Here is a 45,403-nt window from a genome sequence, read left to right as displayed (position 1 = left end):
GACGGTGACCACCCGGTCGGGGTCGAACGGCCGTGCGTCGGGTGCCGGAGAGATCTTGATCTCCGCGATCCCGGCGGGTGCCCTGGTGGCGAATCCAAGCGAGTTCACGTCGATGACGTCGGCGGATTTGTTGACCCGCAACCGGATCCGGTCGGTGCGGGCACCGGTCAGGGTGACCGTCCCGTCCCGCGTCACCGTGCGGGTGAGCCAGCGCTCGCCCAGGTTCACCGACACCTCAGTGGGTGCCGCCGGATACGTCTCCGGCGCGACGATGCGCAGCTTGTCCACGCGTTGCACCTCGGGGAGGCGGATGGTCAGCGTCGGCCCGGAATCGCTCTCTCTCCCAGAGTCTTTCTGCCCGGACTCCTGTTTGCCAGGCTCCTCCTCACCCGAGTCTGTCTCCCCGGAGTCGCCGGCCCTGGAATCCTCTCGGCCCGAATCCTTCTGGGCGGGATCCTCCTTGGCGGGATCCTTGTGGCCAGAATCCTTCTGCCCAGAATCCTTCTGGGCGTCATCCCCGTTCTGTTTCTTGCTGTCCGGGTCACCGTATCCGCCGGTGTTGCCGGCCTTTCCGTCGGACGTCGCCTCGTCGCCGCTCTCGCGGTCCGACGTCGTCCCGTCATCGTCGGCGGGGTCCTCATCGTCGTCGCGGGCACCGTCCGCCGGTGCGGTCCACACGGTCGCCGGATCGCCGTCGACGGCGGCCTGCGCCGCACCCCGTGGATCGGTCACATCCGACGGACCGTCCGCGACAACCGATCCGGGTACGTGCAACAGCGCCCGCAGACCGTCACCGGGCATGGGGACGAGGGTGACGGTAGGCGACACCGAGGTTGCCGACGGCACCGACAGTGCGCGGGTGAACACCCCGGGTGTCTCCGGGGTCAACCCCAAACCGGAAGCGCACCTGAACAGTTCGTCGTCGGAGGAGGTGTCGCGCACGCACGCGGACCGCCCGGTGAGCTCCTGTGTCAGCACCCACTGTGCGACAGCTGAATTCTTCTGCTGGGCGGGCAGGACGACCCGCTGCCGGATCGACAGGGGGTTGCCCGTGGCGAGGTCGGTGAGCGTGACGTCGGCGAGGGCGAACTGGTTGCCCACCGTCGCGTTCTTGGTGGCCGTGGCGCGGATCTGCACGCGCTTCGTCTCCCCGGGCGGGAGGGTGACCGTCACCGGCTCGCCGGGCTTCACCCCGTTCACGACGGCGGTCCCCTGGTCGGTGGTGACCAGGATGGAGGTGACGTCGGGGCCGAGGGCCTTTGCCGTCGTCACGGTGACCGCCAGGTTCGATCGCGGCTGGGGGAACGTCAGCTCCAACCACTGCCCAATGGCGTGGTCGAGACCCGAGCTCAGCCAGGCCGTCGACCCGTCGCCGTCGAAGGCCGCGGCCGTCGAATTCGCGGGTGAGGTCTGGCCCGGCTGCGTGGCATCCGACGCCGACGACGAGGCGCGGACCTCCACCGCACCGGGCTGGTCGTCGAGGAGCCATTGCCCGACGACGGGGTGCTCGTCGCGGCGTGGACCGGCCGGGTAGTCGGCGACGGCGTTCTTGGTGCGACGGGGATCGCCCGGCGCGCGGATGGCCGACCGGTTGTGGTCGACGCGGCCGAAGTCGGTTTCGCGGTCGGCGGGAGCGTCGGTGATCCAGCGAGGCCCGTCCGACGAGAGGCCCGCGGCGCGAGCGTCGGAGTCCAGGACCGACAACAGCCCGGGGGGCAGTGCCTCGGGGCCTCCGACGACGCGGGGCATGGAGGCGAGGTCAGCGAGCACCGGGCCGGTGCCGGGGAAGACCTGGGTGTCGACGGCGAAGATCTGGATTGCGGGCATCGGCGGGCGAAGACCGTCGTCGACGACGACGCCGCGCACAACCGCCGGCGCGACGTCGGCGCCGAACTGGGCGACCTTGGCGATCCCCGGGGAAGCGAGCAGCGCCTGCTGCGCCAACAACGGTCGGGCCGACCGGGATTCGCGCGGATCGAGGTCGGCGCGCAGTACGACGTAGCCGACGCCGAGTTGGGCGAGCATCGGAGCGAGCTCGGGGGAGCCGCGGCCGTCAGCGATGTCGCGTTGCACCGCGTCGAGTGCGCGGATCGCCGTCGGAGGGACCAGTGGGATGGCATCGCGCACGGCCCACGGAGTCTGTGCGAGGGCCTGCATCGGCTCGTCGCGCGTGGTGCCCCACAGCTGTTGGGCAAAGGGGGAGCCGGGGACGATGAGGGTGCGGGTCGGTTGACTCGGACCGTCGGTAGCGGGGCCGGTTCGTTCATCGAGCCACCGCGCGGCGTCGCGCCAGTGGCTGGGCAGGGACCGGTAGGTGGCGTCGCCGGCGAGGCCACCGGTCCAGGCGAGAGTGCCCGCGCCGAGTAGCGCGACGAGCAGCACGATGGTCGCCGCGACCGGCCGAGAGCGCTGCGGGTGGGCGAAGCCGGCGAGAGCCTCGCGGACGGGGACCTCCGGGGGCAGCGGCACCCGCGCGACGAGGTGCGCGATGCCCAAGACCAGCGGGATGCGCAGGAACGGGTCGAACTTGTGCAGGTTGCGTAGCGGCGCGCCAGGACCGTCGAGGAAGACGCGTACGGGCTCGGCGATCGGCGAACCCCATTGACCGGCGTACCCGAGGCACATCAGCAGCAGACCCACGCCCAGGATGGCCACGAGCGTGCGCCGGTAGGGCAGCGACGCCATAGTCAGTCCGGCCAGTCCCGCGGCCGCGAGGACGCCGGTCGCGAGCACCGCGGCGGGTTGGGTCACGAGGATTGCGCCGGCCACACGCTCCGGGGAGACGAACGGCGTCCACGAACTGGTGCCGCGAAGGACCTCTGTCAGCGACGACCACTGCGTCGTCACACGCGAGGATTCGATGAAGTCGAGGAACGGCGGGCTCACCCGCGACAGCAAGACAAGCGGGATGATCCACCACGCGCAGACGAGCGCAGCGCCGAGTGCCCACCACGCGCCGAAGCGGGCCCACCGTCGACGATCGGTGTCACGGTAAGCCAGCGCCCACCACAGCACGCCGACGGCCGTTGCCGCGATCGTGGCCACCGCGTTCACCGCGCCCATCAGGGCGATCGGAACCGCGGCGCGCAGACCGAGTCGCCACAGCGGTGTCGTCGTCGAGGAGAGACCCGTGACGACGCCGAGAACGACCCACGGGGCCAGCATCATCGGGAGCGTCTCCGATGAGATGGAGCCGATCGTCGTCAACACGCGCGGGCTCAACGCGAAGATCGCGCCGGCCAGCAGGCGTGAACCAGGTGAGCCGATCCCCAGCGCCTGGGCCAGTTTCACGATGCCGACGACGCCGACGGTGAGCAGTAGGGCCCACCACAGGCGCTGGGTGATCCACGGCGGGATGTGCAAGAGATGGCCGAGGGCGAAGAAGGAGCCGTGTGGAAAGAAGTAGCCGTACGCCTGGTTCTGAACCTGACCCAAGGGGGCGGTCGGGGTCCACAGGTGCGCAGCGCGGGAGAGGAAGCCCCACGGGTTGGCTGTCAGATCGAGCTTGGTGTCCGCAGCGATCCGGCCCGGCGACTGGGCGAATGCGAGGACTAGAGACGCGGCGAAGATCGCTGCGATGCCGCGTCGGGTCAGATGCCCAGCGGCAGTCAGTTGGTGTCCCCGCTGCTCCCGCGCGATCCGTAATCGACGCTGCCGGGGACAAAACCGTCGGTGGGGTTGAAGTTGTTGGCGTCGGTGGCGGGGCTGGAACTGGTGGCGATCCAGGCGGCTGCGAAGATCCCGACGATTCCGACGAGGATGCCGACGACCGCGGCAATTGCGCCGGCGACGAGGCGGTTGTCGGCCAGGCGGTTGGTGAGCATGGCGTTGAAACTACCATCCGACGTGCCAGACTCGACGGCATGCACACCAGGACCACCATGATTTTCGGCGCGGTACTCGCGTCGGCGACCCTCGTCGTCGGAGGGTGTACGACGTCGGGAGAGCCTGAACCGGCGTACTCGTCTGCGCCGGCGTATCAGTCCTCGTCGTCGGCGTCCTCGTCGGCAGTCGTCGCCGCCGGGCCGGGATGCATCAGCACGGTCGTCGACAAGCTGAGCACGCGCCGCAAGCTGGCGCAGATGCTGATGGTGGGCGTGAAGGACACCGCCGACGCCAAGGCGATCGTCGCGAAGGAGCGGATCGGCGGGATCTTCGTCGGCAGTTGGACCGACAAGGCGATCTTGACGTCGGGTGCGGTGAAGGGGCTGTCGGCGGGGCGGATTCCGGTGATGGTGTCCGTCGATCAGGAGGGCGGTCGGGTCTCGCGGCTGAAGGCGATCGGCATCGACTCGCCGGCACCGCGCGAACTGGCGACGACGAAGACGCCCAAGCAGGTGCACGACTTGGCGTTCGGGATCGGCAAGCAGTTGGCGGCACTGGGGGTCACCGTCGACTTTGCGCCGGTCATCGACGTCAGCGACCAGGATGCGGACACGGTGATCGGTGACCGGTCCTTCTCCAACGACCCAGTGGTCGTCACCAAGTACGGCCGGGCATTCGCCTCGGGACTGCGCGACGCGGGGATCCTGCCGGTGCTCAAACACTTCCCGGGCCACGGCCACGGATCGGGCGATTCGCACACCGGAACCGTGCGGACGCCGCCGCTGTCCGAACTGATGACCAGCGACCTGGTGCCGTGGCGCACGCTGGCGCGCATGCCCGGTGTGGCCGCGATGGTGGGGCACCTCATCGTGCCCGGGCTGACCGGTGATGAGCTGCCCGCCAGCGTCAACCCCGCGGCGATCTCGATGCTGCGCACCGGCCGCGGCTACAACGGACCGGCATTCCACGGCGTGATCTTCTCCGACGACCTTTCGGGGATGGCGGCGATCACCGAGAAGTACCCGATTGAGCAGGCCGCTCCGATGGCGCTGGCCGCCGGCTCCGACATCGCCCTATGGCTGACCACCGACAAGGTGAGTGCGGTCTTGGATGCGCTGGAGAAGGCGGTCGCGAACGGCAAGTTGTCGATGGAACACGTCGACGCTTCGGTCACGAGGATTCTGCGCGCGAAGAAGATGCCTCGCTGCTAGTCAAGATTCGCCGAGCGAGCCCAAATCCGCGCCGAGCGAGCCCAATCCCGCGCCGACCGAGCCCAGAACTTACTCACCGGTAAGTAGTGCGGTAGAGTCGAGGACAAAGACATTCGACGGGAGTACGACGTTGGCCGGTGGGACGAAGCGGTTACCGCGCGCGGTGCGCGAGCAGCAGATGCTCGACGCCGCGGTGACGGTGTTCGCCGCCAACGGCTTCCGTGAGGCGTCGATGGATGCGATCGCCGCCGAGGCGCAGATCAGCAAGCCGATGCTGTACCTCTATTACGGCTCCAAGGAAGAACTGTTCAGCGCGTGCATCGCTCGCGAGTCGGCGAAGTTCATCGACGCCATGTCGACCGGTTTCAACCCGGCGCTGAGCCAGCGCGAGCAGGCGCGCACGGTCGTGCGGGAGTTCCTGCGGTTCGTCCATGAGAACGCGGAGTCGTGGCGGGTGCTTTACCGCGTCGCGGTGGGCACCGCCAGCTTCTCCGACCTGGTCAGCCAGAGCCGCAGCCGCGTTATCGAGATGGTCGCGCAGCTGATCAAGCAGGGCACGACCGTCGAGGGGGCGACGGACGTCGACTTCGAGATCACCGCCGTCGCACTGGTGGGTGCGGGTGAGGCCGTCGGCGACCGCATCAGCGAGGGCGACATCTCGCTGGAGACGGCGACGGACCTCCTCGTCGGGATCACCTGGCGCGGCCTGAAGGGCGTCGGTATCCACGACGGTCAGTCCGCCGAGGCCTGAGACGGCTCGCTCGGCGCGGATCTGGGCTCGGTCGGCGCGGGATTGGGCTCGGTCGGCGGATAGAGAAACGACGAAGCCCGCACCTTTCGGTGCGGGCTTCGACTGTTCTTTGCTTACTGCGGACTACATGCCGCCTACCGCGGACTACTTGACGCTCACCGCGGACTACTTGATGGCCCGCGTGGTCGCGGTCAGGTGCGGGAAGCCCTTCTTGCGATCCAGGATCGAGATGTCGTAGTCGCCGGGGCCGCCAGCGGCCTTGGTGTACAGGTTCACCGTCGCCGGCAGCAGGATCGGGCGGCCGAAGCGCACCTGGTAGTCCACCGCTTCGGTCAGCTGGTTGCTGACGTTGGCGACGGCTGCCGCCGCGCTCCACATCCCGTGCGCGATGGCGCGCGGGAAGCCGAATGCCTTGGCAGGCAGGTTGCCCATGTGAATCGGGTTGCGATCACCCGAGGCGGCCGCATAGTTGCGGATCTGACCCAGGTTGACCGACAGCACCGCGTCCGGCGGAGGCGGCGCCGCTTCCTTGGGCGCGGGGCCGCGCTCGGCGTCGGAGAGGCTCGTCTTCTGCTGGGAGAGGAACGTGCCGACCTGCTCGCACACCAGCTCACCGCCCACTTCGAACCGCGACGTGATGTCGATCAGGAGCCCCTTGCGGTGCTCGCGCAGGTTCCCGGCCTGGGTGCTGATCGTGAGGTGCTCGGTCACCGGGATCTGGCGGAAGCGCCGGATCCGGTTCTCCACGTGCACCGACCCGACTGCGCTGAACGGGAAGTCCGAGCTCGTCATCAGCTTCATGACCAGCGGGAACTGCAGCACGAACGGGTAGGTTAGCGGAAGGTTGTTGCCCAGTTGAAGGCCTGTGGTGCGGCAGTACTCCTGCAGCCGGTTCAGGTCAGTGCCCGGCGTGGTGTACCGGTACACCGTGTCGGGCACGGTGGCGTCCGGGCGCACCGGGCCGGACTTGCCGATCACCGGAAGCATCCCGGCCACCGCGCGTGAGTAGGTGTCAAGCGTCGACGGCAGATCGTCGATCGTGATGACCCGCCCCATGTCAGGCGCCCAGCATGCTCTGGCCGCAGACGCGGACCACGTTGCCGGTCACCGAGCTCGACGCCGGGTTGGCGTACCAGGCGACGGTCTCGGCGACGTCGACGGTCTGCCCGCCCTGCTGCAGCGAGTTGATGCGACGGCCCACCTCGCGGGTGGCCAGCGGGATCGCGGCGGTCATCGCGGTCTCGATGAAACCGGGCGCGACCGCGTTGATGGTGATGTTCTCCTTGGCCAGGATCGGCGCGTAGGCGTTGACCAGGCCGATGACGCCGGCCTTCGACGTGCCGTAGTTCGTCTGGCCGCGGTTGCCCGCGATGCCCGCGATCGACGAGACGTCGATGACCGCGCCACCCGGGCGCAGGGCCTTGGCCTTGACGAGGTCGTCGACGAGGCGCTGCGGGGCGATCAGGTTGACGCCGATCACCGAGTTCCAGCGGCCCTCGTCCATGTTGGCGAGCAGCTTGTCACGCGTGATGCCGGCGTTGTTGACGATGATGTCGAGGCCGCCGTGGCGCTCGAGCACATGCTCGGCGATGGTCTTGCCGGCGTCGTCGGCGGTGACGTCGAGGGGCAGTGCGGTGCCCTTCACCTTGTTCGCGGTCTCGCTCAGTGCCTCACCGGCGGCCGGGATGTCGGCGGCGATGACGTGGGCGCCGTCGCGGGCCAGGACCTCGGCGATGGTGGCGCCGATGCCGCGGGCGGCACCGGTCACCAGCGCGACGCGGCCGGCCAGCGGCTTGTCCCAGTCCTCGGGTGCCTTGGCCTCGTCTTCACCGATGCGGATCACCTGGGCGTCGACGTAGGCCGACTTGCCCGACAGGAGGAACCGCAGCGTCGACTCGACGCCGCTCAGGCCGGTCGAGGCCTTGGGGTGCACGTAGACGAGCTGTGCGGTGGCACCGCCCTGGGCCTCCTTGGCCAGCGAGCGGGTGAAGCCTTCGAGGGCGCGCTGGGCGATCTGCTCGTCGGGCTTGCGGCACAGCTCGGGGTGCGTGCCCAACACGACGAAGCGCGCCGAATTGCCGGTGGAGCGCATCAGCGGCGTGAAGAACTCGAACAGGGCCGACAGCTGGGCCGGCGCGGTGATCCCAGTGGCGTCGAACACGGCGGCACCGAGCTTGTCGGCACCACGGCCACCGGTGTTGTTGCTGATCAGGTCGTAGCCGTCAGCAGCGGCGAGGATCTCGCGCAGCGGCTCGACGAGGCGGCCTTCGCCACCGAGGACGACCGGGCCGGCCAGCGGGGCCTGCGTCGGCGAGTAGCGGCGCAGGTTCGGGGGCTGCGGCAGTCCGACGCGGCTGGCGATGAACGAGCCGGGGCCCGACGTGACGAAAGTCGAGTAGAGATCCTTGTTGGCATTACCGGACACGGAAAGAACTCCTTCGAGAGTGTGTAGTTTTCGCGACGTTGGGTTGCTGTCGGCCCGACCGGAGTCGACAAGCAACTTACTCGGGAGTAAGAATACTCTACGAGAAACACGTCCCCTCTTTCAGGAGTTCGCAAGCCAATGGCCACCACCCCAAGCACGCCGGCAACGACGACGGCGTCCGACGACAAGCCCGCCGCGAAGAAGGCCCCCGCCAAGAAGGCGCCTGCCAAGGCAGCGGCCAAGAAGGCTCCCGCCAAGAAGGCGGCGGCGAAGACCGCGGCCGCCCCGGCGGCGAAGGCTCCCGCGACGACCGCTCCCAAGAGTGCGGCACCGAAGTCGGGCATCAGCTCCTTTGCCACCGCCCCCAAGCGCAAGGTCGCCATCCTCGGCGGCAACCGCATCCCCTTCGCCCGCCAGGACAAGGCATACGCCTCGGCCAGCAACCAGGAGATGTTCACCGCGGTCCTGTCGGGCCTGGTCAGCCGATTCAACCTGCAGGGCGAGCGCCTCGGCATGGTCGCCGGCGGTGCAGTCCTCAAGCACTCGCGCGACTTCAACCTGATCCGCGAGTCGGTGCTGGGCTCGGAGCTCTCGCCCTACACCCCCGCATTCGACATCCAGCAGGCGTGCGGCACCGGCCTGCAGGCCATCACCGCCGTCTCCGACGGGATCGCCTCCGGTCGCTATGACGTCGCGATCGGCGGCGGTGTCGACACCACCTCCGACGCCCCGATCGGCGTCTCGGAGGCCATGCGCCGCCAGATGCTCGAGGTCAACCGCGCCAAGTCCACCCCCGAGCGCATCAAGGCCGCGCTGGCGCTGGCCACCAAGCTGGGCATCGAGATCCCGCGCAACGGCGAGCCCCGCACCGGGCTGTCGATGGGCGAGCACGCCGCGATCACCGCGAAGGAGTTCGGCGTCAAGCGCGAGGACCAGGACGCACTGGCCGCGGCCAGCCACCAGAAGATGGGTGCGGCCTACGACCGCGGCTTCTTCGACGACCTCATCACGCCTTACCGTGGCCTGACCCGCGACGAGAACCTGCGCCCGAACTCGTCGACGGAGAAGCTCGCCACCCTCAAGCCGGTGTTCGGCGTCTCGCTCGGTGACGCGACGATGACGGCGGGCAACTCGACGCCGCTGACCGACGGTGCGTCGGCGGTGCTGCTGTCCACCGACGAGTGGGCCAAGGAGAAGGGCCTGCCGGTCCTGGCGTACTTCGTCGACAGCGAGACCGCTGCCGTCGACTATGTCAACGGTCCCGACGGTCTGCTTATGGCCCCGACCTACGCGGTTCCGCGTCTCCTGGAGCGCAACGGTCTGACCCTGCAGGACTTCGACTTCTACGAGATCCACGAGGCTTTCGCCTCGGTGGTGCTGGCGACGCTGGCCGCGTGGGAGTCCGACGAGTACTGCATCGAGCGCCTCGGCCTGAAGAAGGCCCTGGGCTCGATCGATCGCAGCAAGCTCAACGTCAACGGCTCCTCGCTGGCGGCGGGCCACCCGTTCGCGGCCACCGGCGGGCGCATCGTCGCGCAGGCGGCCAAGCAGATCAAGGAGAACGGCGGCGGTCGCGCGCTGATCTCGATCTGCGCCGCCGGCGGGCAGGGCGTGACGGCGATCATCGAGGGCTGACCGCCTCGCAGCGCCGGGCCGCGCGAGTGGAGTAACACCGCGCGGACCTGCATCGATATGGTCAATGGTTCCGGCTGAACTGCCAGCCCCCCGACCCGGCAGTTCGCCGGAACCATTCCCTTCGCCGCCGCGGCGGCTGCGACGATGCGGCGCGCACAGCCACTTACCAGTACATTCGTCTCAATGACAGCTCCGACCAGGACCCGCCGGCCCCTGGCCATCACCGGCCGGGTGGTGGCGGCGATCCTGCTGGTGTTCAGCCTGGTCACCGCGGGGGACGCCCTGGCGACGCACGGGCGCAGCTCTCGCGGCACGACAGTGGCCTCGGTGCCGTTGGGCAACAAGGTCGAGGTCGACGTCGACAAGGGCCTCGACGAACTGCACCGCATCGTCGACGCTCCAGTACGGATCCGGACCTCCTCGGGCGCCGCTGAGTTCAGCGCGGAACAGCTGGGACTGTCGTTTGACGAGAAGCGCACGATCACCCGCGCGATGGAGCAACCGCGCAACCCGCTGCGCCGCTTCCTCTCGGTCTTCGGCATCAAACGGCACGTGCGCCCCGTCGTCACGGTCGACCGCGCGAAGTTCGACAAGGCCCTCGATGGCGAGCGCAAGAACCTCGAGAAGGCCGCCGTCGAAGGCGGTGTGCACTTCGAAGTCGAGGGCGACCACGTCGTGCCCAAGCCCGACATGCCTTCGGGTGGACTGCGCATCAACCGCGACCTCGCCGCTCAGCGGACTGCGGCGTACTGGCTCGACGGCGATGAGATCCTTCTCCCGATGGAGCCGTTCCAGCCGACCGTCTCGGCCGCGTTGGTCATGGCTACGGTCAACGGCAAGGCCCGCCAAGCGGTGGCAGCGCCGGTGACGTTGAAGGGCCGCGGCAAGACGGTCACCGTCGAGCCGCAGGAGTTGGCCGAGTTGTTGGTCTTCGCCCCCGACGGCAAGGGCGCGCTGGTACCGAAGGTCGACGACGAGAAGTTGAAGCAGCAGCTCACTGAGTTGTCGTCGACCCAATCCAAGCCGAAGAGTGCCACGTTCGAGATGCAGGGTGGCCGGCCGACGATCGTGCCGGGTCACTCGGGCTACACCATCGACTGGGCGGCCACCGCGGTGGCCGTGGCCGGTGCAGTCGGGGAGAACCGCACCGCCGACGTCGCCTACATCGAGAACAAGCCGCGGCTGACCACGGAGGCGGCGAAGAAGCTCGGCATCCGGGAAGTGGTCAGCGACTACACCACCGGGGGTTTCTCCGAACTGTCCGGGGAGAACATCCGACGGGTCGCCGCCACCGTCGACGGGGCGATCGTCAAGCCGGGCCACAAGTTCTCGCTCAACAGCTTCACCGGTCCGCGCGGCTCGGCGCAGGGCTATGTGACGTCGACGATCATCGACCACGGCCACGCGTCGAAGGCCGTCGGCGGCGGGATCTCGCAGTTCGCCACCACGCTGTACAACGCGGCCTACTTCGCTGGCCTCGAGGACATCACCCACACCGAGCACAGCTATTACATCTCGCGCTACCCAGAGGCGCGCGAGGCGACGGTCTTCGAGGGCGCCATCGACCTGGTGTTCCGCAACGACACCCCGTACGGCATCTACATCGAGACGTCGTGGACGCCGTCATCGATCATGGTCCGGTTCTGGAGTACCAAGACGCGCGACGTCCAATCGATCACCGGCGATCGCTTCGCCTTCACCGATCCGCCGAAGCTGGTCCTGCCCAAGGGTGACGACTGTATTCCGTCGAATGGAAGCCGCGGATTCACGACGTCGAATACGCGCATCATCACCGACGCCAAGACAGGCAAAGTCATCTCGCGGCACACGCGCACGGTGAAGTACGACCCCGAGCCGAAAGTTACCTGCAAGTAGCCCACCCGAGCGTGGCGGTCGTCACACACCCTCGTATCCTCGCCCGTATGGATATCAAGGGAGCAAGTGCAATCGTCACCGGCGGTGCCTCCGGCATCGGTGCAGCGTCGGCCCGTCGCCTCGCCAAGCAGGGCGCCAAGGTCATCATCGCGGATCTGAAGGCTGAGGACGGCGAGAAGATCGCCGCTGAGATCGGCGGCAAGTTCGTTGCCGTCGACGTCACCGACACCAGCCAGATTGAGGCCGCCGTCAACGCCGCCACCGAGCTCGGCCCGCTGCGCGCGGTCGTGAACTCCGCCGGCATCGGCTGGGCACAGCGCACCGTCGGCAAGGACGGCGAGTTCGCCTCGGCCCACAACTTGGACCTCTACAAGAAGGTCATCGCGATCAACCTCGTCGGCACCTTCGACGTGGTGCGCCTCGCCGCGACCGCGATGAGCCGCAACGAGCCCAACGAGAACGGCGAGCGCGGCGCAATCGTGAACCTCGCCAGCGTCGCCGCATTCGACGGTCAGATCGGCCAGGCTGCCTACTCGTCGTCGAAGGGCGGCGTCGTCGGCATGACCCTGCCGGTCGCGCGCGACCTCTCGGCGGTCGGCGTGCGCGTCAACTGCATCGCCCCCGGTCTGATCGACACCCCGATCTACGGCGAGGGCCCTGAGTCCGAGGCGTTCAAGGCGAAGCTGGGCGAGAGCGTGCTTTTCCCCAAGCGTCTGGGCGTGCCCGACGAGCTCGCGTCGATGGTCGAGGAGCTGATCACCAACTCGTACATGAACGCCGAGGTCATCCGCGTCGACGGCGGCATCCGGATGCCACCGAAGTAGCAGGACGTCAGTAAAGGTCCTGGATTGAAAACTTTCCGCAGCAACCAAGTCATATATCGGTGACCGTGCTAATTTAAATTGCCGATGGCGGCTGACACAGCGCTGTCTGCCGCTGAAAGACGCTCGGAGAGTGGCTTGAGCAGCCGAAACAGCGCATCTGAAACGAGCTTTGGAGGAAGCCAGTAATGCCCAATGTGAATGACGATATCGAGGCCAACCCGATCTTCACCCGCCCGGGCGAGGCAACTTCGTACCCGGCGAACCGGATCCCGCAGAACGAGAGCCTCCCGTCGACTGCCTACCAGGTCGTCCATGACCAGTCGATGCTCGACGGCAACGCCCGTCTGAACCTCGCGACCTTCGTCGGCACCTGGATGGACGACGAGGCCACGAAGCTCTACGTCGAGGCCGCCGACAAGAACATGGTCGACAAGGACGAGTACCCGGCCACGGCCGCGGTCGAGACCACCTGCGTGAAGATGGTCGCCGCCATGTGGAACGCCAAGGACCCCGACAACACCATCGGCACCTCGACCATCGGCTCGTCGGAAGCGGCGATGCTCGGCGGTCTGGCGATGAAGCGCAAGTGGTCCAACGCCCGCAAGGCGGCCGGCAAGTCCACCGAGAAGCCGAACCTCGTCCTCTCCAGCGCCGTGCAGGTCTGTTGGGAGAAGTTCTGCAACTACTTCGAGGTCGAGGCCCGCTTCGTCCCGATCAGCCTGGAGCACAAGGTGCTCGACGGCTACGAGCTGGAGAAGTACGTCGACGAGAACACGATCGGCGTCGTCTGCATCATGGGCGTCACCTACACCGGCATGTACGAGCCGGTGAAGGAGGTGTCGGCCAAGCTGGACCAGATCCAGAAGGACACCGGCCTGGACATCCCGATCCACGTCGACGGTGCGTCGGGCGGGTTCATCGCGCCGTTCTGCCAGCCTGACCTGGAGTGGGACTTCCGCGTCGATCGCGTCGTTTCGATCAACACCTCCGGCCACAAGTACGGCCTGGTGTACCCGGGCCTGGGCTGGGTCGTGTGGCGCGACAAGGAGGCCTGCCCCGACGATCTGATCTTCTACGTCAGCTACCTCGGCGGGTCCGAGGCGACGCTGGCGCTGAACTTCTCGCGTCCGGGCTCGCAGGTGCTGCTGCAGTACTACTTGTTCCTGCGTCTGGGCTACGAGGGCTACACGCGCGTGCAGTCGAACTCGCGCAGCGTGGCGATGTACCTCGCGGAGGAGATCGGCAAGATGGAGCCGTTCGAGCTGTGGAACGACGGCTCGGACATCCCGGTGTTCGCGTGGTACCTCAAGGACTCCGCGAGCAAGAACTGGTCGCTCTACGACCTGGCCGACCGCCTGCGCCTGAAGGGCTGGCTGATCCCGGCCTACCCGATGCCCGACGACCTGGCCGATCTGACCGTCCAGCGCATCGTCGTCCGCAACGGGCTCAGCCACGACCTGGCGACCAAGCTCCTCGGCGACATCAAGGACGACGTGGCGTTCTTGCAGAAGCTCGACGGCCCGATGCCGCGTGACGCGGCGACGACGCACCAGTTCGCGCACTGACGTCGCAGTCGATCTGACGGACCGGCCCCGCACCGAAAGGTGCGGGGCCGGTCCCATTCTTGGTGTGGCGCGGGCCTTTAGGGCTTGACGTCGGTTACGACGACGGGCGGCTCCTGTGCGCCCCGGATGCCCAACCAGGCCGCGGCGAGACAGCCGAGGGTGACGGCGCCGACGAAGTAGGGGAAGACCGTGAGGGTTCCGAACCGGGACGACATGGCGCCCGCGGCGACGGTGGGGACGGCCATCGCGAGGTATCCGAGCAAGTAGTAGGCACTCATCACCGCGCCGCGGGCATCGCCCGGTACGACCTCGCTGAGATAGCGCAGCGAGCCGCCGAAAGCCATACCGAACGCGATGCCGAGCACGGTGGCGTCGACGATCACGAACCACGTCAGACCGGAGTGCAGGGCCAAGATCGCCAACAGCAGGGACACGGCCATGCCGAGGTCGCCGATGATCGCCGTCGTCCGTGGGTCGCCCCGCCCGCTGGCCCACTGCGCGAGCGCCGACGCCGCGGCCATCACCGAGATCACGACGCCGACGAAGACGATCGACGGGTGGCCGGTGGCCTCCTGGGTGAGCCGCGGGTACAGGCTCATGAACACCCCGAGCACCGACCACGCCGTCACGATGCCCATTGCGGCGAACCAGAAGTCGGTGCGGATCCCGCTGGGCACTGTCGGCGCGGTGATCCGGAAACGCCCGCCAGTGCGTTCGACGTGCGGTTCGGACAGCAGCATCAGGATTGCGAGCATCGCTGCGGTGATGACGGCGAAGATCACGTAGGGCAACTGCAACGGATCTTTCGCCCACTGTGCCGCTACGGCGACCGCGAGCACCGTGACTGCCATCCCGGTGTTGAGTGCGACGCCGCCGGCCATGCCGTTGCGCGCACCGTCGTGCGGTCGGAGGTCGAGGAGGGCCGCGCCGGCGACGACGGTGAGGGCGCCGACTGCGACGCCGTGCAGGAGTCGTGCGAGAACCAACTGCCAGGCGTGGTCGGCGATCAGGAACACGGCAAGGCCGACGAGGATGATTGACAGTGCGACGAGGAGGACCGGTTTACGGCCGACTGCGTCCGAGATGGGTCCGACGGTCAGCGCCGAGACCAGGGCGCCGATCGCATAGCCCGCGAATACGACGGTGATCGTCAACGGGCTCAGGTGCCACTGCTCTTGGTACAGCGGATACAGCGGCGAGGGCAACCCGGAGATTCCCAGGGCCAAGGCGAGCATGACGAGAAAGTAACCGTATGCCCACCGCTGCTGCGGCGACGACGACACTCTCCAACGGTACGCGCGTGGGGCCGGCGCTGTTCCGGCCCTCGATCAACTGGGCAGCGGTGCGCTGATACCGGGCGGGATCGGAGTACCGGGCATGACGCCGAACACCGGGTAGACCGGTGTGCACCGCAGTGGCAGGTCGTACGACGGGTCTAGCGCCTTCAACACGAAGTGCGCCACGTTGGGGTTCGACACGATCGACAGGTGGTCGGAGAAGTCGTTGCTGCAGCGGTCCTGGATGGTGATGTTCACGGCGCCGGGCTCGTTGATGATGCCCGAGGTGTAGGGCACCACCACGTCGTCGTAGCGGGTGACGATCTGTGTGTAGCGCGTCCCGGGCTGGGTGATCCCGCCCCGGTTGAGTCGCTGGATGAACGCCGACGTCGGCATCAGCTCGAACATGGCCGGTTCGTAACCGCCGCCGATCTGGGGGAACGCTACACCGTCGAATCCACCCCACCCGTGGGCGACGCCGGCGAGGCCGATCATGGTCGACACCTTCTTGTTGCCCTGCTCGAACTTGAGGTAGCCCAGGGGCATGGTCGCGCCTTCGGAGTGGCCGAGGAGGGCGACCTTCTTCGCGCCCGTAGCGTGCAACACCCGGTCGACGAAGGCGCCGAGTTCACGAGCGCTGTGCTCCATCGCAGCCCATCCGCCGGTGAATCCGAGGCCGCCGTAGTTGATGGCGAACACGCAATACCCGTGGTTGAAGAGCAGTGGGCCGTAGGTCTGCCAGTTGTTACCGCGGCTGGCGACAAAGCCGTGGACCAGGATGACCGGCTCGGGATGGGCCTTACTGGGCTTGCACCGCCAATTGTTGGTTCCCGGTGGGGTGTCGGCGAACGAGCCGGGAATCGCGTCGACGAGGAAGTTGTAGGGCACGTGCAGCGGTGTGCGCGGTGCCGCGGCGGCTGTCCCGGTGGACCACAGCGCACCGGCTACGGTCAGGCACAGGGCGAGGACGGAGGTGGCGAAGCGTCGGTTGAAGGTCCCCATGGTGGGTCATTGTGTCCTGGGATGGTGTGCCGCTGAGGGCGTTTCGCCGGATACGATTGCGGCGCGCAACGGCGCCGGAAGACGAATCAGGCCCGACGCCGTGGGTGGCGTCGGGCCTGATCGTCTGGGACTTCTACTACGACGGTCAGAACGCCGCTTCGTCGAGCTCCATGATGTCGTTGTCGATGTTCTCGAGGATGACCCGGGTCGACGTGAGCTGCGGCAGCATGTTCTTCGCGAAGAACGTCGCGACGCCTACCTTGCCCTCGTAGAACGCCTTGTCGGCACCCTCAGCACCGTTGTCGAGCGCGGTGAGGGCGATCTCGGCCTGGCGCAGCAGCAGCCAGCCGATGACCAGGTCGCCGACAGCCATCAGGAAGCGGACCGAGCCGGTGCCGACCTTGTACAGCTGCTTGGGATCCTCCTGGGCCGCCATCAGGTAGCCGGTGAGGGTGGCCGCCATGCCCTGCACGTCCTCCAGCGCAGTGTTCAGCAGCGCGCGCTCACCCTTGAGACGACCGTCGGCCGTATCGGTGGTGATGAACTCCTGAATCTGCCCGGCGACGTGCGCGAGGGCCTGGCCCTTGTCGCGGATGATCTTGCGGAAGAAGAAGTCCTGCGCCTGGATGGCCGTCGTGCCCTCGTACAGCGAGTCGATCTTCGAGTCGCGGATGTACTGCTCGATCGGGTAGTCCTGCAGGAAGCCGGAGCCGCCAAAGGTCTGGAGCGACTCGGTGAGCGTGCCGTAGGCGCGCTCGGAGCCGACACCCTTGACGATCGGCAGCATCAGGTCGTTCACCTTGAACGCCATGTCATGATCGGCGCCGGAGACCACGGCGGCGGTCACATCGTTCTGGTGCGCGGCAGTGAACAGGTAGACCGCGCGCAGCCCTTCGGCGTAAGCCTTCTGGGTCATCAGCGAGCGCCGGACGTCGGGGTGGTGGGTGATCGTGACGCGCGGGGCGGCCTTGTCGGTCATCTGCGTCAGGTCGGCGCCCTGCACACGCGACTTCGCGTACTCCAGCGCGTTGAGGTAGCCGGTCGACAGCGTCGAGATGGCCTTGGTGCCCACCATCATGCGAGCGTGCTCGATGACGTCGAACATCTGCGCAATGCCGTTGTGCACCTCGCCGACGAGCCAGCCCTTGGCGGGGACGCCGTGCTGGCCGAAGGACAGTTCACAGGTCGTCGACGCCTTCAGGCCCATCTTGTGCTCGACGTTGGTGACGAACACGCCGTTGCGCTCGCCGAACTCCTGGGTCTCGAAATCGAAGTGCGTCTTCGGGAGGTAGAACAGCGACAGACCCTTGGTGCCCGGGCCAGCACCCTCGGGGCGGGCGAGCACCAGGTGCATGATGTTCTCGAACATGTCGTCGGCATCGGCCGAGGTGATGAAGCGCTTGACGCCCTCGATGTGCCAGGTGCCGTCTTCCTGCTGGATCGCCTTGGTGCGGCCGGCGCCGACGTCGGACCCGGCGTCGGGCTCGGTCAGCACCATGGTTGCGCCCCACCCGCGCTCGGCGATGATCGCCGCCCACTTCTTCTGCTCGTCCGTGCCGTTGTTGTAGAACACCTCGGCGAAGGAGGTGCCGGCCATGTACATGAAGGCGGCCGGCTGCGCGCCCAGGAGCATTTCCGACATGGCCCACTTCAGTGCTGCGGGGACGGGGACGCCGCCGATCTCCTCACGCTGGCCGGTGAACTGCCATCCGCCTTCCTGGAAGGCCGCCACGGCCTTCTTGAAGCCCTCGGGGATCGAGACCGAGTGGGTCTCGGGGTCGAAGACCGGCGGGTTGCGGTCGGTGTTGGCGAACGGCTCGGCCAGCGGGCCCTCCGACAGGGCCTTGACCTCGCGGAGCATGTCGTTGACGGTGTCGCGGTCGAGGTCGGCGTACTCGCCTTCGCCGAGGACCTTCTCCAGCTCGAAGAGCTCGAACAGGTTGAACTGGAGGTCACGCAGGTTGGACTTGTAGTGGCCCATGGTGGTGCATTCCTTATTTCTTCTCGGGCTGTGGTCCGTCACGGCCCAGGGGGACTGTCGGCGGATCCGGGAGGATGCCGTCGTGGGGGTTGCGGCCGTACCGTCGAGCTAAGTTACTCGCCGGTAACTAGATCAGAATACTCCTTCCGCCCAGGTCGGACAACTGGAAGCCAACTATCGGTTCTCCCTCAGATATGCGAGGTCGTCGGGGATGCCGGGGCCGGGGGTCTCGAGCACCACCGGGGCGTCGGCGGCGTCGATGACGGCAACCAGAACCGCGGGGTCGATATGGCCGTCGGCGAGGTTCGCATGCCGGTCGCGGCCGGAGTCGAACTCGTCTCGCGAGTTGTTCAGGTGCACCAGGTCGATGCGTCCGGTGATGGCCCGGATGCGCTCGACGATCCCGACCAGGTCCTCGCCGCCCGCCCAGGCATGGCAGGTGTCCAGGCAGAAACCGGCCTGCTCGAAATCGCCCACCGCGTCCCACAGCCGCTCGATCGACTCGAGCGTGCGAGCCATCGCGTGATCGCCCCCGGCGGTGTTCTCGATGAAGATCGGGACGCCGAACCCGCCCTTGTCCTCTTGGCGCTCGAAGAGCTTGCGCCAGTTCTCGAAGCCGAGCGCGGCATCCTCACCGTCGCGCAAGTGTCCGCCGTGCACGACGAGGCCGATCGCACCCAACTCGGCGGCGGCGACGGCCTGCTGTTCGACGGCTTTGCGCGAGGGCATCCGCAACCGGTTGTTGAGGCTGGCGACGTTGATCTGATAGCTGGAGTGGACGACGACGTCGATGGGCGACGCGGCGATCGCGGCGGCATCGGCGCGGGGCTCGGGCTTCTTCCACCCTTGCGGGTCGGTGACGAACATCTGGAAGACGTCGATCCCCAGGTCCTCTGCCGTGGCCAGCGGGTCGTCGTCTTCGCGCAGGTGGGCTCCGATTTTCATGGCTCTAGGTTATTCGGCCGGGCCGTCGCGGCGGCGCGGGCGTCGACGGTCGGCTCACCACTTGGCGTCGACGTTCTCGCCGACCTCGAACTCGGTCTCCACCGACATCGGCACACCGGGCGCAATCAGCAGGCTGCACGGCGTCGGGCTGTCGGGGTAGAGCGTGAACCACTGGTGGTCGGCCCCGTTGCCGTACACCGACTCGAGCACGCGCTGCAGACGTGCCTCGCCCTCGCGGTTGAGGATGTATTTACCGCCGCCGTAATGCAGGAACCGATTCGGCATGGGGGCCTCCGACAGTCATGGTGATTTGGATCACCATGTTAGTCGGGGGCGACTCACGGACGCCGGAGGTTCACCCGCATCAAATAGACCTGGTAACCGTGCCAGATCGAATACGTGAAGAACATCGTCGGGCCGTCCAACGACCACGGGTGGATGAACGGTGCGTAGCCGCCGATCGGGTCGTTGCCGGGCACGATGTTGTGGCCGGCGGTCCATGGCCCCTCGGGGTTCGGGGACGTGCGCATCGTCGCGCCGTCGCGCGTGGCGAGGGAGACGTAGCGGCCCAAATACCGGTTGTAGGCGACCGACAGCTCGCCGGTCGGCGCGCTCATGATCGGCGTCGCGGCCGACGGTGCGTTCTTCACCCAGCGGGTCACCGACCAGTATTCGTACGCGCCGAGATCTTCGATCTTCTTCTCCGGCACACGTGCGAGGTACACCGCGCCGTAGCGGCCGCTCGGCGTACCGTAGACGTATACGAAGCCGCGGTCCTTCATCATGGCGACTTGCTGGAACTTGCGGTTGCCCTTGTAGTTGGGGCGGTACGCGGTGATGCGCGGGAAGGTCTCGCCGTTGTTGCCCGAGACGGCCAGCGCGCCGTAGCGCGTCTGCCACCGGCCTGCGTCGCCCCACAGGTTGACTGCCTGGATTCCCATGTACTGCTTGCCGTTGACCGAGATGCCGCCTGTCGGGACGATGGTGATCTCGCGGTGCGTCGGCTTGATCAGGCGCTTGGCGTAGCCCATGCCACCGGCGTGGCCGGTGAAGGTCATGCCGTTGTAGAGGTCGCGGTCCCGGCTGCGCAGCAATACGTTGGAGCGGATGTGGAAGAGCTGGCCGTGCAGGATCGACCACCCGTCGAACGACTGGGTGTCACCGAACGCGGCGAGGACCTCGTTCTGCCCGTTGTCCCAGAGGATGCCCAGGTCGGTTCCGAGGATGTTGTATTTCCCGAGCGTGTCGTTCATGGCGCCGGGCCCGGTGAGTCGGGCCACCATGCTGCCACGTCCGGCGACATACGCATCGGCCTCGGGTGCGGTCGCGGTGGCGAGGGCGGCGGCGGTGATCGCCGCTGCACCGAGGGCAATCCCCTTCACGCCGAGTCGAAGCGAAAACATGGTGAGCAGGGTACCAGGCCAGGGCCGTCGGAGTCAGATCGGAGGACGGCCCCGCAGGCCGCCATCACAACTGGCGCAGGCGGTCTGAGGGCTTTACGACGGTGAAGTCGATCTCTGATTGTGCATTGTTGACGGCGGTGCAGATCGCAGTCCCGATTGGACCTTCGGCGTCGTAGAGGATGGTCTCGCTCACCGAGATCCCGGCGTCCTCGACGTGGAAATCGGAGTCGACGCCGACGCGGCGGCTACGGGGCAGTCGTGCCAATGCGACGGTGAGGTCGCAGTTGATCAACGCGATGCCCTCGGTGCCCCAGTTGCCCATCAGGCTGGTCGACTCGGCGCTGACGACAGCGCGCTGGAACGGTGTCGGGGTCTCGCCCGCGACGGCGGGCAGCGCGTTGCACCAGTAGCTCTTGCGGCCGGCGACCTGCCCTGAGCCGATGTCACGGGTCCACGGGACGGCAGGCGATTCCGTACCGTCGGCGGTCGTCGACGCCTCGGCGGTGAATCGGGGGTAATAGTCGTCATCGGGGGCATCGGGTGGATTGAACGTCGAGGGCCCCCGCGTCCACCGCTCCCCGCGCGGTTTGACCGACTCCTTGAGGAACACGGTGGTCGCCGACGCGACGGTCACCGGCTCGTCGTCGGGTTCGGCGCGCTGCACGACGTCGACCTGGACCACGCGCACCCGCTGGCCGTCGCGGCGCATCGTGGTCGTCGTGGTCGTCGGGATCTCTCGGGCCGCGCGGAAGAGGTCGATCGTGAACCGCACCGGGCGAAAGCCATCCCGGCCGCCGGCGAGCTCGGCGCTGCGCGCGGCCAATGCGCAAGTGGCCGGGCCGGTCAACGTGGCCTTGGCCCACATGCTGCGCGCGACGGGGGTGGGGTGGAACCAGCCGTCGGCTTCGGTGAAGAACGCGAGATTCGCCATGAGTACTTACTACACGGAGGGGGGTGGAATCAGAGAGAGAACAACTCCGGCTTTTGCGCGCCGAGCCATCCGGACGTGGGCTAGCCTGTTCACATGACAATTGCTGATATTGAACGCCAAATTCCAGACAAGGCGATTGGTGCTGTTAGGAACACCTACATCTTCGCCGCCCTGGCTGGAATCGTCCTCGGAATCATCCTGCTGGTGTGGCCGGCCGCCACGATCGACGTCGCGGGCATCCTGCTCGGTCTCGGCTTGATCGCCTCGGGCCTGTTCCGGCTGTACGAGTCGTTTGCGGCCACCTTCCTTTCCGGCGGCTACCGGTTCGCTCTGGCGCTCCTCGGCTTGCTGATCATCTGGGCCGGCGGCGTCGTGCTGTTCAGCCCGGACAACCGCGTCTGGTTCCTCGCGGTGTTCATCGGCATCGGCTGGATCTTCCAGGGCTTCGGTTACTTCTTCGGCCCGACCACCGGCTCGCGCCACGCTTCGAAGATCTGGGCGATCATCTCGGGTCTGATCTCGATCGCCGCGGGCATCATCATGCTGGTGTGGCCGGCCCTGGGTCTGGCGACCTTCGTGTGGGTCGCCGGCATCCTGCTGATCGTCGTCAGCGTCGCGTCGCTGTTCAGCCTTCCGAAGAAGGCCTAATCACTGCGCCGGAATGATCCGGCGCGAGAACTACGAAACCGGCGCCAATCCGTCCACAGTGAGTGACGGGTTGGCGTCGGTTTCGTTTTCGAGCTCGGCGATCGTCGTCAGCAGGTCGAGGCCGTGCCGCAGCGGCTGGGCGAACTCTGCGGGGTCGACCTCAGCGCGCAACGTCGCCGGAGCGCCCAGAAGTCGTCGGGCGGCCACCGGATCGGACTCCCACAGGGCGTCCGCGGTTTGCAGATAGACCGCGACGGCGCGTCGATACTCGCGCAAGTTCAGCAGCGCCCACGCCCACCGCTTGGCGACGTCCACGGTGTCTGACTCCGCCCGCCCGTGGGTGCGCACATACTTCCCGTGCAGTTCGGTGCAGAGGCCGACGCAGTCGGGCCAGCGGGCGAGCTCGTATGCGCAACGAATGCAGTCGTGGAGGTTGCGCAGATAGCTGGGGGAGTACGGGCCTTCCCGTCGTGCGCGGATCTCGGCCAACACGGAGAACTCCGCGAGCGCGCGGAGGTACTCCCCGTCGACGTAGAGCGACTTCGCCTCGGCCTGCATCTCATCGAGCATGCGCCGCCTCCGATCCATATGTGATCTGCATCATACCGCCGAGGTGGGCCACAATGTGGGGGTGACGAACCGCGCCCGCCTGCAGCGATTCGCGTGGTTGAGCATCGGCGCCGCGATCGCCACCATCGCCCTCAAGACCGGGGCGTGGTGGGTCACCGGTTCGGTGGGCCTGCTCTCAGACGCGGCCGAGTCGGTCGTCAACCTCGTTGCGGCGGTCGTCGCTCTCATCGCACTGCGCGTCGCGGCGCGGCCCGCCGACGACAACCACAACTTCGGACACGCCAAGGCCGAGTACTTCTCCGCGGGCGTCGAGGGGGCGATGATCTTCGTCGCCGCGGCGGTGATCCTGGTCGCGGCGGTCGAGCGGTTGCTCCATCCGCGGCCGTTGGAATCGCTCGGCGTCGGCGTACTGATCTCGGTGGTGGCCGCAGCGCTCAACGGGGCCGTGGCGCTGATTCTGATCCGGGCCGGGCGGCAGTACCGGTCGATCACGCTGACCGCCGACGGGAAACATCTGCTGACGGATCTGGTGACCACCGTCGGCGTCGTCGTGGGGATCATCGTCGTCGCCGTGACCGGGTGGGAGCGGCTAGACCCCGTCATCGCCATTGCCGTGGCCATCAACATCTTGTTCGTCGGGTACCGGCTGGTCGTCGAGTCGACGTCGGGGCTGATGGATGCGGTGCTACCCGCCGCGGAGGTTGCGGAGATCGACGGTGTGCTTGACGGATTCCGATCCGACGACGTCGAGTTCCATGATGTGCGCACACGCGAGAGCGGTCACCTGCGCTTCGTCCAGATGCACATGCTGGTGCCCGGCCGGTGGTCAGTGCAGGAGGGCCACGACCTGGCCGAGGCGGTGGAGGGCCGTCTGGACGAGGCTGTTGAGGATCTGGTGGTGACTATCCACATCGAGCCGCTCGAGGATCCCCGGTCCTATGAGGCCCATCGCCGCCCCTGACCCGCGAGTGGGCCCAGAAATCCCGCGAGTGGGTCGTCCCGCGTCGCCGAGTGGGTCGTCCGAGGTCGCCGAGTGGGTCGTCCCGGGTCGCCGAGTGGGTCGTCCGAGGTCGCCGAGTGGGTCCTAAGGCGTCGCGCTCTTGAGGAGCTCGGTGATCGCCGCGTCGATCTTGTCACGGTCGGCATAGTGCGAGGCCAACACCGTGGCGGTCTCCTCGTCGTCGAAAAGCGCCAGCAGTAGATGTTCGGTTCCGACGTAGTTGTGGCCCCGGTCGAGGGCGATGGCGAGGGTATTTTCGAGGACCTTCTTGGATCCGTCCGAATAGGGGATCATGGTGCGTGCGTCCGCCGACAGTGTGGCTTCCGTCGGACTCGGATCACCGAGAACCTTGCGCAGCCCGTCGATATCGGCGCCGGTTTGTTTGAGTGCGACGACGGCGAGGGACTGGTCGTCGGGCACGAGGTGGCGGGCGAGCAGTATGGGCGTGATGCTCTCGGCTTGGCTGCGCACCGCGTCGTCGTGTGCGTGGACGAGCACGTTGCGGGCGCGCGGGGTGAAGCGTGCGAACGGATCCCCGTCGGCCTTCGCGGTGAAGCGCTTCTGTACTGCCTGCTTGGTGACCCCCATGCTCGCGCCGATGGCACTCCAGGGCTGGCCGGCGCGGCGGGCCTGGTCGACGAAGTGTCCGATCAACGAGTCGCCGACGTCGCCGAGATGCTCGGAGACGGTCATCGCGGTTGACAGTTGGTCGAGTGGGTCATCGGTTGCACGACGAACCGCGGTGATCAAGTCGTCGAGGCGGACGTTCGATAGCTGTGCGGGTGTCTGCGCGTCGGTCATGCGTCAACTCTAGGTTGACGTTGGAATTGCGTCAACTATGGGTTGACGTCCGGTGGGGCCCAGTCGGCGACGGCGGACGGCCCAGTCGGCGACGGTGGACGGCCCGGTCGGCGACGGCGGACGGCCCAGTCGGCGGCGGGGGACGGCCCAGTCGGCGGGTGGCGAGGGCCACTCAGCGGTAAGGTCGGCCGAACGGCCATCGCATTCACGGGCTGTGAGAATGATCGGCAGCGGACCGGGGCGGAGGGGCGGACTTGATCGGGTATGTCGCGCGACGCGTCGGCACCTGGGCGGTGCTCGTCTTCGTCGCGGTCAACCTGACCTACTTCATCGCCACGGCGTTCCTGGATCCCCGCTCGAACTACGCCGTACGCAAACCACCCCTGCCGCCCGCCGTTGTCGACGCCGCGTTGAGCAGCTACAACCTCAATGACAAGACGCCGATCCTGGAGCGCTGGTGGACCTGGCTCACCGGGATCCTGCTGCACTGGGACTGGGGCTCAAGCCCTACCGGTGTCAGCGTCAACGGGCAGATCGCCTATCGCGCTGGGGTGTCGGCACAACTCGTCTTCGGTGCGACCGTTCTGGCGACGCTGCTCGGCGTCGGCCTCGGCGTCTACACCGCGATGCGCCAGTACCAGGTCCCCGACCGGATCCTGCAGGCTGTGTCCATCTTTCTCATCAACCTTCCCGTCGCCGTCATCGGGCTCGCCGTCGTGCTTATCGGCATCACGATCAATCAGAAGACCGGCCACTCGGTGGTGCTGGTGTCGGGCGCGCGCAGCATCGACGTCGAGGGCTTCTGGCCGACGATCGTCGACCGCGGCAAACACCTCATCCTCCCAACGATCACCCTCGTACTCGCCCAGTACGCCGAGCTGCACTTCCTGCAGCGCTCGCTGCTCCTCGATACCGTCGACGCGGACTTCGTGCGCACCGCCCGCGCGAAAGGCCTCACCCACGGCCAGGCGGTGCGCAAACATGCGTTGCGCACCGCGATCATCCCGGTCGCCGTCGGCGTCGCCTTCGCCATCCCCGCGATCTTCACCGGTGCGGTGATCACCGAGACCATCTTTGGTTGGGAGGGGATGGGCCGCTACTTCGTCACGTCGATCAGCACCAACGACATCCACGGCGCCGTCGCCGTCGCGGCCTTCGGTGCCCTGGCGACGGCGATTGGCGCAATCCTGGCCGATGTCGCAGTCGTCCTTCTCGACCCGAGAGTCCGGAGCAGCCGATGAAATCGCTGATGTGGCAGCGCTTCTCCCGACGACGATCCGCAGTCGTGGGACTCGTCCTGTTCCTGCTACTGGTCGCCTTCGCGATCTTCGGCGGCCTCTTCACCCGCTACAGCTACACCGACACCGACTTCCTGGCCATCGGTTTTCCGCCCGGGAGCGGCCACTGGTTCGGCACTAACGACGCCGGCAACGACCTCTACGCGCAGGTCGTCCACGGCCTGCAGCGGTCGCTGATCATCGCGCTCGCGGTGGCGGTTGGTACGACGATGATCGCGGCTATCGCCGGATCGCTGGCCGCCTTCTTCGGCGGCTGGGTGGAGAAGGCGACGATGGGTCTGATCTACCTGCTGCTAGTGGTGCCGAGCTTCCTCATCCTCGCGATGACGGCCAACGCCACCGGCGGCGACTGGCGGTGGATCATCGTGGCGCTCATCGTGTTCGGCTGGATGATGCTCGCCCGAGTGGTGTACTCCATGGCGCTGTCGATACGCGAGCGCGAGTTCGTCATCGCCGCCCGCTACATGGGGGAGCGGCCGTGGACGATCATCGCCCGCCACATCATCCCGAACATGTCGTCGCTGCTGGTCATCAACTTCGCGCTCGCGGTGGTCGGCACGGTCCTCACCGAGACGGGGCTTTCGTTCCTGGGGTTGGGCGTGAAGATCCCCGACGTGTCGCTGGGCTCGTTGCTGCAGTCCGGCGTCGGCACGATCGTCGCGTCGCCGTGGCTGTTCTACTTCCCCGCTGCGGTACTCACCCTGCTCACCTTGTCGATGACGCTGATGGCTGACGGTCTGCGTGACGCGCTGGACCCGAACGCCGCCAACCCGACCGTGACCGAACCGGTCGAGGTCGCCGGTGCCGAGCCCGGTGGTGGCCGATGAGTGAACCGTTGCTGGAGGTGGCCGACCTCCGAGTCGCATTCGGGTCCGAGGCCGGTCGGGTCGACGCGGTCAGCGGACTCGGGTTCACCGTCGGACGTGGGGAGACCGTTGCGATCGTCGGTGAATCGGGGTCGGGCAAATCTGCGTCGGCGCTGGCGATCATGGGCCTGTTGCCCGAGTCGGCGCTCGTCACGGGTTCGGCGCGGTTGAACGGCCGTGAGCTGATCGGCGTCGACGACGATGACCTCTCCGAGATCCGCGGCAACGAGATCGCGATGATCTTCCAGGACCCGCTGTCCTCGCTGACGCCGGTGTTCACCGTCGGCGCGCAGATCGTCGAGGCGCTGCAAGTGCACCGATCGATGGGCAAGGCGGCCGCGCGTGCGAGGGCCGTCGAACTGCTCGACGCGGTCGGCATCCCCGACCCGCATGTCCGCGCGAACTCCTACCCGCATCAGCTGTCAGGCGGGCAGCGCCAGCGCGTGATGATCGCCATGGCGATCGCCAATGAACCCGACCTGATCATCGCCGACGAGCCCACGACCGCCCTCGACGTGACCGTCGCCGCCCAGGTCCTCACCCTGCTGGCGACGCTGCAGCACGAGACCGACGCCGGGCTTGTGCTGATCACCCACGACTTCGGCGTGGTCGCCCGGCTCGCTGACGACGTGGTCGTCATGCACGGCGGTCGGGCGGTCGAGCATGCGCCGGTGGAGGAGGTGTTCGACCACCCGCAAGACCCCTACACGGTGCGGCTGCTAGATGCGGTTCCTCGGATCGACGGTCCGATGCGGGGTCTCGATACACTCCCCTCCTCCGTCGCGGAGCACTCGACCACCGGTTCGCCGGTGCTGTCGGTCACCGACCTCACCAAGACGTTCGCAGTCACGTCGCGCTTCCTGCGGCGGCGGACCGGCGAGGTCCAGGCCGTCAAGGGTGTCTCCTTCGACGTGGAAGCCGGGCAAACGCTGGCCATCGTCGGCGAATCCGGCAGCGGCAAGTCGACGACGTTGCACGAGATCATGGGCTTTAGTCAGCCGCCGGGTGTCGTGCGGTTGACGGGCGTGGATCCGTCGACCCTGCGGGGGCGAGCGGCGCGCGCCCTGCGGAAGCAGATTTCGATAGTCTTCCAGGACCCCGCGGGGGCGCTGGACCCGCGGATGACCGCCCGTGACGTCGTCGCCGAGCCGTTGCGCGTCGCGGGGCGCCCCCGCGACGAGGCGTATGCCCGCGTCGCTGAGCTTTTCGAGCAGGTCGGCCTCGACTCCGAATACGGTCAACGGTTCCCACGCGCCTTCTCCGGCGGGCAGCGCCAGCGCCTCGCGATCGCCCGTGCCCTGGCCACCGAGCCGGCAGTGATCGCCCTCGACGAGCCGCTGTCGGCACTTGACGTCTCCATCCAGGCCGACATCCTCGACCTCCTGATGCAGGTGCAGGCGGACACCGGTGTCGCGTATCTCCTCGTCGCCCACGACCTGGCTGTCGTGCGCCGCATCGCCCATCGGGTCGCGGTCATGAAGAGCGGCGAGATCGTCGAGATGGGCACCGTCGCCGACATCTTCGAACGTCCGGAGCACCCGTACACCCGGTCGCTGATCGCCGCTGTCCCGCCGCTCGATCCGCGTCGAGCCCGAGTCGAGGTGGGGACATGAGGTTTGCGATGAGAGGTGGAGACATGAGAGTTGTGTGCTTTGGCGTTGCCGTGCTGACAGCCTGCGCCTTGGTTGCCGGTTGTGGCCACGACTCGTCGTCGGGAACGTCGTTCGAGCCGGGCAAGGCGCAGCTGAACCCTCAGCCGCGGGAGAACCTGCGCGACGGAGGAACGCTGACCACGTCGACGGAGCTGGTGTCGCCGCAGTGGAACCCGTTCCACGCAGATGGCACCACCTACACGTTGGACCAGTGGCGCTGGTACAACCCGGTGCTCGCCTTCTTCACCCCCGAGGGCGTGTACTCGTTCAATCGTGACTATCTAACAGATGTCAAGAAGACCACCGAGGACGGCAAGACGGTGGTCACCTACTCGATCAATCCCCGGGCGACTTACAACGACGGCACGCCCATCGACTGGCGGTCCTTCGAGAACACGTGGAAGTGCAATCGTGGTACCGATCCGGCGTTCATCGTCAACAGCAGCGATGGCTATGACCAGATCGAATCGGTGACACGCGGTACCGACGACAAGCAGGCGGTGGTGCGGTTCCGCGGAATTTGGGCCTGGCCGGACATGTTGTTCAACCAGCTCATGCACCCGAGAATCGCCAGCGCTGAGGACTTCAACCGTTCCTACATCCAGAACCCGCGTGCAGAGCTTGGTGCCGGGCCGTACACAGTCGCGTCTTACGACCGCAACGCGGGGACCGTCGTCTTCAAGCGCAACCCCAAGTGGTGGGGTAAACCGGGCAAGCTCGACCGCCGGGTGTTCCGGCAGATGGCGCCGCAGGCCGCGGTCAATGCGTTCCGCAACGGTGAACTCGACGCCGTCGACGTGGACAAGAAGGACCTGAAGGCTCAAGTGGGCTCGAGGCCGGGAATCGACCTGCGCGTGTCGGTAAGGCCCGTGGCCACGTACATGGTGGTCAACCTCGACGCCCCGGGGCTGCGCGACCCGCGGGTCCGGCAGGCCCTGCTGGCCGGGATCGACCGGAAGACCTTGGCGCGGATCCGCTTCACCGGCCTGGGCTACACCGAGGAACTGCCCGGCTCGTTCCTGCTGCTCCCGTTCCAGCCCGGTTACCGCGATAACGTCGGATCGACGATCACCTACGACCAGGGTCGGGCGCGACGCCTGCTCGATGAGGCGGGCTGGGTCGGTGACGGCATCCGACACCGCGCCGACCGCTCCGACCAGCGGTTGGTGTTGAACCTGCCCGTCGTGGGTGAGGATGCCATGAGGCAGACCATCGCCCGGGCGATACAGTCGATGCTGCGCCAGATCGGCGTCGATGTGGTGATCAAAGTCCGGCCAGACGCCGACTTGGCAGCCGTGGTCAACCACAAGGAGTTCGATATCTTCACCTTGGGCTTCGGTTGGACCGATCCGTTCGGCGTCGCCTATCTGTGCCAGTTCTGGTGCACGAACTCGCCGATGAACGGGGCGGGAGCCGGAACTCCTGCGCTCGATGCACAGATCCACGGTGTGCAGCAGATCCCCGAACCGGCCGCGCAGATCGTGGCGGCAAACGACGTCGAGGCGAAGGCATTCGGGCAGTTCTCCGACCTGCCGCTCTTCGACGGCCCGACGATAGTCGCGGCTAAGCGCGGACTGGCCAACTACGGTGCCGGCATGTTCTACGTCGGACCCGTCGAAGACATCGGCTGGGAGAAGTAGGACCATTGCGGTTGCATCGTCATGGTGTCGCGATCGACCCCTCGCCCGACTCGATTCGAGTCGGGGACACGAGGTGGGTGGGACGTGAGGGGCGGGATATGCGCATCGCACGCCTGGCCGTCGTCGCACTCGCAGTCGTCGCACTGGTCACCGGGTGCGGCGTCGACATGTCGGCCGGCAACTCTTTCGAACCGGGCCAGGCCCAACTGAACCCGCAGCCTCGGGAGAACCTGCGCGACGGTGGCACCCTGACGACGGCCCTGACCGAGGTCTCCCCGCAGTGGAACACGTTCCAGGCCGACGGCACGGGCTACTCGTTGATGATGTGGCGTTGGTACAACCCCGTGCTCGCCTTCTTCACCCCCGACGGCGTGTACTCCTTCAACCGCGACTACCTCACCGACGTGCACAAGGCGGTCGACGGCGGTCAGACGGTGGTCACTTACACGATCAACCCGCGCGCGACCTACAACGACGGCACGCCCATCGACTGGCGGGCCTTCGAGAACACCTGGCGGCTCAATCGAGGGACCGATCCGAACTACATCGCGAGTAGCACCGACGGCTACGACCAGATTGAATCGGTGACGCGCGGTGTCGACGACAAGCAGGCGGTCGTGCGGTTCCGCGGGATCTGGGCGTGGCCCGACGGGCTGTTCAACACACTGCTGCACCCGAAGATCGCGACGCACGAGGACTTCAACCGCTCCTACATCCAGAACCCGCGTCCAGAACTCGGAGCCGGGCCGTACACGCTCGCGTCCTACGACCGAAACGCCGGGATCGTCGTCTTCGAGCGCAACCCCAAGTGGTGGGGCAAGCGGGGCAAGCTGGACCGCCGGGTGTTCCGCCAGATGGAGCCACAGGCGGGGCTCAACGCGTTCCGCAACGGCGAACTCGACGCGACCGGCGTGGGTAGCAAGGATTCACGGGCGCAGGTTGCCACGATGCCCGATATCGACGTCCGAGTGTCGTCGACCCCTTCGACGACCCTGCTGGTCCTCAATCTCGCGACACCCATCCTGCGCGACATCCGGGTGCGCGAGGCGATTTTCCGCGGCCTCGACCGCGCTACCTTGGCGCGCATCCGCTTCACCGGCCTGGGCTACAGCGAGGATCCGCCGGGGTCATTCCTGTTGTACCCGTTCCAGCCGAGGTATCGAGACAACTTGGGCGGGGTCGGGGCCTATGACCAGAACCGGGCACGACAACTCCTCGACGAAGCCGGGTGGCGCGCCGACTCGTCGGGCGTTCGGCGACGCGCCGGCCAGCAGTTGTCGCTGACCATGCCCATCCTGGGCGACGATGCGACGACCACCAACCTGGCCCGGGCGATGCAGGCGATGCTTCGCGAGATCGGCGTCGACATGACGATCACGGTGCGGGCCTCCGCCGACTTCTCCAAGGTGTATATCGGCAGGGAGTTCGACCTGTTCTCGATGAGCTACTCGTCGTCGGATCCCTTCGGCATGGCATATCTGTGCCAAATCTGGTGCGCCAATTCTCAGTTGAACCGGTCTGGTGCGGGGACCCCGGAACTCGACGCTCAGATTCGGCGGGTTCAGCAGATCGCTGACCCTGCCGAACAGATCCGGGTGGGCAACGACGTTGAGGCCCAGGCCTTCCGGCAGTTCTCCAACTTGCCGCTATTCAACGGCCCGACGATGGTTGCGGTGAAGAAGCGTCTGGCCAATTACGGTGCCGGCATGTTCTACGTCGGCCCCGTCGAGGACATCGGCTGGGAGAAGTAGGACCCGAATACGGTTGGACAAGCGTCCAACAACTGGGCCGTTGGCCCGCGCTGCCAGGCAGGGCGACCTATCATTCATGCATGCCCGCCGACTGGCCGATCGTGGAGCGCGCCAACGAGTTCCAGATGATTCGTGATGCGTTGGTCGGCAATGGCGAGGCCTGCGGCATCATCCTGACCGGCGATGCCGGCGTCGGCAAGACGACGTTGGCCCGCCTGGTCACCGCCGAACTCGGCGGTGCGCGGTGGGTGGCCGGTACCGAATCGGCGCGATCGATCCCGTTGGGAGTGTTCGCGCACCTGGTCGGTCCGTCGGCCAGTTCCGATCCCGTCGCCTACCTCTCTGCGGCCCGCCAATCGCTGCTTTCCGACGGTCAGACCATCATCGGAGTTGATGACGCGCACCTGCTCGACGAGTTGTCGGCCACGTTGCTGCATCAGTTGGCGATCGACCGTGCTGTGCATATCGTTGCGACGGTTCGCAGCGGTGAGACCGTGCCCGATGCGGTGACGTCGTTGTGGAAAGACCGCCACCTGTTGCGGCTGACGCTGGCCCCGTTCACCAAGGAGCAGAGCGTCGAACTCGTCGAGTCCGTCCTCGGCGGTCGGCTGGAGGGTTTGTCAGCCGATCTGATGTGGGACGCGTCGGGCGGCAACGCGCTGTTCCTGCGCCACCTCGTCGACGGGGCGATCGAGGCGGGCACCCTGCGTGAGTCGAAGGGTGTCTGGCAGTTGCGCGGCCGCACAGCCATCACGTCGGAACTAGCCTCTTTGCTCGAGGGACGCATCGACCGGCTCGACGACGAGGTGCTCGCGGTGCTGGAGTACCTGAGTCTGTGCGAGCCCGCATCGTTGGACGTACTGGTCGAGTTGACCGGCGAGTCAGCCGTGGAGCGCGCGGAGGCCCTCGACCTGGTCGGCATTGCACGCCAGGGATCGGTGCTGGGCGTGCGCTACACCCACCCGTTGTTCGGGGAGGTCATCCGCCGCCGGCTCGGCTCGCTCAAGGCCCGTCGGCTGCGCGGCAAGCTCGTCTCGGTCCTGCAGGCGCAAGGCGCCGATTCGGCCGCCGACCGCATCCTCATCGCGGATCTGGGACTCGACAGCGACGTGACGATCTCCGCCAACGACCTGGCTGCGGCCGCTCGCGAGGCGCTCACCCTGGCGAATATCCCGATGGCGCAGCGTTTCGCCCAGGCGGCGGTCGAGGCGGGCGGCGGGCTCGGTGCGGTCGAGCCACTGGCGCGTGCGCTGATGTGGCAAGGCCGGGCCGACGACGCGGAGAAGGCCCTCGCCGAGTTCGACCCGGATGATTTCGACCAGATCGAGCTCGTCCGTTGGGGGCTGTTGCGGATCGGCAACCTGTTCTGGGCGATGGGCGACGCCCAGCGGGCGGCCGACGTGCTCGACTTGGTCGCCGGCCGCGTGACCGAGCCCTGGCTGGCGCTGATCGTCAAGGGCCTCACCTCGGCGATGGCGCTGTTCACCAACCGTCTCGATGAGGCGATCGCCCTATCCGACGAGGTGCTCGCCGACCCGGCGGCCACGCCGTGGGCGGTCGAATGGGCGGTGTTCGGCGGCAGTCTGTCGCGGGCGTTGGTCGGGCGGGGTGACGAGGTCGCCGCACTGGCCGCGAAGGCCCGCGACGCCGAGCGGGTCACCGACGGCTTGCTGCGGTTTCCCGCCGGATTCGGTGAGATCCTCGCACTGACCTTGCCAGGACACCTCGACGACGCGGAGAAGGCGGCGCAGCGCTATCTCGACTTCTCCTCGGCCGGGCACTATCTGGGGTGGGCGCTCTCGGGGATCCACGCCGCGGAGGTCTCCGTCATGCGGGGCGACTTGCCCATCGCGGTGGCGCGCTTGGATCAGACGCTGGCCGCCCTCGGGGAGGGTGGGGCGGCTGCTTCGTGGAGCTACCCCGCATTCATCCTGCGGGTCATGGCACTGTCCGCTCTGGGGCGGGGTGAGGACGCCCGGGTCGCGTTGGACACGGCGCGCGCCACCTATGACGAGCACGTCGCGGTGTTCGGTCCGAGTCTCGCCATTGCCGTCGCGTTGCAGGCGGCGGGCGAGGGGATGTTCAGCCGTGCCGCGGACTTGGCGGTGGAGGCGGCGAGTACTGCCGCCGCGAGTGGCCAAATAGCGATCGAGGGCGAGGCGTGGCATCTTGCGGCTCGGTTCGGGTACACCTCCCCGTCGTCGGTGGAGCGGTTGGCCGAGCTAGCCGAGCAGCTCGACGGCCCGCTCATCGGGGTGTACGCACGGCATGCGCGCGCGGTTGCCGACGCTGATGCTGGCGCCCTCGATGCGGTGTGCGACGAGTTCGAACAGCTCGGTTACAAGCTTGCCGCCGCAGATGCGTCAGCCCAGGCCAGTGTTGTGCACGCGGAGAACGGCGCCCGCGCGGCGTCGGTCGCCGCGGCGTCGCTGGCCAACCGGTTGGCCGCGCAGTGCGGCGGTGCGCGGACTCCGGCGCTGGTGACCGCGGCCCAGCCGCTGCCGCTGACGGCGCGTGAGCGCGAGATCGCCAACCTCGTAGCCGCCGGGTTGAGCAACAAGGAGATCGCCGACCGGCTGTACGTGTCCGTGCGCACGGTCGAGGGACATGTCTACCGGACGTGCGCCAAGCTCGACGTCGCCGATCGCGTGGAGATCGCCGAACTCATCCGCGGCGGTCACTGAACCAGCGGGGCCGAGGGTGTGGGGTGGGCTCGATCTGAGGTAGGCGCTTGCAGGCCGGTTGTGAGTTTTCACAACCGGCCTGCGGGTCTTGTTTGGTTGGCGGCCCCATCGCCGCCATGACGGTGTGGGGCGGTTACTAGCGGTAGCGGCGCCACACGGGGCGTGGGGTCGCTAGTGGGCCGAACGGGTTGGTGCGGCGGGACCGGTCGGTGGCGGTGGGTTTGGTGAGGGTGGCTTGGGTGTTGCGGCGGATGTACATGGGGTCTCCTTGTGCCGAGCTCGTGAGTGCAGTCACACGCTCAAAGCTTGATTATGAACCTAATCATGAGCGTCAATCAATCAAACTTGGTCGATGTGGGTCGTGACTATTTTGCCAAACTGGTAGAATTGTCCGAATTACCGCACGTTCCGGTGCCTATATCGACGGTATTGTCCGGATCTTGCACCGGGCTCTCTCGGTTTGCGTCGGGTCACCACACCACACACCAGGCCTTCCTTGTCGAGTCGACGGCAAATGAAGTCTTGCGGCTGGTCTAACGGATTTGGCCTCTTCCCAGCGCCGGCACCACAGTTGCGGCGCTGGCGCTGGGGGCCGAGATTAACGCCAGCGGCGCCACACGCGACGCGGGGTGGCCAGAAATGCCAGCGGCGCCACACGCGGCGTGGGGCGGCCGGGTGCGGTCGGCTTGGTGAGGGTGGCTTGGGTGTTGCGGCGGATGTACATGCGGGTTGGTCTCCTTGTTGGTGCTAATGATGAGTGGTCGCACTCTCAGTGGATTATGGTCCCTATTGTGGGCGTTAGTCCATAGAGCGTTTGTCAGAAAATATTCGTAAATGGAGATGTGCAGAAGTTCGTCGGTATTGCCTGAATTTGGGTCTAGCCTTGGAGTATTGCGTGATCTGGAACGCGCTGGCTCGTCCCCGGCCGTTGACGTTTGGGGCTAATCGGCCATTTGCGGCGTATCCGATATTGGCGGTTACTGAGATTGACGACAACATTGATGGAATGTAAGAGTTTCGGCAAATCGCGGTTCTGTCGCCTGCCACATGGAAGCCGCGGGGATGCTGGTGAAGCCGCGCCGTCGAAGCTGCTGTGGTGGTGTCAGACGAGAACCGGTGATCAGTGGATTTGGGGACAGCTATGACGGAGCGCATCAAACGCGCTGCGATTATGGCCACAGTCGCCTGTGCTGTGGTGGCTGTGCCGTTGGTATTGAGGCCGTCGGCAGCCATGGCGGATGTACAGGTGAATCTTCCCGCGCTGAAGCAGGTCAAGAAGATGGGCGATGGCACAGTGGTCACGGTGGCGCGATCGGGTGAACGGGCCACTATCAATCCGTCCATGGGCGGCACGCCGTTGCACCGCAACGTGTGGGTGTCTGCCAAGTACCGCGTCGACGTCTCTAAGATGCCCCGCGAGATCGCGATCCAGGCGGGGTATGTCGTGGGCTGCCAGGTCGATTTCCGGGGCGGCACTATGGGCGGCAGTGCGGGTGCGTTAGGGATCAGCGACGGCTTCGGTGACGAGGGTGATCTCGGTGCGGGCGGCACTGGCACGCTGACGATAGGCCCAGGGCAACAGCAGGCGTACTACATCAACGATGTGGAGGGCGCTGATGACTTTCGTGTCGGGAGACATGATTCGTACGTGTCGTATACCGACACCAAGTCGGCCCGGCTGAGCTACGTCAACTCCCAGATCGGCCTACGAGGCTGTGTTGGCTACGCCCAGGCCCGTTCCAGGCTGGTGGTGGCGGTCGAGACTGAATACGCCGTTGAGATGATGAATTTCTACGGTCGGCCCTTCTCGTTGGGCTGAACCCGCGGGACTACCGCGCGAGCTTCTCGTCGAGCCAGTCGAACATCCGCTCATCGGTCAGCGCGCGTGCCATCGGTTGGCAATGCCAGTCCGCCCCCTCTGCGGTGGTGAATCGGGCGAGGGTGGCGATGCCGTCGCGGCACATCGCCGCTAGAGCTTGCGACTGGCCGGGCCAGAACTGCTCGTGGTCGGGGTCGGTGATCAGCAGCGGGGTGACGATCTGCTCGGCGATCGCGGGGGTGATCGTGTAGGGGACGAGCGCTTGCATCGTGTCGTAGAAGCTCCCGTGCGGATATGGCCGCGCCCGCCAGTCCCACATGCGCCTGGTGGCGGGGGAGAACTTCATCCCCAAACTGATCTCCCGATTGAACAACTCCGCCCGGCCCTTGTCGAGTGCGTCGATGAGCGGCTTGGGGAAGAACTTCAACCACGAGGTGCGCACCTCGACGACACCGGGATCGGCGACCGCGGCGGCGTAGCGGTGCTCAAAGGCGAGTGAGCGCGGGACCCAATAGCCGGCCTGACTGATGCCGTAGAGCGCGAGCTTGGCAGCGTCGACGCCGGGCAGCTTCAGCACGTAGTCGGTGACCGGCCGCAACACCGCCTCCCAGTCGGGGCGGAATCCGATACCGCGCTCGAACAGCATGGACTGCTGGCCGGGACCGTCGTAGAGGACGACGCCGTAGCCGCGGCGCAGCGCCCCGAACGCCGCGGCGCACCACAGTGCCGACACCGAGCCGTCGCTCCCGTTGATCGTCACCAGGGTCGCACCGGTATGCCCCGTTTTGGGTGTCAGGTACCAGCCGGGCAGGGTTGTGTCCTCGTAGGGGATTTCGAGGCGCTGCGCCGTGAAGTCGCCGTGGTCGAGGAACTTCTCGAAGGCCGCGCGGTGCTCGGCAAAGATCGGCATGCGCTGCTCGTCGTCGGCGAAGCCGTCGAGCCCGTCGAAGGCCTGGGAAAGGTAGTTCGACGCGCGCAGGTAGGCCGACGCGGCGCTGACGCGGTGCCCCGCCGCGCTGCTGGCGTCTCCGGCCTCGACGAGGCGGCGGCCAAGGGCCAGCCACGCGTTGGACCAGTCGAGGTCGTGTTCTTCGGGGCAGTTGGCAATGGTCGCGAGCACCTCACCGGCATCGGCGCCGCCCGATGCGCAGTACCCCAGCAGGAGCCGAACCGCGAAGTCGCGCCCCTCGTCGACGTAGAAGCCGTTGGTGAAGGCGGTGTGGTGGGCGTGGTTGCGGGGCATTCTCGTCTCCTGGCGTCGTGTGGTCTTGAGTCTGCCTCATTTCGCCGAATGCGGGCCGGGTCTCGGTGCACGCCGATGGATCTGTGCCACGATGACGGCATGGGAGGAAGTGGCACCGTCACGTCGACGCCGTTGGATTCCAGTTCGCTGCTCTGGCGCTGGGCCGGGGATATGCGGATCGCGTTCACCGGCGGCACGGCGGGCCTGCTGCAGGTGATGGACCCCGCGATCGGCTACGCGCTGATCGAGCACTCCAACTTCTTCGCCGATCCCGTCGACCGGGTCTTCCGCTCGTTGCCGCCGATCCTGGGCACCGTCTATGACGACCCGGCCACAGGCACCGGAACGATGGTCCGGGACCTGCACCGCGACATCAAAGGCGTGCAGCCCGACGGCGTGCGCTACCACGCGCTGAACCCGACGACCTTCTGGTGGGCCCATGCCACCTTCCAGATGATGGTGGAGCAACTCGTCGACCGGTACTCGCATTACCGGCTCACTGACGCCGAGCGCGAGCAGCTGTATGCCGAGGGCGTGCAGTGGTATCGCCGGTACGGGATGACGGAGAGTGTGGTGCCGCCGGACCGGGCGGCGTTCGGTCGCGAGTGGGACAGGTACTGCGACGAGGTGCTCGCCCCGAACCCGGCGTCGGACCACCTGATGAAGGTCATCGAGAGCTGGACCATCCCGGACATGAGTGCATCGCCGCACCTACCGGTACCGCCTGCCCTGGCGCCGGGAGCACGGAAGTGGCTGCCCAAGGCGCCGGTGCGTGCTGCACTGGCCCCCGGCCTGCGGTTGAGCATCTACGGCGGGCTGCCGCCACAGGTGCGCGAGCGCTTCGGGATCCGGTGGACCCGCGTCGACGAGGCGGCGTACGCCGGACTGCAGCGGGTCATCCCGTTGACGTGGCCGTTGCAGCCGGTGCCCTGGCGCTGGCACTTGGCCAGCCACGCCGGTTGGAAGCGCGAACGCGGCAGGCTACCGCGACCCTGGTAGGGCTGCGTGGACCGCGTCGACGGCCCGCGCGAACGTCTTCACCCGGTGCCGGCCGACGTCGTAGCCGTTGCGGGCGAGCATCGAGTCGCGGAACTGCGGGTGCACCCGGGACGCCAGCGGTGTCCACCACGGCTTGTGGCTGCGCGGCAGGTCGGCAAGCAACCGGTCTGACGCGGTGGTGAACACCGGTGCCAATCGCAGGTAGTCGGGACGGAAGGCGCGCAGGTCGGCGTCGGGGTAGCGTGCGCGGTGCACGTCGGCCAGGGCGCGCGGCAGGTCGGCGTCGATGTGTGCGGACACCCCGTACAGCAGGCACTTCATCACCGGCACGTGGGGACGTTTGGGATCCCGCGACTCCGCTGTCGACCAGGCTTTCGCCCACGCCGGCTCCACGTCGCCGCCGGTGCGGTAGGCGGTGAGGTTGCGCTCGTAGTAGTCGTGGAAGACGGGGATCAGGGCGAGTACCCAGTCGGGGTGGTCCAGTGCCATAGCCCCCGACGACGAGGAGTCCTCCGCGCTGCTCGTCGACGACGAGTGGGCCGAGCCGCTCGCCGCGGAGATCATCTCTTCGGTGACGTACTGGTAGACGCGGGCGAACCACTGCTTGGGGTCGTCATCGGCGGCCAATTCGTCGGCCAGCACCCGTTGTGCCCGCAGCGATTCCTGGGCGTCGGCGAGCAGCACGTCGAACTCCGCGGAGCCGGGCGTGGCCAGGTCCGTCGGCGCGCTCGTCGTCGACGGGGAGTCGGCGGCTATCCCGGTGCCGGCCAGATCAACCATCAGGTCCATCGACTCTCCGACCTGCTTGCGGATCACCCGGCACAGCAGGTGCGACAGCGGCGCGGAGATCAGGCGCATCGACACCTGCCAGGTGACCTCGGTGCGATCGTCCCCGGTCGGCGTCAGCGACTGGACGCCCTGGTGGTCGAGCAGCAGCGGACCGCCGTCGTAGACGCGGTAGCGGAACTCCCGGGGCTCGTCGGCATACTCGACGACCTCGCGCAGCTTCCGCTTCCCGTCGGGCAACGTCACCATGCGCAGCGCACCGGCGGTGTCCGGGCGGTCGCCGGGACCGCCGTCGACGAGATCGATGCGCGCGGTGGACCACTTGTTCATCTGCTCGGGGTCGGTGAGCAGTCGCCAGGCGGTCTCGGCAGGGCAGTCGAGAACGCGGGTCAGCGTGAACCGCGCCGTCATGCGACGGTTTCCATCCGGTTCTCGTCGGCAGCGCGGTAGCGGGCCCCGACGGTCTTCGGGTCGGCCAGGTCGATGCCCAGGCGCCAGGTGACCAGCCGCAGTTCGCGGCGGGCGACGTCGCGCTCCGAACCGAGGAGCCCCATGGCGCGGGCCAGCTCCCGCGACCGAACGACCGGACGTGCGAGGTCGACGACGTGGTGAAGGGGAGAGGGGCGCAGCCCCATCGCCGAGGCGATGTCGGGGTCGACCCAGCGGGTGGACACCGCGGCGAACAGCGTGCGCAGGAAGGGGCGCGAAACCGTCTGCACGGCACCGTTGAGCGGTCCGGGCAGCCCGAGGTCGGCACGGAAACCGTCGTCGAGAAGAGCGCGGACCAGGGTCTTGGCGTCATCGTGGGGCCGCAGCGCGAACTCCTGGGAGATGCGCCAGGTGCGGCCGGCGTCGTCGTAGCTGGTCGGCAGCAGTCGGTCCTCCACGCCCATCACCCAGCCGACCCAGCGCCAGAGGTGGGTGATCGCCTCGAGGTCGGCGCGCGAGTAGTGGATGCCGAAGTCCTTGGCGATGCGCAGCGGCAGCGCCAGGAAACCGGCGGTGATGGTGAGTTGGGAGTACGTCTGGTTGATCGGCACGCCCCACACCGCGTCGTCCCACTCGTCGGAGGCGTGCAGGTGGTGGCGGACCATCGCGTGGACCAGGCGGATGCGCAGTGTTTCGACCCAGCCGCCGGCGCCGACGTCCATGAGCCCGGGGGCGGTGGCCAGGGTGACCCAGCGGGCGGTCGCCTGCACGCGGTCGAACGTCCCCTCGGTGAGCCGTCCCGTCGCGGCGAGCGGTCGGGTGAAGCCGCGGGCCTGGTAGCCGTAGATCAGCGACTGGTAGAGGGTGCTCGACTGCAACGACCCGAACCGCCACCACGCGTCGGCGCCGGCGCGGGCAAGAGCCGCGTCGAACCATGGAGGCGGGGTGCTGGTCCGCTCGAGGAAAGCGGCGAAGGCGGGCGCGGTGGCCTTCAGCTCTGCGTCGATCTCGGGCGGATCGTCGAGGGCCGACACGATGTCGTTCCACGAGTAGGTGCCGCCGGCATCATTCGGCCCGCTCACTCCGTTCCCGGCGCCGGAGAACAGCTCGTCAATCACGGCGTCGGCCAGCGGATCGCCGACGAGCAGCCCGTCGGCCATCGCGTCCACATGCTCGGGGTAGCGGTCCCGAACCGCGTCCCAGTTCTGGGCCCCGGTTATCGCGGCAGCCCTTGCGGCACTGACCTTTCCAGCCATAAAGACAGTGTGTCTTTTGTGTCTGTCGGCGTCAAGGAAGCGGGGCGTCGCCCGCTGGCGTGTCCATGCCGGAGAAACCGGACCAGATCAGCAGGAACAGATGGTCGACGACCTCGTCGCGACTGATGGTGCGCGTCGCCGACCACCATGTGATCGTCGACGAGATGGCGCCGACGAGGGCGTGCGCCCACGTCTGCGCCGGGCCCGGATCCAGGCCGCGCGACGTGAAGCCGCCGACGAGGATGCCGGTGAGCGTTCCGATGACCATGCCGTCGGCGGCCGGGGCCACGGGCAGGAGGTGGGCCGACAGCGCCCGTGCCAGCTCCGGTTCGTCCTCGAACCACGTGGCGAGGGTGCCGATCGCTGCGCGCGTCTGCTCCGCCGGGTCGTCGACCCCGCCGGCAATGGTGACGACTTGCTCGACGATGAGGCGCGCATGCCGATGGGCCAGCGCGTCGAGCAGGGCGTTGCGATCGGTGAAGGCCGCGTACACCGCCGAGCGGGTCAGGCCGGCCTGCGCGGCCACGTCGGCCAGCCCGACGTCGGGCCCGCTCGCGCGTATCGCCGACTCGGCGGCGTCGAGCAACTGCCGCCGTCGCTCCTGCGGGTCGACGCCGGGACCGGGCGGGCGGCCCCGCCGTCGTCGCTCACGAGCCTCCTGGATCATCGTCGCCCCAGGCTACCGGGGCATCACCGTCGGCGGAGCGGACCGGTCAGGTCGGTGCGCGGACCCGACTCATCGGGTCGGGCATGATGGGCGCATGGGCGACGCAGGGGCCAACGTCATCTTCATCCACTGGCACGACCTCGGTCGGCACCTGCCGTGTTACGGGGCACAGGGGGTGGTGAGCCCGGCGTTGGACCGGCTGGCCGCGCAGGGGATCCTGTTCACCGACGCGCACGCCACCGCGCCGCTGTGCTCGCCGGCGCGCGGATCCTTGTTCACCGGGCAGTACCCACACCGCAACGGCCTGATCGGCCTGGCCCACCACGGCTTCGCCTACCACCCCGGCGTGCAGACCCTGCCGTCGTTGCTGGCCGACGGCGGGTACCGGACGGTGTTGATCGGGATGCAGCACGAGAGCACCGATCCGACGACGCTGGGCTTCGACACCGTCGACGTGTCGGAGTCGCGGTGTGACTACGTCACCGATGAGGCGATCGGCTGGCTCGAGCGCGAGGGCGTGACCGACCAGCCGTTCTTCCTGACCGCCGGGTTCTTCGAGACGCATCGGCCCTATCCCGACGACGAATACGACCACGCAGATCCCAACGCGATCGGTGTTCCCGACTTCCTCCCCGACACCCCTGACGTGCGCGCGGACCTTGCCGGGCTGCACGGCTCCATCACCAAGGCCGATGCGGCGGTGGGCCGACTGCTCGACGCTGTGGCGCGCCTGGGATTGGACCGCAACACCTGGATCGTGTTCGCCACCGATCACGGTGTCGCGTTCCCGCGCGCGAAGTCCACGCTGTACGCGCCGGGCACGGGGATCGCGATGATCATCGCGCCGCCGCGCGATCGATCGGCCCTCGGTGGACGCGTCTACGACGGGCTGTTCTCCGGCGTCGACCTGGCGCCGACGCTGCTGGACCTGCTCGACCGGCCGATCCCCGTCGACGTCGACGGGGTTTCGCACGCGCCGGCGCTTACAGGTGCGGATGAGGACCCGGTCCGCACCGAGTTGTTCACCGAGAAGACCTACCACGACGCTTATGACCCCATCCGCGCCGTGCGCACCAAGGAGTTCAGCTACATCGAGAACTACGCGCCCCGCCCGGAGCTGGTGCTGCCGCTCGACATCGCCGACTCGGAGTCGGCGCGCTCTCTTGATCCGCAATCCACGATCGTCCCGCGAGCCCGCCACGAGCTCTACGACCTGCGTTTCGATCCGCGTGAGCAAAACAATCTGGCCCGCGACCCCGCCTACACCGAGACTGCGGCCGATCTCGCCGGGCGGTTGGCCCGCTGGCGCGTCGAGACCGGTGACGAGTTGCCCGAGGAGGCGGTGGGGACCGCTGTCGCCGAGCGTTTCATGCGCGAGTGGATGGTCCGCTCCAAGGTCATCGACCCAGGTGAAGAGCCATTGCCGTCGCGTCGGCCGCAGGGTGCGCGACGCGAGCTCGACGGCGAGCTCACCGTCGGAATCCCGTCTTCGTCGGGGACGGTCGGTACGGACGGGTGAACCTGGCGGTAGGGGGTCGGCAAGAGCACCCATAGGACCGTCGGACCGGGAACGTTGCGCTCACCCTGATCGGAATTCTCTTCGCGGTGCCGGGGCCCATGGGCTCCGTATCGTTTTCGGACATGAGTGAGCCGAGGCCCTATCTCGTCTGCGCGAGCCAGCGCAGCGGGAGCACACTGCTGGTGGAGTCGCTGGCCGCCACCGGCGTCGCCGGCCGGCCCGGCGAGTTCTTCCAGTACTTCGCCTCATCGTCGCTCTCACCGCAGCCGCGCGAGTGGTTCGCCGGGGTCGACGACGAGAAGATCGTCGGGGCGCTGGCCATCACCGACCCGGGAACCGTTGACACCCGCACCGCCGACCAGTGGCGTGCCGACGTCCTCGCGCAGGGCCTGACCCCCAGCGGCGTGTGGGGCGGCAAGCTGATGTGGAACCAGACACCGCTGTTGATCGCGCGCACACGCGTCGCGTCGGGTTCGTTGCGCACCGCGCTGCGCTGGCTGCTCGGCACCGACCCGCTGTTCGTGCACGTGCACCGCGACGACCTCGTCGCGCAGGCCGTCTCGATGTGGCGCGCGGTGCAGACCCGCGTCTGGCGGGACAGTCCCGAACCGTCGGGTTTCCACAACGAGGGCGTCCCCGACGAGGAGGCTTTTTACAGCGCCGAGGGCATCGCCCACCTCGCCGGCATCCTCGCCGACCAGGAACAGCGATGGCGGGCATGGTTCGCCGAGGAGGGGATCGAGCCGTTCCGCGTCGAGTTCGGCGACCTCGTCAAAGACCCGACGGGCACGACGGCGCACGTGCTGTCCGAACTCGGCCAAGACCCGTCGCTCGCGCCGCCACCCCCGCTCAAACCCCAGTCCAACGCCCGCTCGAAGGAATGGGCGCAGCGCTACCGCGTCGACGCCGAACGGAACGGATACCCGCTATGACCGCGCAGACGACCTCGCCCGCCACCGACATCGACCACATCCCCGCGTTGCGGATCCTCGAATCCGAGGCCGTCCACATCATCCGCGAGGTGGTCGCTGAACTGGAGAACCCGGTGCTGCTGTTCTCCGGCGGCAAGGATTCGATCGTCCTGCTGCACCTTGCGGAGAAGGCATTCCGACCGCACCCGCTGCCGTTCCCGATCCTGCATGTCGACACCGGCCACAACTTCAGCGAGGTCATCGCTTTCCGCGACAAGCGGGTCACGCCGACCGCGCAGCGCCCCGACGGCGTGCGGCTGATCGTCGCATCGGTACAGGAGTCCATCGATACCGGCCGCGTCGAGGAGACGACCGATCCGTCGGGGTCGCGCAACCGGTTGCAGACGCGCACCTTGCTCGACGCACTCGAACGCTACAAATTCGACGCGGCGTTCGGCGGTGCCCGCCGCGACGAGGACCGGGCGCGGGCCAAGGAGCGGGTGTTCAGCTTCCGCGACGAGTTCGGGCAGTGGGATCCGCGGGCGCAACGCGCCGAGCCGTGGTCGCTGTACAACGGCCGGATCCGTCGCGGGGAGTCGGTGCGCGTCTTCCCGCTGTCGAACTGGACCGAGCTGGACATCTGGCGCTACATCGAACTCGAGGACATCGAGCTGCCGCCCATCTACTTCGCCTCGCAGCGCGACGTGTTCACCCGCGACGGGATCCTGCTGACGGTGTCGCCGTTCACCCATCCGCGACCCGACGAGCCGGTGACCACCGAATGGGTGCGCTACCGCACCGTCGGCGACCTCACCATCACCGGGGCTGTGCGGTCCACCGCGACGACGCTGCCCGAGGTGATCGCCGAGGTGGAAGAGGCGACGGTGTCCGAGCGAGGGGAGACCCGCGCCGACGACCGCACGTCGAGCGCTGCCATGGAGGACCGCAAACGGGAGGGCTACTTCTGATGACCGCACCCACCATCGAGGCCACCGCGGCCGGCCGCCACGACGGCGACCGCCAGTTCCTGCGCCTGGCCACCATCGGCAGTGTCGACGACGGGAAGTCGACGCTGATCGGGCGCATCCTGCACGACACCGGTTCCCTGCCGACCGACCACATCGAAGGCGTGACCGACGACGAGGGCGAGCTCGACCTGGCGGCGCTCTCGGACGGGCTGCGCAGTGAGCGGGAACAGGGCATCACGATCGACG

At 67.4% G+C, this 45,403-nt stretch carries 37 protein-coding genes; 20 read left to right on the top strand and 17 right to left on the bottom strand.

Annotated elements, in window-relative coordinates; genetic code table 11:
* On the bottom strand, window positions 1–3,579 hold a 3,579-nt coding region (locus B4L26_RS17515), incomplete at its 3' end, for an alpha-(1->3)-arabinofuranosyltransferase (RefSeq protein WP_290720937.1).
* Window positions 3,580–3,608: 29 nt separating this feature from the next.
* Window positions 3,609–3,809, bottom strand: a complete 201-nt coding sequence (locus B4L26_RS17510) for a DUF2613 domain-containing protein (RefSeq protein WP_290720935.1) — start codon at window positions 3,807–3,809, stop codon at window positions 3,609–3,611.
* Window positions 3,810–3,863: 54 nt separating this feature from the next.
* Here B4L26_RS17510 and B4L26_RS17505 point away from each other — a divergent pair, with 54 nt between their 5' ends.
* Together B4L26_RS17505 and B4L26_RS17500 are read left to right on the top strand one after the other, a co-directional pair.
* A complete protein-coding gene (locus B4L26_RS17505) occupies window positions 3,864–5,036 on the top strand; it encodes a glycoside hydrolase family 3 N-terminal domain-containing protein (RefSeq protein ID WP_290720932.1) in 1,173 nt (390 codons plus the stop codon).
* Window positions 5,037–5,166: 130 nt separating this feature from the next.
* Window positions 5,167–5,787: a TetR/AcrR family transcriptional regulator gene (locus B4L26_RS17500; RefSeq protein ID WP_290720930.1), complete on the top strand. Its 621-nt coding sequence runs from the start codon at window positions 5,167–5,169 to the stop codon at window positions 5,785–5,787.
* Window positions 5,788–5,952: 165 nt separating this feature from the next.
* Here the strand turns inward: B4L26_RS17500 and B4L26_RS17495 are convergent, their stop codons facing one another.
* Window positions 5,953–6,843 carry a MaoC/PaaZ C-terminal domain-containing protein gene (locus B4L26_RS17495; protein WP_290720928.1) on the bottom strand — a complete coding sequence of 297 codons (891 nt, stop codon included), beginning with the start codon at window positions 6,841–6,843 and terminating at the stop codon, window positions 5,953–5,955.
* Window position 6,844: 1 nt separating this feature from the next.
* Window positions 6,845–8,212, bottom strand: coding sequence for a 3-oxoacyl-ACP reductase (locus tag B4L26_RS17490; RefSeq protein WP_290720926.1), 1,368 nt, complete (start codon window positions 8,210–8,212; stop codon window positions 6,845–6,847).
* A gap of 138 nt (window positions 8,213–8,350) precedes the next feature.
* Here B4L26_RS17490 and B4L26_RS17485 point away from each other — a divergent pair, with 138 nt between their 5' ends.
* The 4 genes from B4L26_RS17485 (at window position 8,351) to B4L26_RS17470 (ending at window position 14,111) form a co-directional block, all read left to right on the top strand.
* Window positions 8,351–9,847: an acetyl-CoA C-acetyltransferase gene (locus B4L26_RS17485; protein WP_290720924.1), complete on the top strand. Its 1,497-nt coding sequence runs from the start codon at window positions 8,351–8,353 to the stop codon at window positions 9,845–9,847.
* Between the two features lie 183 nt (window positions 9,848–10,030).
* Complete coding sequence (locus B4L26_RS17480; protein ID WP_290720922.1) at window positions 10,031–11,722, top strand: VanW family protein; 1,692 nt, start codon at window positions 10,031–10,033, stop codon at window positions 11,720–11,722.
* Between the two features lie 47 nt (window positions 11,723–11,769).
* Window positions 11,770–12,546 (top strand): SDR family NAD(P)-dependent oxidoreductase, encoded by a 777-nt coding sequence (locus tag B4L26_RS17475; protein ID WP_290720921.1) that lies wholly within the window; start codon window positions 11,770–11,772, stop codon window positions 12,544–12,546.
* 185 nt (window positions 12,547–12,731) lie between these two features.
* Window positions 12,732–14,111: a glutamate decarboxylase gene (locus B4L26_RS17470; protein WP_290720919.1), complete on the top strand. Its 1,380-nt coding sequence runs from the start codon at window positions 12,732–12,734 to the stop codon at window positions 14,109–14,111.
* A gap of 77 nt (window positions 14,112–14,188) precedes the next feature.
* On the opposite strand, the gene B4L26_RS17465 is transcribed toward B4L26_RS17470, so the two are convergent.
* From B4L26_RS17465 to B4L26_RS17435, 7 genes are all read right to left on the bottom strand, one after another.
* Window positions 14,189–15,346, bottom strand: coding sequence for an MFS transporter (locus B4L26_RS17465; RefSeq protein ID WP_299488127.1), 1,158 nt, complete (start codon window positions 15,344–15,346; stop codon window positions 14,189–14,191).
* A gap of 93 nt (window positions 15,347–15,439) precedes the next feature.
* Window positions 15,440–16,390 (bottom strand): esterase/lipase family protein, encoded by a 951-nt coding sequence (locus tag B4L26_RS17460; protein ID WP_290720915.1) that lies wholly within the window; start codon window positions 16,388–16,390, stop codon window positions 15,440–15,442.
* Window positions 16,391–16,535: 145 nt separating this feature from the next.
* Window positions 16,536–18,371: an acyl-CoA dehydrogenase gene (locus B4L26_RS17455; protein WP_290720913.1), complete on the bottom strand. Its 1,836-nt coding sequence runs from the start codon at window positions 18,369–18,371 to the stop codon at window positions 16,536–16,538.
* A 174-nt stretch (window positions 18,372–18,545) separates the two neighbouring features.
* Entirely contained in the window at window positions 18,546–19,316 is a 771-nt protein-coding gene (locus tag B4L26_RS17450; RefSeq protein ID WP_290720912.1) for a deoxyribonuclease IV, read from the bottom strand.
* A gap of 54 nt (window positions 19,317–19,370) precedes the next feature.
* Window positions 19,371–19,601 (bottom strand): hypothetical protein, encoded by a 231-nt coding sequence (locus B4L26_RS17445; protein WP_290720911.1) that lies wholly within the window; start codon window positions 19,599–19,601, stop codon window positions 19,371–19,373.
* A 53-nt stretch (window positions 19,602–19,654) separates the two neighbouring features.
* The gene (locus tag B4L26_RS17440; protein WP_290720909.1) at window positions 19,655–20,719 is read right to left on the bottom strand and encodes a DUF4185 domain-containing protein; all 1,065 of its coding nucleotides are present in this window, start codon (window positions 20,717–20,719) and stop codon (window positions 19,655–19,657) included.
* Between the two features lie 64 nt (window positions 20,720–20,783).
* A complete protein-coding gene (locus tag B4L26_RS17435; protein ID WP_290720908.1) occupies window positions 20,784–21,650 on the bottom strand; it encodes an acyl-CoA thioesterase domain-containing protein in 867 nt (288 codons plus the stop codon).
* Window positions 21,651–21,743: 93 nt separating this feature from the next.
* Between B4L26_RS17435 and B4L26_RS17430 the strand changes: the two genes are divergently transcribed.
* Entirely contained in the window at window positions 21,744–22,298 is a 555-nt protein-coding gene (locus B4L26_RS17430; protein WP_290720906.1) for an HdeD family acid-resistance protein, read from the top strand.
* A 30-nt stretch (window positions 22,299–22,328) separates the two neighbouring features.
* Here the strand turns inward: B4L26_RS17430 and B4L26_RS17425 are convergent, their stop codons facing one another.
* Window positions 22,329–22,868, bottom strand: a complete 540-nt coding sequence (locus B4L26_RS17425; protein ID WP_290720903.1) for a hypothetical protein — start codon at window positions 22,866–22,868, stop codon at window positions 22,329–22,331.
* Between the two features lie 61 nt (window positions 22,869–22,929).
* Here B4L26_RS17425 and B4L26_RS17420 point away from each other — a divergent pair, with 61 nt between their 5' ends.
* The gene (locus B4L26_RS17420; RefSeq protein WP_290720900.1) at window positions 22,930–23,829 is read left to right on the top strand and encodes a cation diffusion facilitator family transporter; all 900 of its coding nucleotides are present in this window, start codon (window positions 22,930–22,932) and stop codon (window positions 23,827–23,829) included.
* 123 nt (window positions 23,830–23,952) lie between these two features.
* On the opposite strand, the gene B4L26_RS17415 is transcribed toward B4L26_RS17420, so the two are convergent.
* A complete protein-coding gene (locus tag B4L26_RS17415) occupies window positions 23,953–24,669 on the bottom strand; it encodes a Clp protease N-terminal domain-containing protein (protein ID WP_290720898.1) in 717 nt (238 codons plus the stop codon).
* A gap of 254 nt (window positions 24,670–24,923) precedes the next feature.
* Between B4L26_RS17415 and B4L26_RS17410 the strand changes: the two genes are divergently transcribed.
* The 7 genes from B4L26_RS17410 to B4L26_RS17380 all read left to right on the top strand — a co-directional run bounded on the left by B4L26_RS17410 (window position 24,924) and on the right by B4L26_RS17380 (window position 36,379).
* A complete protein-coding gene (locus B4L26_RS17410) occupies window positions 24,924–25,910 on the top strand; it encodes an ABC transporter permease (RefSeq protein WP_290720895.1) in 987 nt (328 codons plus the stop codon).
* Window positions 25,907–26,794: an ABC transporter permease gene (locus tag B4L26_RS17405; RefSeq protein ID WP_290720893.1), complete on the top strand. Its 888-nt coding sequence runs from the start codon at window positions 25,907–25,909 to the stop codon at window positions 26,792–26,794. Before B4L26_RS17410 ends, B4L26_RS17405 begins: the two co-directional genes overlap by 4 nt.
* The gene (locus B4L26_RS17400) at window positions 26,791–28,446 is read left to right on the top strand and encodes an ABC transporter ATP-binding protein (protein ID WP_290720890.1); all 1,656 of its coding nucleotides are present in this window, start codon (window positions 26,791–26,793) and stop codon (window positions 28,444–28,446) included. The genes B4L26_RS17405 and B4L26_RS17400 overlap by 4 nt, the downstream gene beginning before the upstream one ends.
* 23 nt (window positions 28,447–28,469) lie before the next feature.
* Window positions 28,470–30,125: an ABC transporter family substrate-binding protein gene (locus B4L26_RS17395; RefSeq protein WP_290720888.1), complete on the top strand. Its 1,656-nt coding sequence runs from the start codon at window positions 28,470–28,472 to the stop codon at window positions 30,123–30,125.
* A 98-nt stretch (window positions 30,126–30,223) separates the two neighbouring features.
* Window positions 30,224–31,876: an ABC transporter family substrate-binding protein gene (locus B4L26_RS17390; RefSeq protein WP_290720885.1), complete on the top strand. Its 1,653-nt coding sequence runs from the start codon at window positions 30,224–30,226 to the stop codon at window positions 31,874–31,876.
* An 80-nt stretch (window positions 31,877–31,956) separates the two neighbouring features.
* Window positions 31,957–34,560, top strand: coding sequence for a helix-turn-helix transcriptional regulator (locus tag B4L26_RS17385; RefSeq protein WP_290720882.1), 2,604 nt, complete (start codon window positions 31,957–31,959; stop codon window positions 34,558–34,560).
* Window positions 34,561–35,701: 1,141 nt separating this feature from the next.
* Window positions 35,702–36,379, top strand: coding sequence for an MspA family porin (locus tag B4L26_RS17380; RefSeq protein WP_290720879.1), 678 nt, complete (start codon window positions 35,702–35,704; stop codon window positions 36,377–36,379).
* Between the two features lie 10 nt (window positions 36,380–36,389).
* Here the strand turns inward: B4L26_RS17380 and B4L26_RS17375 are convergent, their stop codons facing one another.
* On the bottom strand, window positions 36,390–37,622 hold the full coding sequence (locus B4L26_RS17375) for an alpha/beta hydrolase family protein (RefSeq protein WP_290720876.1): 1,233 nt from the start codon (window positions 37,620–37,622) through the stop codon (window positions 36,390–36,392).
* Window positions 37,623–37,721: 99 nt separating this feature from the next.
* On the opposite strand from B4L26_RS17375, the gene B4L26_RS17370 reads away from it, so the two are divergent.
* Window positions 37,722–38,621 (top strand): oxygenase MpaB family protein, encoded by a 900-nt coding sequence (locus tag B4L26_RS17370; protein ID WP_290720875.1) that lies wholly within the window; start codon window positions 37,722–37,724, stop codon window positions 38,619–38,621.
* On the opposite strand, the gene B4L26_RS17365 is transcribed toward B4L26_RS17370, so the two are convergent.
* Genes B4L26_RS17365 through B4L26_RS17355 form a run of 3 tightly spaced genes read right to left on the bottom strand, consistent with a single transcriptional unit; the run spans window position 38,604 to window position 41,759 of the window.
* Window positions 38,604–39,818, bottom strand: a complete 1,215-nt coding sequence (locus B4L26_RS17365) for an SRPBCC family protein (protein WP_290720872.1) — start codon at window positions 39,816–39,818, stop codon at window positions 38,604–38,606. The genes B4L26_RS17370 and B4L26_RS17365 overlap by 18 nt on opposite strands.
* Window positions 39,815–41,092: an oxygenase MpaB family protein gene (locus B4L26_RS17360; RefSeq protein WP_290720869.1), complete on the bottom strand. Its 1,278-nt coding sequence runs from the start codon at window positions 41,090–41,092 to the stop codon at window positions 39,815–39,817. Before B4L26_RS17360 ends, B4L26_RS17365 begins: the two co-directional genes overlap by 4 nt.
* A gap of 31 nt (window positions 41,093–41,123) precedes the next feature.
* The gene (locus tag B4L26_RS17355) at window positions 41,124–41,759 is read right to left on the bottom strand and encodes a TetR/AcrR family transcriptional regulator (RefSeq protein WP_290720866.1); all 636 of its coding nucleotides are present in this window, start codon (window positions 41,757–41,759) and stop codon (window positions 41,124–41,126) included.
* Window positions 41,760–41,853: 94 nt separating this feature from the next.
* On the opposite strand from B4L26_RS17355, the gene B4L26_RS17350 reads away from it, so the two are divergent.
* The 4 genes from B4L26_RS17350 to B4L26_RS17335 form a co-directional block, all read left to right on the top strand.
* Complete coding sequence (locus B4L26_RS17350) at window positions 41,854–43,278, top strand: sulfatase family protein (protein ID WP_290720864.1); 1,425 nt, start codon at window positions 41,854–41,856, stop codon at window positions 43,276–43,278.
* 122 nt (window positions 43,279–43,400) lie between these two features.
* Complete coding sequence (gene stf0, locus B4L26_RS17345; protein ID WP_290720862.1) at window positions 43,401–44,210, top strand: trehalose 2-sulfotransferase; 810 nt, start codon at window positions 43,401–43,403, stop codon at window positions 44,208–44,210.
* Entirely contained in the window at window positions 44,207–45,157 is a 951-nt protein-coding gene (gene cysD / locus B4L26_RS17340) for a sulfate adenylyltransferase subunit CysD (RefSeq protein WP_290720860.1), read from the top strand. The genes stf0 and cysD overlap by 4 nt, the downstream gene beginning before the upstream one ends.
* Window positions 45,157–45,403, top strand: a 247-nt coding sequence (locus tag B4L26_RS17335) for a GTP-binding protein (protein ID WP_290720859.1), incomplete at its 3' end; no start/stop codon positions are given. The genes cysD and B4L26_RS17335, both read left to right, overlap by 1 nt.

This window comes from Gordonia sp. UBA7599, from assembly GCA_002477755.1.
GTDB lineage: Bacteria > Actinomycetota > Actinomycetes > Mycobacteriales > Mycobacteriaceae > Gordonia.
The sequence above is the reverse complement of the archived record's forward strand: the minus strand, read 5'-3'. Positions and strand labels throughout refer to the sequence as shown.

Coding starts and splice junctions, on each gene's coding strand:
- B4L26_RS17430 (WP_290720906.1), top strand. CDS start 21,744: ATGACAATTGCTGATATTGAACGCCAAATTCCAGACAAGGCGATTGGT.
- B4L26_RS17455 (WP_290720913.1), bottom strand. CDS start 18,371: ATGGGCCACTACAAGTCCAACCTGCGTGACCTCCAGTTCAACCTGTTC.
- B4L26_RS17505 (WP_290720932.1), top strand. CDS start 3,864: ATGCACACCAGGACCACCATGATTTTCGGCGCGGTACTCGCGTCGGCG.
- B4L26_RS17470 (WP_290720919.1), top strand. CDS start 12,732: ATGCCCAATGTGAATGACGATATCGAGGCCAACCCGATCTTCACCCGC.
- B4L26_RS17380 (WP_290720879.1), top strand. CDS start 35,702: ATGACGGAGCGCATCAAACGCGCTGCGATTATGGCCACAGTCGCCTGT.
- B4L26_RS17440 (WP_290720909.1), bottom strand. CDS start 20,719: ATGTTTTCGCTTCGACTCGGCGTGAAGGGGATTGCCCTCGGTGCAGCG.
- B4L26_RS17415 (WP_290720898.1), bottom strand. CDS start 24,669: ATGACCGACGCGCAGACACCCGCACAGCTATCGAACGTCCGCCTCGAC.
- B4L26_RS17390 (WP_290720885.1), top strand. CDS start 30,224: ATGCGCATCGCACGCCTGGCCGTCGTCGCACTCGCAGTCGTCGCACTG.
- B4L26_RS17480 (WP_290720922.1), top strand. CDS start 10,031: ATGACAGCTCCGACCAGGACCCGCCGGCCCCTGGCCATCACCGGCCGG.
- B4L26_RS17395 (WP_290720888.1), top strand. CDS start 28,470: ATGAGAGTTGTGTGCTTTGGCGTTGCCGTGCTGACAGCCTGCGCCTTG.
- B4L26_RS17365 (WP_290720872.1), bottom strand. CDS start 39,818: ATGACGGCGCGGTTCACGCTGACCCGCGTTCTCGACTGCCCTGCCGAG.
- B4L26_RS17495 (WP_290720928.1), bottom strand. CDS start 6,843: ATGGGGCGGGTCATCACGATCGACGATCTGCCGTCGACGCTTGACACC.
- B4L26_RS17460 (WP_290720915.1), bottom strand. CDS start 16,390: ATGGGGACCTTCAACCGACGCTTCGCCACCTCCGTCCTCGCCCTGTGC.
- B4L26_RS17400 (WP_290720890.1), top strand. CDS start 26,791: ATGAGTGAACCGTTGCTGGAGGTGGCCGACCTCCGAGTCGCATTCGGG.
- B4L26_RS17360 (WP_290720869.1), bottom strand. CDS start 41,092: ATGGCTGGAAAGGTCAGTGCCGCAAGGGCTGCCGCGATAACCGGGGCC.
- B4L26_RS17385 (WP_290720882.1), top strand. CDS start 31,957: ATGCCCGCCGACTGGCCGATCGTGGAGCGCGCCAACGAGTTCCAGATG.
- B4L26_RS17355 (WP_290720866.1), bottom strand. CDS start 41,759: ATGATCCAGGAGGCTCGTGAGCGACGACGGCGGGGCCGCCCGCCCGGT.
- B4L26_RS17435 (WP_290720908.1), bottom strand. CDS start 21,650: ATGGCGAATCTCGCGTTCTTCACCGAAGCCGACGGCTGGTTCCACCCC.
- B4L26_RS17370 (WP_290720875.1), top strand. CDS start 37,722: ATGGGAGGAAGTGGCACCGTCACGTCGACGCCGTTGGATTCCAGTTCG.
- B4L26_RS17485 (WP_290720924.1), top strand. CDS start 8,351: ATGGCCACCACCCCAAGCACGCCGGCAACGACGACGGCGTCCGACGAC.
- B4L26_RS17445 (WP_290720911.1), bottom strand. CDS start 19,601: ATGCCGAATCGGTTCCTGCATTACGGCGGCGGTAAATACATCCTCAAC.
- B4L26_RS17375 (WP_290720876.1), bottom strand. CDS start 37,622: ATGCCCCGCAACCACGCCCACCACACCGCCTTCACCAACGGCTTCTAC.
- B4L26_RS17465 (WP_299488127.1), bottom strand. CDS start 15,346: ATGCTCGCCTTGGCCCTGGGAATCTCCGGGTTGCCCTCGCCGCTGTAT.
- B4L26_RS17475 (WP_290720921.1), top strand. CDS start 11,770: ATGGATATCAAGGGAGCAAGTGCAATCGTCACCGGCGGTGCCTCCGGC.
- B4L26_RS17405 (WP_290720893.1), top strand. CDS start 25,907: ATGAAATCGCTGATGTGGCAGCGCTTCTCCCGACGACGATCCGCAGTC.
- cysD (WP_290720860.1), top strand. CDS start 44,207: ATGACCGCGCAGACGACCTCGCCCGCCACCGACATCGACCACATCCCC.
- stf0 (WP_290720862.1), top strand. CDS start 43,401: ATGAGTGAGCCGAGGCCCTATCTCGTCTGCGCGAGCCAGCGCAGCGGG.
- B4L26_RS17450 (WP_290720912.1), bottom strand. CDS start 19,316: ATGAAAATCGGAGCCCACCTGCGCGAAGACGACGACCCGCTGGCCACG.
- B4L26_RS17425 (WP_290720903.1), bottom strand. CDS start 22,868: ATGCTCGATGAGATGCAGGCCGAGGCGAAGTCGCTCTACGTCGACGGG.
- B4L26_RS17350 (WP_290720864.1), top strand. CDS start 41,854: ATGGGCGACGCAGGGGCCAACGTCATCTTCATCCACTGGCACGACCTC.